Origin of the sequence: Aestuarium sp., assembly GCF_023253315.1 — a bacterium.
In the GTDB taxonomy this organism is placed as follows: domain Bacteria; phylum Pseudomonadota; class Alphaproteobacteria; order Rhodobacterales; family Rhodobacteraceae; genus Marivivens; species Marivivens donghaensis.
Genome location: NZ_JALRGW010000001.1, coordinates 1 through 54519 on the forward strand (window position 1 = coordinate 1; position 54519 = coordinate 54519).

The 54519-nt window shown below is 59.5% G+C and carries 63 protein-coding genes (1 of these 63 only partly in view); 24 read left to right on the plus strand and 39 right to left on the minus strand.

The features are described from left to right. From AC1QQ2_RS00005 to lexA, 6 genes are all read left to right on the plus strand, one after another. The coding region (locus tag AC1QQ2_RS00005; protein ID WP_479711597.1) for an anthranilate synthase component II at positions 1-535 on the plus strand (535 nt) is incomplete at its 5' end. Beyond that, positions 532-1554, plus strand: coding sequence for an anthranilate phosphoribosyltransferase (gene trpD, locus AC1QQ2_RS00010; protein ID WP_479711598.1), 1023 nt, complete (start codon positions 532-534; stop codon positions 1552-1554). The genes AC1QQ2_RS00005 and trpD, both read left to right, overlap by 4 nt. After that, positions 1551-2360, plus strand: a complete 810-nt coding sequence (gene trpC / locus AC1QQ2_RS00015) for an indole-3-glycerol phosphate synthase TrpC (RefSeq protein ID WP_479711599.1) — start codon at positions 1551-1553, stop codon at positions 2358-2360. The genes trpD and trpC overlap by 4 nt, the downstream gene beginning before the upstream one ends. Beyond that, entirely contained in the window at positions 2360-2833 is a 474-nt protein-coding gene (gene moaC, locus AC1QQ2_RS00020) for a cyclic pyranopterin monophosphate synthase MoaC (RefSeq protein WP_479711600.1), read from the plus strand. Before trpC ends, moaC begins: the two co-directional genes overlap by 1 nt. After that, complete coding sequence (locus AC1QQ2_RS00025; RefSeq protein ID WP_479711601.1) at positions 2830-4002, plus strand: molybdopterin molybdotransferase MoeA; 1173 nt, start codon at positions 2830-2832, stop codon at positions 4000-4002. Before moaC ends, AC1QQ2_RS00025 begins: the two co-directional genes overlap by 4 nt. Positions 4003-4086: 84 nt before the next feature. Further along, the gene (lexA, locus tag AC1QQ2_RS00030) at positions 4087-4779 is read left to right on the plus strand and encodes a transcriptional repressor LexA (protein ID WP_105234901.1); all 693 of its coding nucleotides are present in this window, start codon (positions 4087-4089) and stop codon (positions 4777-4779) included. On the opposite strand, the gene AC1QQ2_RS00035 is transcribed toward lexA, so the two are convergent. Next, complete coding sequence (locus AC1QQ2_RS00035) at positions 4773-6848, minus strand: ComEC/Rec2 family competence protein (RefSeq protein WP_479711602.1); 2076 nt, start codon at positions 6846-6848, stop codon at positions 4773-4775. The genes lexA and AC1QQ2_RS00035 overlap by 7 nt on opposite strands. A gap of 24 nt (positions 6849-6872) precedes the next feature. On the opposite strand from AC1QQ2_RS00035, the gene gltX reads away from it, so the two are divergent. Next, complete coding sequence (gene gltX / locus AC1QQ2_RS00040) at positions 6873-8276, plus strand: glutamate--tRNA ligase (protein ID WP_479711603.1); 1404 nt, start codon at positions 6873-6875, stop codon at positions 8274-8276. Positions 8277-8367: 91 nt separating this feature from the next. Then, positions 8368-9663 (plus strand): citrate synthase, encoded by a 1296-nt coding sequence (locus tag AC1QQ2_RS00045; RefSeq protein ID WP_479711604.1) that lies wholly within the window; start codon positions 8368-8370, stop codon positions 9661-9663. A 74-nt stretch (positions 9664-9737) separates the two neighbouring features. On the opposite strand, the gene AC1QQ2_RS00050 is transcribed toward AC1QQ2_RS00045, so the two are convergent. The 10 genes from AC1QQ2_RS00050 to AC1QQ2_RS00095 all read right to left on the minus strand — a co-directional run bounded on the left by AC1QQ2_RS00050 (position 9738) and on the right by AC1QQ2_RS00095 (position 17738). Then, positions 9738-10514, minus strand: coding sequence for an enoyl-CoA hydratase-related protein (locus AC1QQ2_RS00050; RefSeq protein WP_479711605.1), 777 nt, complete (start codon positions 10512-10514; stop codon positions 9738-9740). Positions 10515-10580: 66 nt separating this feature from the next. Then, positions 10581-11027, minus strand: a complete 447-nt coding sequence (locus tag AC1QQ2_RS00055; RefSeq protein ID WP_105234896.1) for a cytochrome c-type biogenesis protein — start codon at positions 11025-11027, stop codon at positions 10581-10583. Next, entirely contained in the window at positions 11024-13003 is a 1980-nt protein-coding gene (locus AC1QQ2_RS00060) for a heme lyase CcmF/NrfE family subunit (RefSeq protein WP_479711606.1), read from the minus strand. The genes AC1QQ2_RS00055 and AC1QQ2_RS00060 overlap by 4 nt, the downstream gene beginning before the upstream one ends. An 86-nt stretch (positions 13004-13089) precedes the next feature. Continuing rightward, complete coding sequence (locus AC1QQ2_RS00065) at positions 13090-13299, minus strand: pseudouridine synthase (RefSeq protein ID WP_479711607.1); 210 nt, start codon at positions 13297-13299, stop codon at positions 13090-13092. Next, entirely contained in the window at positions 13289-13831 is a 543-nt protein-coding gene (locus tag AC1QQ2_RS00070) for a holin family protein (protein WP_479711608.1), read from the minus strand. Before AC1QQ2_RS00070 ends, AC1QQ2_RS00065 begins: the two co-directional genes overlap by 11 nt. Beyond that, positions 13822-14433, minus strand: coding sequence for a holin-associated N-acetylmuramidase (locus AC1QQ2_RS00075; RefSeq protein WP_479711609.1), 612 nt, complete (start codon positions 14431-14433; stop codon positions 13822-13824). The genes AC1QQ2_RS00070 and AC1QQ2_RS00075 overlap by 10 nt, the downstream gene beginning before the upstream one ends. Before the next feature lie 44 nt (positions 14434-14477). Further along, positions 14478-14936: a cytochrome c maturation protein CcmE gene (gene ccmE / locus AC1QQ2_RS00080; RefSeq protein WP_067546560.1), complete on the minus strand. Its 459-nt coding sequence runs from the start codon at positions 14934-14936 to the stop codon at positions 14478-14480. Positions 14937-14941: 5 nt separating this feature from the next. Beyond that, complete coding sequence (gene argC / locus AC1QQ2_RS00085) at positions 14942-15970, minus strand: N-acetyl-gamma-glutamyl-phosphate reductase (RefSeq protein WP_479711610.1); 1029 nt, start codon at positions 15968-15970, stop codon at positions 14942-14944. A gap of 68 nt (positions 15971-16038) precedes the next feature. Then, the gene (locus AC1QQ2_RS00090; protein ID WP_105234890.1) at positions 16039-16851 is read right to left on the minus strand and encodes a glutamate racemase; all 813 of its coding nucleotides are present in this window, start codon (positions 16849-16851) and stop codon (positions 16039-16041) included. Further along, positions 16851-17738 carry a lysophospholipid acyltransferase family protein gene (locus tag AC1QQ2_RS00095; RefSeq protein WP_479711611.1) on the minus strand — a complete coding sequence of 296 codons (888 nt, stop codon included), beginning with the start codon at positions 17736-17738 and terminating at the stop codon, positions 16851-16853. Before AC1QQ2_RS00095 ends, AC1QQ2_RS00090 begins: the two co-directional genes overlap by 1 nt. Before the next feature lie 229 nt (positions 17739-17967). Here AC1QQ2_RS00095 and AC1QQ2_RS00100 point away from each other — a divergent pair, with 229 nt between their 5' ends. The 5 genes from AC1QQ2_RS00100 to grxD all read left to right on the plus strand — a co-directional run bounded on the left by AC1QQ2_RS00100 (position 17968) and on the right by grxD (position 22484). Next, positions 17968-18876, plus strand: a complete 909-nt coding sequence (locus tag AC1QQ2_RS00100) for a LysR family transcriptional regulator (RefSeq protein WP_479711612.1) — start codon at positions 17968-17970, stop codon at positions 18874-18876. Positions 18877-19129: 253 nt separating this feature from the next. After that, positions 19130-21289 (plus strand): phosphoribosylformylglycinamidine synthase subunit PurL, encoded by a 2160-nt coding sequence (purL, locus tag AC1QQ2_RS00105; RefSeq protein WP_479711613.1) that lies wholly within the window; start codon positions 19130-19132, stop codon positions 21287-21289. 48 nt (positions 21290-21337) lie between these two features. Continuing rightward, positions 21338-21820, plus strand: coding sequence for a hypothetical protein (locus AC1QQ2_RS00110; protein WP_479711614.1), 483 nt, complete (start codon positions 21338-21340; stop codon positions 21818-21820). Positions 21821-21877: 57 nt separating this feature from the next. Further along, on the plus strand, positions 21878-22114 hold the full coding sequence (locus AC1QQ2_RS00115) for a BolA/IbaG family iron-sulfur metabolism protein (protein WP_105234885.1): 237 nt from the start codon (positions 21878-21880) through the stop codon (positions 22112-22114). Between the two features lie 10 nt (positions 22115-22124). Then, positions 22125-22484 carry a Grx4 family monothiol glutaredoxin gene (grxD, locus tag AC1QQ2_RS00120; protein WP_105234884.1) on the plus strand — a complete coding sequence of 120 codons (360 nt, stop codon included), beginning with the start codon at positions 22125-22127 and terminating at the stop codon, positions 22482-22484. Between the two features lie 46 nt (positions 22485-22530). Here the strand turns inward: grxD and AC1QQ2_RS00125 are convergent, their stop codons facing one another. The 3 genes from AC1QQ2_RS00125 to AC1QQ2_RS00135 are packed head-to-tail and all read right to left on the minus strand — an operon-like array spanning position 22531 to position 23744. Further along, positions 22531-22866: an MliC family protein gene (locus AC1QQ2_RS00125; RefSeq protein ID WP_479711615.1), complete on the minus strand. Its 336-nt coding sequence runs from the start codon at positions 22864-22866 to the stop codon at positions 22531-22533. A gap of 3 nt (positions 22867-22869) precedes the next feature. Further along, positions 22870-23241 carry a cell division protein ZapA gene (locus tag AC1QQ2_RS00130; protein WP_479711616.1) on the minus strand — a complete coding sequence of 124 codons (372 nt, stop codon included), beginning with the start codon at positions 23239-23241 and terminating at the stop codon, positions 22870-22872. Continuing rightward, positions 23241-23744, minus strand: a complete 504-nt coding sequence (locus AC1QQ2_RS00135) for a hypothetical protein (RefSeq protein ID WP_479711617.1) — start codon at positions 23742-23744, stop codon at positions 23241-23243. The genes AC1QQ2_RS00130 and AC1QQ2_RS00135 overlap by 1 nt, the downstream gene beginning before the upstream one ends. Positions 23745-23962: 218 nt before the next feature. Between AC1QQ2_RS00135 and tkt the strand changes: the two genes are divergently transcribed. Beyond that, positions 23963-25984 (plus strand): transketolase, encoded by a 2022-nt coding sequence (gene tkt, locus AC1QQ2_RS00140; protein ID WP_105234880.1) that lies wholly within the window; start codon positions 23963-23965, stop codon positions 25982-25984. A gap of 73 nt (positions 25985-26057) precedes the next feature. Here tkt and AC1QQ2_RS00145 read toward each other — a convergent pair whose 3' ends face one another. After that, complete coding sequence (locus AC1QQ2_RS00145) at positions 26058-27026, minus strand: DUF808 domain-containing protein (RefSeq protein ID WP_479711618.1); 969 nt, start codon at positions 27024-27026, stop codon at positions 26058-26060. A gap of 213 nt (positions 27027-27239) precedes the next feature. Between AC1QQ2_RS00145 and gap (AC1QQ2_RS00150) the strand changes: the two genes are divergently transcribed. The 3 genes from gap (AC1QQ2_RS00150) to gap (AC1QQ2_RS00160) all read left to right on the plus strand — a co-directional run bounded on the left by gap (AC1QQ2_RS00150) (position 27240) and on the right by gap (AC1QQ2_RS00160) (position 29532). Continuing rightward, the gene (gene gap, locus AC1QQ2_RS00150; RefSeq protein WP_249945747.1) at positions 27240-28241 is read left to right on the plus strand and encodes a type I glyceraldehyde-3-phosphate dehydrogenase; all 1002 of its coding nucleotides are present in this window, start codon (positions 27240-27242) and stop codon (positions 28239-28241) included. Positions 28242-28282: 41 nt separating this feature from the next. Beyond that, positions 28283-28423, plus strand: a complete 141-nt coding sequence (locus tag AC1QQ2_RS00155; RefSeq protein ID WP_105234878.1) for a glyceraldehyde-3-phosphate dehydrogenase — start codon at positions 28283-28285, stop codon at positions 28421-28423. 107 nt (positions 28424-28530) lie between these two features. Next, entirely contained in the window at positions 28531-29532 is a 1002-nt protein-coding gene (gene gap / locus AC1QQ2_RS00160; protein WP_479711619.1) for a type I glyceraldehyde-3-phosphate dehydrogenase, read from the plus strand. A 165-nt stretch (positions 29533-29697) separates the two neighbouring features. On the opposite strand, the gene AC1QQ2_RS00165 is transcribed toward gap (AC1QQ2_RS00160), so the two are convergent. Together AC1QQ2_RS00165 and AC1QQ2_RS00170 are read right to left on the minus strand one after the other, a co-directional pair. Continuing rightward, positions 29698-30243 carry a peptidylprolyl isomerase gene (locus tag AC1QQ2_RS00165; protein ID WP_479711620.1) on the minus strand — a complete coding sequence of 182 codons (546 nt, stop codon included), beginning with the start codon at positions 30241-30243 and terminating at the stop codon, positions 29698-29700. Next, on the minus strand, positions 30236-30745 hold the full coding sequence (locus AC1QQ2_RS00170) for a peptidylprolyl isomerase (RefSeq protein ID WP_105236333.1): 510 nt from the start codon (positions 30743-30745) through the stop codon (positions 30236-30238). The genes AC1QQ2_RS00165 and AC1QQ2_RS00170 overlap by 8 nt, the downstream gene beginning before the upstream one ends. 146 nt (positions 30746-30891) lie before the next feature. Here AC1QQ2_RS00170 and AC1QQ2_RS00175 point away from each other — a divergent pair, with 146 nt between their 5' ends. From AC1QQ2_RS00175 to AC1QQ2_RS00200, 6 genes are all read left to right on the plus strand, one after another. Beyond that, positions 30892-32067 carry a phosphoglycerate kinase gene (locus tag AC1QQ2_RS00175; RefSeq protein ID WP_479711621.1) on the plus strand — a complete coding sequence of 392 codons (1176 nt, stop codon included), beginning with the start codon at positions 30892-30894 and terminating at the stop codon, positions 32065-32067. Between the two features lie 148 nt (positions 32068-32215). Further along, positions 32216-33106 carry a fructose bisphosphate aldolase gene (locus AC1QQ2_RS00180; RefSeq protein ID WP_249945583.1) on the plus strand — a complete coding sequence of 297 codons (891 nt, stop codon included), beginning with the start codon at positions 32216-32218 and terminating at the stop codon, positions 33104-33106. A gap of 149 nt (positions 33107-33255) precedes the next feature. Further along, the gene (locus AC1QQ2_RS00185) at positions 33256-33558 is read left to right on the plus strand and encodes an FtsB family cell division protein (protein ID WP_479711622.1); all 303 of its coding nucleotides are present in this window, start codon (positions 33256-33258) and stop codon (positions 33556-33558) included. 214 nt (positions 33559-33772) lie between these two features. Further along, positions 33773-34762: a pyruvate dehydrogenase (acetyl-transferring) E1 component subunit alpha gene (gene pdhA, locus AC1QQ2_RS00190; protein WP_067545602.1), complete on the plus strand. Its 990-nt coding sequence runs from the start codon at positions 33773-33775 to the stop codon at positions 34760-34762. Positions 34763-34783: 21 nt separating this feature from the next. Further along, the gene (locus AC1QQ2_RS00195; RefSeq protein WP_479711623.1) at positions 34784-36148 is read left to right on the plus strand and encodes a pyruvate dehydrogenase complex E1 component subunit beta; all 1365 of its coding nucleotides are present in this window, start codon (positions 34784-34786) and stop codon (positions 36146-36148) included. Positions 36149-36160: 12 nt separating this feature from the next. Beyond that, on the plus strand, positions 36161-37459 hold the full coding sequence (locus AC1QQ2_RS00200) for a pyruvate dehydrogenase complex dihydrolipoamide acetyltransferase (protein ID WP_479711624.1): 1299 nt from the start codon (positions 36161-36163) through the stop codon (positions 37457-37459). Between the two features lie 47 nt (positions 37460-37506). Here the strand turns inward: AC1QQ2_RS00200 and AC1QQ2_RS00205 are convergent, their stop codons facing one another. Further along, a complete protein-coding gene (locus AC1QQ2_RS00205) occupies positions 37507-37779 on the minus strand; it encodes a hypothetical protein (protein WP_479711625.1) in 273 nt (90 codons plus the stop codon). Between the two features lie 124 nt (positions 37780-37903). Then, entirely contained in the window at positions 37904-38410 is a 507-nt protein-coding gene (locus tag AC1QQ2_RS00210; RefSeq protein ID WP_479711626.1) for an N-acetyltransferase family protein, read from the minus strand. Positions 38411-38558: 148 nt separating this feature from the next. On the opposite strand from AC1QQ2_RS00210, the gene AC1QQ2_RS00215 reads away from it, so the two are divergent. Further along, entirely contained in the window at positions 38559-38906 is a 348-nt protein-coding gene (locus AC1QQ2_RS00215; protein WP_105234869.1) for a carboxymuconolactone decarboxylase family protein, read from the plus strand. On the opposite strand, the gene cysE is transcribed toward AC1QQ2_RS00215, so the two are convergent. The 20 genes from cysE to mltG form a co-directional block, all read right to left on the minus strand. Further along, the gene (gene cysE / locus AC1QQ2_RS00220; RefSeq protein ID WP_479711627.1) at positions 38903-39721 is read right to left on the minus strand and encodes a serine O-acetyltransferase; all 819 of its coding nucleotides are present in this window, start codon (positions 39719-39721) and stop codon (positions 38903-38905) included. The genes AC1QQ2_RS00215 and cysE overlap by 4 nt on opposite strands. Before the next feature lie 80 nt (positions 39722-39801). Then, complete coding sequence (locus AC1QQ2_RS00225; protein ID WP_479711628.1) at positions 39802-40092, minus strand: DUF7742 family protein; 291 nt, start codon at positions 40090-40092, stop codon at positions 39802-39804. Further along, the gene (locus tag AC1QQ2_RS00230) at positions 40092-43928 is read right to left on the minus strand and encodes a baseplate multidomain protein megatron (protein WP_479711629.1); all 3837 of its coding nucleotides are present in this window, start codon (positions 43926-43928) and stop codon (positions 40092-40094) included. The genes AC1QQ2_RS00225 and AC1QQ2_RS00230 overlap by 1 nt, the downstream gene beginning before the upstream one ends. Next, complete coding sequence (locus tag AC1QQ2_RS00235) at positions 43928-44362, minus strand: NlpC/P60 family protein (RefSeq protein WP_479711630.1); 435 nt, start codon at positions 44360-44362, stop codon at positions 43928-43930. Before AC1QQ2_RS00235 ends, AC1QQ2_RS00230 begins: the two co-directional genes overlap by 1 nt. After that, positions 44359-45228 carry a DUF2163 domain-containing protein gene (locus tag AC1QQ2_RS00240; protein ID WP_479711631.1) on the minus strand — a complete coding sequence of 290 codons (870 nt, stop codon included), beginning with the start codon at positions 45226-45228 and terminating at the stop codon, positions 44359-44361. Before AC1QQ2_RS00240 ends, AC1QQ2_RS00235 begins: the two co-directional genes overlap by 4 nt. After that, entirely contained in the window at positions 45225-45857 is a 633-nt protein-coding gene (locus AC1QQ2_RS00245; RefSeq protein WP_249945574.1) for a DUF2460 domain-containing protein, read from the minus strand. The genes AC1QQ2_RS00240 and AC1QQ2_RS00245 overlap by 4 nt, the downstream gene beginning before the upstream one ends. Positions 45858-45867: 10 nt before the next feature. Continuing rightward, on the minus strand, positions 45868-46527 hold the full coding sequence (locus tag AC1QQ2_RS00250) for a phage tail tape measure protein (protein ID WP_479711632.1): 660 nt from the start codon (positions 46525-46527) through the stop codon (positions 45868-45870). Continuing rightward, the gene (locus tag AC1QQ2_RS00255; RefSeq protein ID WP_479711633.1) at positions 46524-46709 is read right to left on the minus strand and encodes a rcc01693 family protein; all 186 of its coding nucleotides are present in this window, start codon (positions 46707-46709) and stop codon (positions 46524-46526) included. The genes AC1QQ2_RS00250 and AC1QQ2_RS00255 overlap by 4 nt, the downstream gene beginning before the upstream one ends. Next, positions 46710-47024 carry a gene transfer agent family protein gene (locus tag AC1QQ2_RS00260; RefSeq protein WP_479711634.1) on the minus strand — a complete coding sequence of 105 codons (315 nt, stop codon included), beginning with the start codon at positions 47022-47024 and terminating at the stop codon, positions 46710-46712. Further along, positions 47024-47440, minus strand: coding sequence for a phage major tail protein, TP901-1 family (locus AC1QQ2_RS00265; protein ID WP_105234859.1), 417 nt, complete (start codon positions 47438-47440; stop codon positions 47024-47026). The genes AC1QQ2_RS00260 and AC1QQ2_RS00265 overlap by 1 nt, the downstream gene beginning before the upstream one ends. A 23-nt stretch (positions 47441-47463) precedes the next feature. Next, positions 47464-47859, minus strand: coding sequence for a tail completion protein gp17 (gene gp17, locus AC1QQ2_RS00270; RefSeq protein ID WP_479711635.1), 396 nt, complete (start codon positions 47857-47859; stop codon positions 47464-47466). Beyond that, on the minus strand, positions 47856-48194 hold the full coding sequence (locus AC1QQ2_RS00275; protein ID WP_479711636.1) for a head-tail adaptor protein: 339 nt from the start codon (positions 48192-48194) through the stop codon (positions 47856-47858). Before AC1QQ2_RS00275 ends, gp17 begins: the two co-directional genes overlap by 4 nt. Next, positions 48191-48784, minus strand: a complete 594-nt coding sequence (locus tag AC1QQ2_RS00280; RefSeq protein ID WP_249945570.1) for a head-tail connector protein — start codon at positions 48782-48784, stop codon at positions 48191-48193. The genes AC1QQ2_RS00275 and AC1QQ2_RS00280 overlap by 4 nt, the downstream gene beginning before the upstream one ends. Before the next feature lie 132 nt (positions 48785-48916). Continuing rightward, the gene (locus AC1QQ2_RS00285) at positions 48917-50098 is read right to left on the minus strand and encodes a phage major capsid protein (protein ID WP_105234855.1); all 1182 of its coding nucleotides are present in this window, start codon (positions 50096-50098) and stop codon (positions 48917-48919) included. A gap of 24 nt (positions 50099-50122) precedes the next feature. Then, positions 50123-50653 carry an HK97 family phage prohead protease gene (locus tag AC1QQ2_RS00290; RefSeq protein ID WP_479711637.1) on the minus strand — a complete coding sequence of 177 codons (531 nt, stop codon included), beginning with the start codon at positions 50651-50653 and terminating at the stop codon, positions 50123-50125. A gap of 4 nt (positions 50654-50657) precedes the next feature. Further along, entirely contained in the window at positions 50658-50846 is a 189-nt protein-coding gene (locus tag AC1QQ2_RS00295) for a hypothetical protein (RefSeq protein WP_249945568.1), read from the minus strand. Continuing rightward, the gene (locus AC1QQ2_RS00300) at positions 50836-52014 is read right to left on the minus strand and encodes a phage portal protein (RefSeq protein WP_479711638.1); all 1179 of its coding nucleotides are present in this window, start codon (positions 52012-52014) and stop codon (positions 50836-50838) included. The genes AC1QQ2_RS00295 and AC1QQ2_RS00300 overlap by 11 nt, the downstream gene beginning before the upstream one ends. Positions 52015-52119: 105 nt before the next feature. Next, positions 52120-53493 (minus strand): DNA-packaging protein, encoded by a 1374-nt coding sequence (locus AC1QQ2_RS00305; protein ID WP_479711639.1) that lies wholly within the window; start codon positions 53491-53493, stop codon positions 52120-52122. Next, positions 53399-53728: a hypothetical protein gene (locus AC1QQ2_RS00310; RefSeq protein ID WP_479711640.1), complete on the minus strand. Its 330-nt coding sequence runs from the start codon at positions 53726-53728 to the stop codon at positions 53399-53401. Before AC1QQ2_RS00310 ends, AC1QQ2_RS00305 begins: the two co-directional genes overlap by 95 nt. 133 nt (positions 53729-53861) lie before the next feature. Beyond that, positions 53862-54519 carry the 3' portion of an endolytic transglycosylase MltG gene (mltG, locus tag AC1QQ2_RS00315; protein ID WP_479711641.1) on the minus strand. Its footprint extends 497 nt past the window's final position, so the window shows 658 of its 1155 coding nt (coding positions 498-1155); its start codon lies off the right edge, out of view; it ends in the stop codon at positions 53862-53864.

Consider the following 54519-nt stretch of genomic DNA (forward strand, 5'->3'; position numbering starts at 1 on the left):
CGAGCTTGGTGCCGATGTGGTGGTGCGCCGCAATGATGCGCTCAGCGTCGAAGAGGCGCTCGCGATGAAGCCCGAAGCGATCCTGCTTTCGCCCGGACCCTGCGATCCTGCACAGGCAGGTATCTGCATTCCGCTGACCATCGCCGCAGCCGAAGCAAAGATCCCGCTTATGGGTGTGTGCCTTGGCCATCAGACCATCGGCGAGGCTTTTGGCGGCAAGGTCGTGCGCTGCCACGAAATCGTCCACGGCAAGATGGGCACCATGCACCACGACGGCAAGGGCGTGTTCAAAGACCTTCCCAGCCCCTTCGAGGCGACCCGCTACCATAGTCTTGTTGTCGAGCGCGACAGCCTGCCCGACTGTCTCGAAGTGACCGCATGGCTCGGGGACGGCACGATCATGGGCCTTCAGCACCGCACACTTCCGATCCAAGGGGTGCAGTTCCACCCCGAAAGCATCGCAAGCCAGCACGGCCACAAGCTTTTGAACAACTTCCTCGAACTGGCCAACCTCAAGACGAAAGAGACAACATGAGCGACGCAATCAAACCCCTCATCTATGCCGCTTCCGAAGGTCCCTTGAGCCGCTCGCAGGCCAATCAGGCCTTTGAAATCCTGTTCGAGGGGCAAGCCACGCCTGCTCAGGTCGCGGGTCTCCTTATGTCGATGCGGGCGCGCGGCGAATCCGTCTCCGAATATTCCGCCGCCGCCGCTGCGATGCGCGCCAAATGCATTCCCGTCTCTGCGCCCGAAGGCGCGATGGATATCGTCGGCACGGGCGGTGACGGGATCGGCACGCTCAACATTTCGACCGCGACCGCCTTTGTGGTCGCAGGTGCAGGCGTCCCCGTTGCCAAACACGGCAACCGCAACCTTTCGTCCAAATCGGGCGCTGCGGATGCGCTGGGGCAGCTTGGCATCAACGTCATGGTCGGCTCGGAAATCGTCGAACGAGGCCTAAAAGAGGCCAACATCGCCTTTATGATGGCCCCCATGCACCACCCCGCGATGAAACACGTGATGCCCGTCCGTCAGGAACTCGGCTGCAAAACGATCTTTAACATCCTCGGTCCGCTCACCAACCCTGCGGGCGTGAAACGTCAGCTGACGGGCGCCTTTGCCCCCGACCTGATCTTCCCGATGGCCGAAACGCTCATGGAACTGGGAAGCGAAAAGGCGTGGCTCGTGCACGGCTCGGACGGCACAGACGAGATGTCGATCACGGGCACCACATCGGTGGCGGCTCTTGCGAACGGCAAGATCGAGGGCCTTGAAGTGCACCCCGAAGACGCAGGTCTCCCCGTGCACCGTCTGCGCGACATCCTCGGCGGCTCGCCCGAGGAAAACGGCAAGGCGCTGATCGCCCTTCTGGACGGAGAAAAAGGGGCCTATCGCGATGCGGTCCTGCTCAATGCGGCAGCGGCCCTTGTGGTCGCTGACAAGGCCGCTACGCTCAAAGAGGGCGTAGAGATCGCCTCGGAAAGCATCGACAGCGGCAAGGCCAAGACTGCCGTCGAGACCCTTGCCCGTATCACCCAAGGGGCCAAGAAATGAGCGATATTCTCGACAAGATCAAAGCCTATAAACTCGAGGAAGTCGCCGAGCGCAAAGCCCGCGTGCCCCTCTCCGAGGTCGAGGCCCGCGCCAAAGAGGCCCCCGAGACACGCGGTTTTCATGCCCGTCTTCAGGACGCCAGCCGCGAAGGCTATGGCTTGATCGCTGAAGTGAAAAAAGCCAGCCCGTCCAAGGGCCTGATCCGCGCCGATTTCAACCCACCCGCATTGGCCCAAGCTTACGAGGCTGGCGGCGCGACTTGTCTGTCCGTCCTGACCGACGGCCCATCGTTCCAAGGTGCCGACGAATACCTCGTCGCTGCACGCGAGGCGACCAGCCTGCCCGCGCTCCGCAAGGACTTCATGTATGACACCTATCAGGTGGCCGAAGCCCGTGCGTTGGGCGCCGACTGTATCCTGATCATCCTCGCCTCTGTCTCTGACACGCAGGCCGCAGAGCTAGAGGATGCCGCGTTCCACTGGGGCATGGATGTCCTCCTCGAAGTGCACGATGCCGAAGAGCTCGAACGCGCAAGCCGTTTGAAATCGCCGCTGATGGGGATCAACAACCGCAACCTCAAAACCTTTGAGACAACCCTCGACACCACCCGCACCCTTGCGCGCATGGTGCCCGAGGATCGCACAATCGTCTGCGAAAGCGGCCTGTTCACCCCTGCCGACCTCGCCGATATGGCACGCTATGGTGCGCGGACCTTCCTCATTGGCGAAAGCCTGATGCGTCAGGACAACGTCGAAGAGGCCACCCGCACCCTCCTCGCCAATCCGCTCCGCGCGGGAGGCCTGTGATGTCTGGCCTCACCCATTTCGACGACAGCGGTAAGGCGCATATGGTCGATGTCTCGGACAAGGCCGTGACATCCCGCATCGCCGTCGCCGAAGGTTACATCACCATGTCAGCCGAAACCCTCGCCCTCGTGGTTGAGGGACGCGCCGAAAAGGGTGACGTGCTGGGCATCGCCCGCCTTGCTGGGATCATGGGGGCGAAAAAGACCTCCGACCTGATCCCCCTCTGCCACCCCCTGCCCATCACCAAAGTCGCCGTCGACCTCACCCCCGACGCTGACCTTCCCGGTATCCGCATTTCCGCCACGGTCAAAACCACTGGCCAAACGGGCGTCGAAATGGAAGCTCTCACCGCCGTCTCCACCGCCGCCCTCACCGTCCACGACATGGTCAAAGCCGTGCAAAAAGACATGGTCATCGGCGGCATCAAAGTCACCCTAAAAGACGGCGGCAAATCAGGGCGTTATGAGGCATGATCTCTGTCGCTGAGGCACAATCGCTTTGTCTGGCTCTCGCAACGCCGATGGCGACCGAAGAGGTGGCTTTGGCGGATGCAAACGGGCGGGTGATGGTGGTGCCTGCGGCGACGACGCGGGCGCAGCCTCCGTTTCGGTCAGCGGCGATGGATGGCTATGCCGTTCGGGACGCCGAAGTTCAGATCGGCGCGAGTTTCACCGTTGTGGGTGAATCCGCTGCAGGTCATGGCTGGAACCACACATTAGAGGCGGGTCAGGCCGTTCGGATTTTCACGGGTGCCCCTGTGCCAGAGGGCGCGGACCATGTCGTGATCCAAGAGGACATCCTCCGCGACGGTGACAGGATCACGATCCAGCCGAACCTTGGGGATGGGCCGAATATCCGTCCTCTCGGCGTCGATTTCGCGGCCGATTTCACCCTCTCGGCCCCGCGCCGTTTGAAATCTGCGGACCTCGCTCTTTTGGCGGCGATGAATGTGCCCACGGTGACGGTGTCGCGCAAACCACGTGTGGCGTTCCTTGCCACGGGGGACGAATTGGTGATGCCGGGGCAGACCCCGACCGACGACCAGATCATCGCGTCGAACGTCTATGCGCTCAAGGCGATGGTCGAAGATGCAGGCGGTGAGGGCATCATCGTCCCCATCGCGCCCGACACTGAGGACGGATTGCGCACCGCAATGACCGACCTTTTCCAATACGACGTGGCCGTGACAATCGGCGGCGCATCCGTTGGCGACTATGACCTCGTGGGCAGGATCGGCGGCGAATTGGGCCTCAACCGATCCTTCTACAAAATCGCCATGCGCCCCGGTAAACCACTGATCGCAGGCGATTTTCAGGGCCGCCCTTACCTCGGCCTACCTGGAAACCCCGTCTCTGCCATCGTCTGTGGCATCATGTTCCTGATACCATTGGTCCGCAAATTACAGGGCCTGACTGATGTCCTGCCCGAAACCACCCCTGCCCGCCTTGCCGCCGACATCGGCAAAAACGGCCCACGCGAACACTACGAACGCGGCACGCTGAAAAACGGCGCGGTCACGGCGGCGAGGTCCCAAGACAGCTCTCTTTTGTCGATCCTCGTGCAGTCCAACTGCCTGATCGTGCGTCCGCCCAATGATCCGCCCCGCAAGGCAGGCGAGATGGTCGAGGTCATCGCCCTCTGACAGGTTCCCGTTGACACAAAACAAGAACACATGTAGAACAATGGCAAAACCTATGCGAACATTCGCTGCCATTGGGGACGAGCCATGCTGACAAAGAAACAGCTCCAACTACTCGAATTCATTCACGCTCGCGTTCAGAAAGAGGGCGTTCCACCCTCGTTTGACGAGATGAAAGAGGAACTTGGCCTTCGGTCGAAATCGGGCATTCACCGCCTGATCACAGGGCTAGAGGAACGCGGTTATATCACCCGCCTCGCCCACCGTGCCCGTGCGCTGGAAATCACCCGCCTGCCTGATGCGCTGGCGAAAAAATCGGGCGGCTTCCAACCGCGCGTGATCGATGGCGACCGCCCCGACAGCATCCCACCTGCCGCCAAATCGGTGGAAAGCGTGGGCGCTCTTGAACTGCCTGTCATGGGTCGCATCGCCGCTGGTGTGCCGATTGCCGCGATCCAAGAGATTTCCCACAACGTCGCCGTCCCGCAGAGCATGATTGGCCAAGGCGAACATTACGCGCTCGAGGTTAAGGGCGACTCGATGATCGACGCGGGCATCAATGACGGTGACATCGTGATTATCCGCGAAACCCAGACCGCATCGAACGGTGACATCGTGGTCGCTCTGGTCGAAGACGCCGAAGCCACGCTGAAAAAGTTCCGCCGGCAGAACGGGATGATCGCGCTAGAGGCGGCGAACCCAGCCTATGAAACCCGCATCCTGCACGACCATCAGGTTAAGGTTCAGGGTCGTCTCGTCGGATTGATCCGCACTTATTGACGCCCACCACCAGAATTCCAAAGCCGCTCGCCAGTCACCTGTCGGGCGGTTTTGAGTTGCCCATCAGGCATAATCGCCACGGACCCGATGTGCTGGAGCCTCTCTAGGTCGAACACCTCACAAGGTCGCTCCACCTGATCACGTTGGTTCGTCACAACAATATCGGCCCCATCGCAGTCCACTAATTGGTCGAGCGTGGTTTTGCCTCGCACCAATAACACTTCCCACCCAGCGGCCTCGGTCCGATAGGTCCGCCCATTCACCTCGAACCCACCTCGCGCAGCGGCCCCCTCTTGGGTCGCCCCATCCCCATCACCGCGCAACCATGCCTCCGCCGCGAAACCATCGCCCGTCGCGCGCGACAGGCTCCGCCCGTTGTCGGTCATCACGCCCAACAATCCGCCCGTGTCCGAGATCAGCAAGTCAGGTCGTTCGCCCCCCGACCACAGTGCCAAACTGACCACCACTGGCACGACCCCAAACCACCGCCAGCGTCCCTGCCAAAGCACGACAAAAATCGCTCCCAACGCCAACAACGGCAGGACAATGGGCGGCGGGCTGACCACAAACCCAACCGCATCAGGCCACCCTGCCACCGTTGCGGACACCCATAGGATCCAGCCGATCCCCTGCTCCATCAACCACAACCCGATCCAGTCGAGCCCGAAGGGCGTCAAAACCACAGCCAACACCACCGCTGGCATAACGACGATCCCCATCACAGGCACCGCCATCAGGTTCGCGATCAACCCATAGTGGGAAAATTGGTTAAAGTGCGCGGCTGAGAACGGCGCCGTCGCCAGCCCTGCCACCAAGGACGACAGGAACACCGCGCCGACACCACGCAAGGCCCGAGGCAGCAGATACCCGCGTCCACGTAAGGCTCCGAACACTGCGACCAATGCGGTCGTCGCCGCAAATGACATTTGAAAACCGGGGCCTGCGATTTCCTCTGGTCGGGTAACGATCACGATGGTCGCGGCAAAGGCCACCGCCCGCAGCGTCACGGCCCGACGGTCGAGAAGCACCGCCACGAACATCACTGCGACCATGATGAAAGCTCGCTCTGTCGCGACAGCCCGACCTGACAGCAGCAAATAGAATGCCCCAACGCAGAGCGCGGCCACGGCTGCGATCTTTTTCACGGGCAGACGCAAGGCCACAAATGGGAACAAAGCCGCCCCCATGCGGATCGCTGCAAACACAACGCCCGTCAACAGCCCCATGTGCAGCCCTGAGATCGCCAACAAATGCGCGAGGTTCGTGGCCCGCAGCCCTTCGACGACCTCTGCATCAATGGACGACCTGTCGCCCGTGAGGATCGCCGCCGCAAAAGCACCGCTATCGCCTTCAAGCCGCGTTCGGATATGGTCGCCAACCCTCATGCGCAGCACATCAATACCCAGCCCGCGCGGGTCGTCATCCAGCGCCAAAACGGGCGTCCGCGTGTATCCCACCGCCCCCAACTGGTCGAACCATGCTGAGAGGCGGAAATCGAATCCCCCCGGCTCGACCGGACCAGAGGGCGGCGACAGGTGCCCCGTGAGGATCACAACCAGCCCCGGTACGGGATCAATCCACCCCTGATCGCCATGCAGAGACACCCTCACGCGGGCGGGCGTTCGATCGGGCGCGAGATTCTCCAACACCACATGATCGAGCGTCAAACGCACCGCATCTGACTGGGATCGGTCGATTTGCACGATCCGCCCTTCAATCGGGCCGTAGTAGCGAAATCCCAGTTGCGGGGCAGCGACCGCATTCGCCCGAACGCCTGCGATCAGAAAGCCGAACAAAATCAGCGCAATACCTATCCACACAACGCGCATCGGCCGCTGGATCACAGCGCAGAGCACCGACAAAACGATCCCGCCGCAAACCATCGTCCAGTGAACATCACTCGGCTCAGCCACCCCCGCGAAATATCCCGCGACGCCCACGCCCAGACCGACGGGTACCCAGTTTACGGAATGTCCACGCTGTAACGCGAGGTTTGCCCTCACCCATCCCATCACGCGCACTTGTCCTGCCCCCGTCCGGCCTATATCCCCTTCACTTGAGCCGACCATGGTTAGCGAAAGGTTAAATTGCCCATGTCCCAAACGCCCGTCGTCACCCGCATCGCGCCGTCTCCGACCGGATACATGCACATCGGAACCGCCCGCACTGCGCTGTTCAGCTGGCTCTATGCCCGTGGACGGGGTGGGAAATTCCTGCTGCGGATCGAAGACACCGACCGTGAACGCTCCACGCCCGAAGCGACCGAAGCTATCCTCAAGGGGATGGAGTGGCTTGGCCTCGATTATGATGGCGAGGCGATCAGCCAGTTTGAACGCGCGGACCGCCACGCTGAGGTTGCGCATGAAATGCTTGCCTCTGGTCACGCCTACAAATGCTTCGCGACCCAAGACGAAATTCAGGCCTTCCGCGACGCGGCCAAGGCCGAGGGCAAATCGACCCTTTACCGCAGCCCGTGGCGTGATGCTGATCCGTCCACCCACCCTGACTTGCCATACGTGATCCGCGTGAAGGCTCCTCTTGAGGGCACCACCGTAATCCACGATCAGGTCCAAGGCGACGTGACCATCCGCAACGATCAGCTCGACGATATGATCGTTTTGCGCTCGGACGGCACCCCGACCTACATGCTCGCCGTTGTGGTCGATGACCACGATATGGGCGTGACCCACGTGATCCGCGGCGACGACCACCTCAACAACGCGGCGCGTCAAATGCTGGTCTATACCGCCATGGGCTGGCCGCTGCCCGTCTACGCGCACATCCCGCTGATCTTTGGCCCTGATGGTAAGAAACTGTCGAAACGCCATGGTGCAACGGGCGTCGATGAATATCAGACGATGGGTTACCCCGCCGCTGGTATGCGCAACTACCTCGCCCGTCTGGGGTGGAGCCACGGCGACGACGAATTCTTTACTGATGCTCAGGCTATGGAATGGTTCGATTTCAATGGAATCGGCAAATCCCCGTCACGCTTCGATTTCAAGAAACTCGAAAACCTCTGCGGCCAGCACATTGCTAACGCTAACGATGCCGCACTGCTGCATGAACTCGAAGCATTTTTGGCCTCCACAGGGGCCGCACCGCTCACAGATGACCAGCGCGACGCAATGACGCGAGGTATGTATTGCCTCAAGGAACGGGCTAAGACTTTCCCAGAACTCCTTGAAAAAGCGCACTTTATCATGGCTTCTCGCCCACTAGAGATGGACGAGAAAGCGGAAAAGGCCCTCGATCCTGTATCCCGTGGTATACTGTCAGAATTGACGCCGCAGTTGCAAAATGCTAGCTGGGATCGAGACACGCTCGAGGGGATCGTCGCAGCAGTCGCAGAAGCAAACGACACGAAGTTGGGCAAACTTGCCGCGCCGCTTCGGTCGGTTCTCGCAGGCCGCGCAGTAACCCCTAGTGTTTTTGATATGATGCTTGTCCTGGGGCGGGACGAAACTGTTGCACGTCTAAAAGACGTGACCGCCTAACACGACGTTTACATAACGTCGTTATATACTGGGATTACGACCAACGTCTCGGCGCGACACGCGCGCCGAGCTCCTAAACAGGGGAAAGAGAATGGCCGAGAACACAAGAAACGCCACACTGACAATCGACGGAACCTCTTACGAGCTGCCGATCCTGTCGCCGAGCCAAGGTCCGGACGTCATCGACATCCGTAAGCTCTATGGTCAGGCAGGTGTGTTCACCTACGATCCAGGCTTCACATCGACCGCGTCGTGCGATTCCACCATCACCTACATCGACGGTGACAAAGGTGAACTGCAGCACCGCGGCTACTCGATCGAGGATCTGGCCGAGAATTCGCACTACCTCGAAGTGTGCTACCTCCTGCTCTACGGTAACCTTCCGTCGAAAGAAGAACTGGAACAGTTCGAAACCACGATCACCCGCCACACGATGATCCACGAACAGATGCACATGTTCTTCCGTGGCTTCCGTCGTGACAGCCACCCGATGGCGACCATGGTGGGCGTTGTTGGTGCGATGTCCGCATTCTACCACGACTCGACCGATGTGAACGACGAACGTCAGCGTGAAATCGCGTCGCACCGCCTGATCGCGAAAATGCCGACCATCGCTGCGATGGCCTATAAATACTCGATCGGTCAGCCGTTCGTGTATCCGCGCAACGACCTCGACTATGCGGCAAACTTCATCCACATGTGCTTCTCTGTGCCTGCGGAAGAATACAAGGTTGACCCGATCCTTGCACGCGCAATGGACCGTATCTTTACTCTACACGCTGACCACGAACAGAACGCATCGACCTCGACCGTGCGTCTGGCGTCGTCCTCGGGCGCAAACCCGTTCGCATGTATCGCAGCAGGCATCGCATGTCTCTGGGGTCCGGCACACGGCGGCGCAAACCAAGCATGTCTCGAAATGCTCAAGGAAATCGGCACCGTTGACCGCATTCCTGAGTTCATCGCTCGCGCCAAAGACAAGAACGATCCGTTCCGTCTGATGGGCTTTGGCCACCGCGTTTACAAAAACATGGACCCGCGCGCGACCGTTATGAAACAGTCCGCAGACGAAGTTCTGGAACTCCTCGGCGTTGAAAACAACCCGCTCCTGCAGGTTGCTAAGGAACTCGAGCACATCGCTCTGAACGACCCTTACTTCATAGAGAAGAAACTGTTCCCGAACGTCGACTTCTACTCGGGCATCATCCTCGAAGCGATGGGCTTCCCGACATCGATGTTCACACCGATCTTTGCGCTGTCGCGCACCGTTGGTTGGATTTCGCAGTGGAAAGAACAGCTGGGCGATCCGCAGATGAAAATTGGCCGTCCGCGTCAGTTGTTCCTCGGCGAAACGCAGCGCAAATACGTTCCAGTCGAAGAACGCTAAGAACGCAAAAGGCCACCCAATCGGGTGGCCTTTTTCTATGACGATCGGGCCGCCAAACGACGGCCCGTTTTTCGTTAACGCCCTTCGAATTTCGCGGGACGCTTTTCGAGGAAGGCCACAACGCCCTCGCGGAAATCGCGGGTCTTACCGCATTTGCCCTGCAGCCGTGCCTCAACATCCAACTGCTCCGCCAGCGTGTTCGACTGGCTCGCCCGCAGCGCTTCTTTCAGGTGGCGGTATGTCTCGGTCGGACCATTGGCGAGGTGCGCCGCACGGGCACGCCAATGCGCCTCAAACCCCTCCGCAGGCACCGCCTCATAGATCATGCCCCAGTCAGAGGCCTGCTGCGCGGTGATCTTATCTGCAAACATCGCAATGCCCATCGCCTTGGCCATGCCGACCTGACGCGGCAGAAACCACGTACCACCCGCATCAGGGATCAGCGCGATCTTTGAAAACGCCTGCATGAAATACGAGGTGTCAGAGGCGATCACCACATCAGCGCCGAGCGCAAGGTTCGCCCCTGCCCCAACAGCCCCGCCGTTCACCGCAGCGATCACAGGCACAGGGCAGTCATACATCGCGTTCAGCATCGGCACATATTCGTCGCGCAGCACCCGCGCGAGGTCGAGGTTCGCCGCATTGCCACCGTCGCCCAGATCCTGACCTGAACAGAACGCAGCCCCCGCTCCAGTCAGCACGATGACCCGCGCACGGGTTTCAGCGTCCTTGATCGCATGGGTAACCTCTGCACGCATCTGCGCGTTCAGGGCGTTCATTTTGTCAGGGCGGTTCAGGGTGATCACCGCGATATTGTCGGTGATGTCCAGCGTGATGGCGGAATAATCCATGAGGGCTCCTCTGTGTCTCGGGCAGAGACTAGCAATGCCCGAGTTACAGAAAAGCAAAACCGTGCGTCACGACTTCATTATTTCCTCAAGACGCGCTTTTTCCGCGTCCGTCAGGGCATCAGATGATGCCGTGCCCTTGCGCCGTACCGTGGCAAAGCCAGCACCAAGCGCGAGGATCAACATCCCAAGGGGCGCGACCCAGAGGATCATATTGAACCCGTCTTTCGTGGGTTCGAGCAGCACATATTCACCGTAACGCGCCACGATGAAATCCACGACCTCTTCGTTCGTGTCGCCCTCGATCAAACGATCCCGCACCAAAAGCCGCAGTTCGCGGCTAATGGCAGAGTTGGAATCGTCGATGTTTTCGTTCTGACAGACAGGGCAGCGCAGCCCCTTTGAAATGTCTCGCGCACGTGTCTCTAGCACCTGATCGTCGAGCACCTCATCAGGTTGCACCGCCATCACAGGCGTCGATAGGGTCAGCAGAGCTGCAAGCAAAAGCCGTTTCATTCTGCCGCCACCATATTCGCTTTCGCCTTTGATTTCGCACCACCTGCGGCCACCCGCAAACGACGATCCGTCAGCGAAATCGCACCGCCCAAGGCCATCAGCAACGACCCTGCCCAAATCCAGTTGGCAAAGGGTTTGATGTAGGTGCGCACAGCCCAGCCACCGTCGTCCTGCGGATCACCTATGACAACGTAGATGTCCTCAAACACGCCGTTGCGAATACCCGCTTCGGTCGTTGGCATCGCCGCGACCTGATAGAACCGTTTTTCAGGATGCAGGGTGGTCAGGAACTCGCCGTTTTCTTTGACGGTGAAGGTTGCCATTTGGCTCAGGAAGTTCGGCCCCTCAACACGGTCCACCGCGTCCAAGGTCAGCTCCCATTTGTCGATGGTAAAGGATTCACCGACATTGAGCGTGCGAATGTCCTCCTGCTCCCACGCCATGAGCGTCGCGATTGCGAACATCGTGATACCCAGTCCAGAGTGCGCCGTGAACTTGCCCCAATCAGCCCGCGGCAGATTGCGGATACGGCGCAGACGGTCAGCGACCGACGCGTTCCCTGCCCGCTGCCACAGGTCCATCATCGCACCGAACACGACCCACGCGCCCAAGATCACACCAATCGGCCCCATCGCAGAATTGCCCGTTTGCACAGCAAAGGCCAAACCGCCCAAGGCCACGGCGAGGATCAGAACAGCCCACATCGGCTTCATCGCTTTGGCGACCGATCCGCGTTTCCACGCGAGAACTGCACCCGGCGGCAGGATCACCGCGAGCGCGACAAAGAACGGCGTGAAGGCCGCATTAAAGAACGGCGCACCGACCGACAGGGTCCGCCCCGTTGTCATCTCTGCCACCAGTGGCCAAAGCGTGCCCACAAAGACCACGAACGCTGATACCGCGAGGAGGATGTTGTTCATCACCAGCGCGCTTTCGCGGCTAACGAGAGAGAACACGCCTTTTGCCTCTAGGCTGCCCGCGCGGAACGAGAACAGCGTCAGCGCCCCGCCGACAAAGACGAACAGAATGGCGAGGATAAACACCCCACGCTCTGGATCGTTGGCAAATGCGTGGACCGAGGTAATCACCCCAGACCGCACGAGGAACGTTCCCAAGAGCGAGAAGCCAAAGGCGAGGATCGCCAGAAGGATCGTCCAGCTTTTCAGGCTTTCTCGTTTCTCGGTCACGATGGCCGAGTGCAAGAGTGCCGCTGCGAGAAGCCACGGCATAAAGGATGCGTTTTCAACAGGGTCCCAGAACCAGAACCCGCCCCAGCCCAGTTCGTAATAAGCCCACCACGACCCAAGGCCGATCCCGATGGTCAGAAAAATCCACGCGGCCAGCGTCCACGGACGCACCCAACGCGCCCATGCCGCATCAACGCGGCCCTCGATCAGAGCCGCCACCGCGAATGAAAACGCCATCGAGAGGCCCACATAACCGAGGTAGAGGAACGGCGGGTGGAACGCCAAACCTGGGTCTTGAAGCAGCGGGTTGAGGTCTTGACCATTAAACGGGGGCACCTGAAGCCGCAAAAACGGGTTCGAGGTAAAGATGATAAAGGCGTAGAACGCGACCGAAATCGTCGACTGAACCGCCAAAACCCGTGCCTTGAGCGTGTCGGGAAGGTTGCCGCCAAACCAGCTCGCACAGGCGCCAAACAAGGTCAGGATCAACAGCCACAAGAGCATCGACCCCTCATGGTTACCCCAAACGCCCGACACTTTGTAGAGCATCGGTTTGTCACTGTGAGAGTTCATCGTGACCAGTTTCAGCGAAAAGTCAGAGGTGACAAACGCATAGGTCAGGGCCGCAAAACTAAACCCCACAAGGATCAGTTGCGAGGTGGCCGCGGGGTCCGCGACCGCCATCCAGTTACGCCAGCCCTTTTGGGCGCCGATCATAGGGATCACCATCTGGATGATAGCGATGCCAAAGCCCAGAATCAGGGCAAAGTGTCCGAGTTCAGTAATCATGCGATCTTTCTAACGTATTCGGGCGGTCTGCCCAATCACAACGGGGCGATTGGGCGTCGTTTATGCTGATGCACCTTGACGCAGGACTAGACGGACAAGGCCATGCCACCTGCAACAACATAGGCCAACATCGCCATGATCAACCCACCCATCACCAAACGGATCAGCCATTTCAGCATGTCCTCAATGGCATGGAGGCGAGATTCCACCGTTGCACGGACCACTTCGTCCACCGCGTTCGACGTCTCCAGCCGTGCGATCCGCTGGTCCACGAGCTGCGCCCATTCATCGGTCATGATCTGCCCTCCAGTCCTCTAACGCGGGGTTCGGCTCTGCTGCGGGGGCAGCGAAAGTTGCCCCCGCGCCCAACGCTTCAATCGCTTTGACCCGCGAGGTCACAACAGCGGCTTGGGCGGCGGTTTCTGCGACGGACTGCTGAAAATCCTGCGCTTTGGCCTGATGGCGAGCACCGAAATAGAAGGACACAATCGCGCCCATCAACCACCAGAGCGGCTCTGGCACCAGCGCGATCCCCTGCATCCGACCCGCAAACCAGATCGGATCAACCATCGCCATAACGAACAGCCCCAGCGTTCCGAATGCCAACAAGGGACGGGGCAGACGGTTGAGCCCGTCTATCACCCGATCAAACAGTCCCTTGCGGTCCCCCCTGAACTCTGCTGCGAACTGGTCGCGCGCCTGAGCCTTGGCCGAGGCATCACGCACAGCGCCTGCCTCTGTGTTTTCTGAAAATATTCCAACGGTTTCCCTGACGATGTTGCGGCCATTCCCGAACAGAGCGTCCATGATGCGTGCGATTACCCCCATGCTGACACCCGTTGTTTATGTGCCTCATCCGAGAGGTGATACCGCGTGCTGACAAAGGCTTCGGCGCGGAGGATCCAGCCACCTTTGCCACCGTCCCTGCGCGTTGCGAATTTGCGCAACGATGGGCGACCATCGGCCAAGGCGTAATAGTAATTGCGCCGCGCAATCCCGTAGGCATCGACGATATGATCAGGGGCAGCGTCATAGCCGCGATGCGCCGCCGTAATCGTCTGCGGCCCCAGAACCCCGTCAATCGCGACAGGGATACGCATATCGCACAACAGCCGCTGCAGGATACGCACCGCCCCCGCGCCCGCGTTCACATACATATCGAACACGCTCGCCTGCAGCGGCTCTGGCAATTCGCCGATCCGTGGCTGGTTGAAGTAATGTTCGACGAAGATATCGACGGCGTCCGTTTCGCGCAGCGCCCGCACATCGCGGTCATCAATGCGCCCGTCCCCTGTCACATCACGCCGCAACCGTTGCAGCGTGGCGAGGGTGACGCCGAATTTCGTGGGACCACCGGGATCGGCGGGATCGTTTACATAGCCACCCTCACGAGCGACGATGCCTTTGGCAATCTCTTGGACAGTTTGCATAGCTCGGCCTCTTTTTGATTGAGGCCAAGCATGACAGACAAAGGTTAACTCTCGCCTGCAGCAGCGTTCGGATCAACGTAGAGGCCCGAATCCTTGAGGCTGTCGAGCACTTCTTTCGGCATGTAATCCTCGTCATGTTTCGCAAGGATTTCAGAGGCTTCGAAGGTGCCGTTCACGTATTTACCCGTACCGATCATCCCCTGATTTTCACCAAAGAGATCAGGCAGGATGCCCGTATAGGTTACCGGAATAACCTCTGCACCGTCCGTTACGTTAAAGGTGATCGTCTCGCTCTCACCACGGACCAGCGACCCCTCTTCGACCAGACCACCAAGGCGGAACACTTCGTTAGCGGGGGGCGGTGCCGCAATCACGTCGGTCGGATCGCGGTAAAAGTTGATGCCATCGCGGAACCCGTAGCCGATCAGTCCAGCCGAGAGCGCAAGCGCGACAAAGGCCAGAACGATGATCTGGATACGACGTTTCTTTTTCAGGCTTTTCAGACCACTCATGGGAATACCGGTGCCAATAGCAGGCCTTCGGTCTCAGGCAGCCCCAGCATGAGGTTTGCGTTCTGCACAGCCTGACCCGACGACCCTTTGTTCAGGTTATCGAGCGTAGAGACAACCATCGCCCGTTCGGACTTGCGGTCGCCTACCACACCAATGTGACAATAGTTCGAACCCGTCACATTGCCCATCGACGGAGCCGCGCCAAAAGGAAGCACCACGATGAACGGCTCGTCTTTATACTGTTCCACCAGCGCCGCATGGATCGCCTGAGCATCTCCGCGCACATAGCAGGACGCAAGGATACCGCGGTTCACAGGCACCAGATGCGGGGTGAACATGATTTCAACAGGGCGACCAGCCAGAAGGCTGAACTCCTGATCGAACTCGCCCAAGTGACGGTGTTTGCCGCCTTGGCTATAGCCCATCACATCGGTGGAGCGTTCCGCAAAGAGCATGTTCTCTTTGAGGCTCCGCCCCGCGCCAGAGATCCCGTTTTTCAGGTCACAAATGATGTCATCAAGGTCGATCAACCCGCCCGAAATCAACGGACGCAGCGCAAATTGCACCGTCGCCGCGTTACAGCCCGTGCCCGCCACAAGACGCGCGTTTTTGATGTCGTCGCGGTAGAACTCGGTCAGGCCGTAAACGGCTTCTTTCTGGAGGTCGGTCGCCACATGCGGTGCGCCATACCATTTTTCATAGGCCGCAGGATCGCGCAGACGGAAATCCGCGCCAAGGTCCACGACTTTAACGTTTTTCGGTAAATCACGGACGAGCGCTTGGCTCAGGCCATGAGGCAGCGCCGCAAACGCGAGGTCGATCTGATCAAAGTCGATCTCATCAATCGTGCAGAGCGTCGGCAGGTCCAGATGGCGCAGGTGCGGGAACACGTCCGACATCTGCATGCCAGCCTTACGATCCGCAGAAAGAGCGGCAATCTGCAGGCTCGGGTGCGTTGCAATGATCCGCACGAGTTCGGCGCCTGTGTAGCCAGAAGCGCCAAGAATAGCGACGTTATAAGTCATAGGGGTCTCCCGTTTGAGGAGTGAGATAGGTAAGGGTGAGCCCCACCGCAACCGGCGGGTTTGCCGAATTAGGCCGAAATGAATTCGACTTTTCGTCGCAAGAACTGTGTGGCGCGATCAGAGACCTTCGACGGATTGCCCGTGGTCAGATAAACGGTGTCCGTCCCTGCCCCCAGCATTTCAGGCCGACGCTGCAGGTAATCCTCAAGGCTCGCCGCAACGAGGTTCGCTTGGGAAAATACCTTCACGTTCGGACCCAGCGCGTCTTGGAATTCTTTTTCCATGATCGGGTAATGGGTGCAGCCAAGGATCGCGGCATCAGGTTCAGGCATCTTGCGCTGAAGCGCCTCAACATGGCTCCGAACGAGAGCTTCGGCGAGGATCATATCGCCGTCCTCAATCGCATCCACAACGCCGCCGCAGGCTTGGGCTTCCACGTCCACGCCGATCGCACGGAACGCCAGTTCGCGCTGGAACGCGCGGCTCCGCACGGTGGCAGGGGTCGCGAAGAGCGCAACGTGTTTCACCTCAACTTCGCGCGGCGGCGAGTTATCACCCCATTGCCGTTCGGTCAGCGCCTCGATCAGAGGCACGAAAACGCCGAGCACACGTTTGTCACGCGGAACCCATGATTCCTGCATGCGGCGCAGCGCAGCCGCAGAGGCCGTATTACAGGCGATAATCACGAGGTCGCAGCCTTCGTCCCACATGCGGGCGACGGCTTTGGTCGTCAGGTCATAGATATCGTCGGCATCCCGCACACCATAAGGCGCATGGGCGTTATCCCCGAAATAAACAAAGGGAACATCAGGCAGGCGCTTCTGGCATGCATCCAGAACCGTTAACCCACCCAAACCACTATCAAAAACCCCGACCGCCATTAGCGTTTCCTGTATTTCGCCTCGAATTCAAAGCCCAGACGGTTGGTCCCATCGGGGCGTTCACTTAATGCATACGTCCGTTCCCGAAGGAAATCCATCATCGCTTTGGGGTCAGAGGCATAAGGGGCGAGCTCCTGTGGCGAAATCGGCGCGCCGACAGCGACTTTGACCCGTGATCCGACGCGCGCACGAAATTCACGGATCAAAAGCCCCATGCGCAGAGTATAGTGTAAACGGCTGGCAAGCTGGAACAGGCGGCTGTTCTGCCCATCGAAATAGAGCGGCACCACAGTCGCCCCAGATTTCGCGACCATCTTAGCGGTGAAATTACGCCACATCGGGTCCAGAGGCCGATCAAACCCACGGTGCGCGGTCGAAACAGTGCCCCCTGGGAAAATCCCAATCGCCCCGCCCTGTTTAAGATATCGGATCGCTTCAGCGCGGGTTTCAAGGTTCAGCCGCGCGCCCTCTTTGGTCTCGTCAAAGCTGATCGGCAGGATCACCCGTTCGAGGTCGGCAGAGCGGCGAAAAACCTGATGGGCCAAGACGCGGAAATCACCGCCGCGCCGTTCCGACAGGATCAACCCCATCATCATCCCATCTAGGATACCGTAGGGATGGTTCGACACCACGACCACAGGCCCCTCAGCGGGAATATCACTCAGCGATCCTTTGGTGACCTCTAGCCCCAGCCGATAGCGTTCGGCCATCACCTGCCAGAAATCGCGACCCTCAGCGACCTCGCGGTCATAGCCCTTGGCCTGCCGAATGAGCTTTAACCGCCCCGTGACGTTTTCCATCGTGCGGACAAGGACGCGGCCCCCTCTGTTCGCCACGGCGCTGGCATAACTGATATCGCGGGCCACATGGCGGTCAGAACGCTGCATTTTGGATCGTCTCGGCTGATTCCCTAAAAGTGAAACAGGTATATCCAGCGGCTCACCAAAAAGGCACCGGATATGGGCAAACTGCCTTTAATTTCGCATTTCCGTTACAAATTATCTGTTAGCGCACCTACTCCTATGTTTTTCATGGCCTATCAGGTTGCATAGCTGTTATGACCGTAGGTAATGGGCACATAGTAGTGAGCGGTAAAACAGGCGGGCACAGAGTACGATGGACTGGGATAAGCTTCGGATTTTTCACGCAGTTGCGGATGCAGGGTCACTGACCCACGCTGGCGAAACCCTGCACCTGTCCCAATCTGCGGTCAGCCGTCAGATTCGCTCGCTTGAGGAATCTCTGAACACCACCCTCTTTCACCGCCATGCCCGTGGTCTGATCCTGACCGAGCAAGGCGAACTCTTGTTCGACGCCACCCGCGCGATGAACAAACGGCTCGAGGCTGCCGCCGCGCGTATTCGCGACAGCGAAGAAGAAGTGTTCGGTGAGTTGAAAGTGACCACCACCACGGGCTTTGGCACCATGTGGCTCGCGCCGCGTTTGCCGAAACTCTACGAGAAATATCCAGAGCTCAAAATCGACCTGATGCTCGAAGAGCGGGTGCTCGACCTACCCATGCGTGAAGCCGACGTTGCGATCCGTATGAAAGAGCCGTCACAGGCCGACCTGATCCGCAAACGTCTGATGAACATTCGGATGCGTCTCTATGCGACTCAGGACTACCTCGACACGCACGCACCGCTCACCACGGTCGAAGAAATCTCTGCCCACCGTCTGATTTGCCAGAGCCCCAATGCGGCTCAGGTCTCGGCGGGCGCGACACTGGTGCAGCATTTGCTGAGCTATGATGTCCTCAGCACGCTCACCGTGAACAACTACTTTGGCGCATTGCAGGCGGTTCTGGCGAATTTGGGCGTCGGCGTGCTGCCCGATTACCTGACCGAAGACTTCCCACAGCTCGTCCGCGTGCTGCCTGAAATCGAATCCGGTGAGGTTCCTGTGTTCCTCGCCTACCCCGAAGAACTGCGCCAATCGAAACGCGTCGCAGCATTTCGAGACTTCGTTCAAGAAGAAATATTCAACCACCGCCGCAAGATACGCGATAACGAGACCCCCTCCTGATCCCAGCTATGCTGTGAGTGCATAGCGGGCATGTCTCAAGTTGATAGGGTTTTTCCTTGATCGTTCACAAACTGCTGCCTATTTGAGCCTTCGAAGCCGATGATGCTTATACGCTCATCACTTCAACCTCCCTGTTGGACTTCGCCGGGCATCGTCCCGGCGATTTTTTTTTGCCCTCGCGTCACCTGCGGGCCTTCCCCCCAAAGCCTGCTTGCCCTAATAGGACGGCACTTCCAGCCTGCGGGGAAAGACCATGGACGATCCGAAAATCACCGAAGACCTGATTGCTGCTCACGGCCTCAAGCCAGATGAGTATGAACGTATCCTCGAGATTATCGGACGAGAGCCGACATTTACCGAGCTGGGCATCTTCTCTGCGATGTGGAACGAACACTGTTCCTATAAGTCGTCCAAGAAATGGCTCCGCGGTCTGCCGACCAAAGGCCCGCAAGTGATCTGCGGTCCGGGCGAAAACGCTGGTGTTGTCGATATCGGCGACGGTCAGGCGATCGTGTTCAAAATGGAAAGCCACAACCACCCGTCCTACATCGAACCCTATCAGGGTGCGGCAACAGGCGTTGGCGGCATTCTGCGCGACGTATTCACCATGGGCGCACGTCCGATTGCAGCGATGAACTCGCTCTCCTTCGGTGCTCCGGATCACCCGAAAACCAAACAGCTCGTCAACGGCGTGGTTGAGGGCGTTGGCGGCTACGGCAACTGTTTCGGCGTGCCTACCGTTGGTGGTGAGGTTCGCTTCCATCCCGCGTATAACGGCAACTGCCTCGTGAACGCTTTCGCGGCTGGCCTCGCTGACGCGGACAAGATCTTCTACTCGGCGGCGTCTGGCGTCGGCATGCCTGTTGTGTACCTCGGTGCGAAAACAGGTCGTGACGGTGTTGGCGGTGCGACGATGGCATCGGCTGAATTCGACGACACCATCGAGGAAAAACGCCCCACCGTTCAGGTTGGTGACCCGTTCACCGAAAAACGCCTGATGGAAGCGTGCATGGAACTGATGCGCACGGGCGCTGTGATCTCTATTCAGGACATGGGTGCGGCTGGCCTCACCTGTTCCGCCGTTGAAATGGGCGACAAAGGTCACTTGGGCATCAAGCTGGAACTGGACCGCGTTCCCCAGCGTGAACCCAACATGACCGCCTACGAGATGATGCTCTCTGAATCCCAAGAGCGTATGCTCATGGTTCTGAACCCAGAGCTTGAGGCCGAAGCCCGCGCTGTGTTCGAAAAATGGGACCTCGATTTTGCAATCGTCGGTGAAACCATCGCCGAAGACCGTTTCGTCATCCTCCATGGCAACGAAGTCAAAGCGGACCTGCCGCTCTCTGAACTGTCGTCCTCGGCACCCGAATACGATCGTCCGTGGGTTCCGACCCCAGCGGCAGCACCGATGGCAGACGTTCCTGCCGTTGACGCCATTGACGGCCTGAAGGCGCTGATTTCGTCCCCGAACTACGCTGGCAAACAGTGGGTCTACGAACAATACGACAGCCAAGTTATGGGCGACACCGTTCGCAAACCAGGCTTGGGCGCTGGTATCGTGCGTATTCACGGCACCAATAAGGCTGTCGCCTTCACCTCGGACGTGACCCCGCGCTACGTGAAGGCAAACCCTGTTGAAGGCGGCAAACAAGCCGTTGCCGAAGCCTACCGTAACCTCTCTGCCGTAGGGGCAAAGCCGCTGGCAACCACCGACAACCTGAACTTTGGCAACCCTGAGAAGCCAGAGATCATGGGTCAGTTCGTTGGCGCCCTGCAGGGCATCGGTGAGGCCTGCATCGCGCTCGACACCCCGATCGTGTCGGGCAACGTATCGCTCTACAACGAAACCGATGGTCAAGGCATCCTGCCGACCCCGACCATCTGCGCTGTTGGCGTGATCGAGAACCTCGATGATGCGATCCTTGGCACCGCGCGTGACGGTCACGTTCTGCTCTTGTTGGGTGAAACTGCTGGTCACCTCGGTCAATCGGCTCTGCTCGCTGAGGTGTATAACCGCGAAGACGGAGATGCACCGCATGTCGATCTGGCCGCTGAAGCCGCCCACGGCGATTTCATCCGCGCAAACCGCGCGCTGATCAACGCCTGCACCGACCTTGCTGACGGTGGTCTGGCTCTCGCTGCGTTCGAGATGGCCGAAGCTGCTGGCGTTGGTGTCACAGTAGATGCATCCGACACCCCGACCCTCTTTGGTGAGGATCAGGGCCGTTACCTGATCGCTTGCAGCTTTGATAAGGCCGAGGCGCTGATGATCGCCGCAGGTCAGGCAGGTGTGACCCTGCAGACCGTTGGTAAATTCGGTGGCACGGACGTGAGCTTGGGCGGGTCCTCCGCACCGCTCGCAGAACTGACCGAGACCTTCCGGTCGTCGTTCTACGCCGCGATCCACTAAACCCGATCAGGCCCGCCACCGCGCGGGCCTTTTCGTCTCTGCCCATTGATGACGCTCCCTGACCTGAAATCCGACTGCATGAACTGCGCAGCACTCTGCTGCGTGAGCCTCGTGTTGGACAAAGGCCCGATGTTCGCCATCGACAAGGCCGCAGGCACGCCCTGCCCCAATCTGGGCAAAAACCTCTGCACCATCCACGACGATCTGGAACCACGCGGATTCAAGGGCTGCACGCTCTATGACTGCGCGGGCGCGGGTCAGCGCGTCACCCAAGAACGCTTCAACGGCGAAAGCTGGCGCGATGCGCCCGAACTCTTGCCTGCGATGATGCGCGATTTCGCGAACCTGCGCCCCGTCCATGAACGCATGACGATGTTGGTTGCCGCCGAAACCTACAATCTACCGCCCGAATTAGAGGCCCGCCGTGCGGGGCTCTTGCGGAAACTCTCGCGCCTTTGGGCCGATACCGCAGAGCAAAAAGCCGCCTTTGACGCCTTCCTCAGCGACATGCGTGAATTTGTCGATCGCTAATCGCTTGCGGCCCGTCTCGCGCCGTCCTACATCTTAGGTAAGACAGGAGGCCCACGAATGGCGATCACCGCAGAAGAAATCGAAAGCCTAATCCGCGAAGCATTCCCCGCTGCCAAAGTGCAGGTTCAGGGCGACGACGGTCAGCACTTTGCTGCCTACGTCGAAGACGCAAGCTTCCGCGATATGAACCGCGTCCAGCAGCAGCGCGCTGTTTACGCGGCGCTCAAGGGCAAAATGGACGGATCACAAGGCGAATTGCATGCTTTGGCACTGACCACCAAGGCACCGGACTAAGGAAAGACAGATGTCGACAGCTGACAAAATCAAAGAAACCGTCACCTCCAATGACGTTGTGCTCTATATGAAAGGCACAAAGACCATGCCGCAGTGTGGGTTCTCGTCCCGCGTTGCTGGCGTCCTGAACTTCATGGGCGTTGATTATGCCGACGTGAACGTTCTGGCTGACGAAGAAATCCGTCAGGGCATCAAAGAATACTCCGACTGGCCGACCATCCCGCAGCTCTACGTCAAAGGCGAGTTCGTGGGCGGTTGCGACATCATCACAGAGATGACCCTCTCGGGCGAACTGGATGAGCTCTTTGAAAAAGAAGGCGTTGCCTTCGACAAAGAGAAAGCGGACCAAATCCGCGCTGCGAACCAGTAAATCGCAGACGATCTAATGGAAAAGGCGCCCAGTGAGGCGCCTTTTTTCATTCGGTTGAGACGCGGCGGCAGGATTGGTAAACGACTGCTTCGTTGCCCGTGCCCGCATCATACCAGCCCAGCATCGCCTCGCGGTCCTTGACCCACCAGACATAGTCAGAGGCCACTGGCGAATTGCGATAGCGTTTACCCTCAGAGCTTGGCACGGCAGAGAGCATGGCGATATGCCCCTCTGCCATCACGATAGCCTGATCGGGGCCGTCGGACTGCACATAGACCACATCCAATTTGATCTCTCGATCGCAGATATAGATCGAATGGCTCAGCCCTGCGGCCTGCCCTGTTGCTGGCAACAACGCCAAAAGGGCCGCCGCAATACGCATGAGTTATGCCTTTAGTTTGTCGTCCACTTCATCCGCCAACGCTTCGGCTCGCGCAGCGAGTTCCTTGAGCGTGTCGGTCACAGCTGTTGGAACGACAGGAACGGCAACTTCTTTAGGGTTCGCGGCTTTAAGTTCCAATTCCGCGATCTTGGCCTCGGCCTCGCGCAGACGGTCCTCAATCGCGACGGTCTTATCTGCCAGCAACAACCCCGACATCAGCAAAAGCTGCGATTCAGGCATACGGCCCGCTTGCGCGGCAAAGCTCGATGCTTCGGCATCCAACAACGCAGCAGCCGATTGCAGGAACGATTCCTCGCCTTCCTGACAGGCCACTTCAAACGAACGACCCCCGATTTTAATCTCGACTTGCGGCATTATTTCGCCTCCTCGATCAAGGGTTTCAGTTCGGCCAAAATGGTCGCGACCTCAGCGGCCTCAGCAGCACGCAGCGCCCGCAGCGCATCCAGTTCGGCTTGCATCGCGCGGTTGATCATCGCGGCATCAATCCCGTCGGCCTCTGCCGCCTTACGCAGATTTTCGCTCACATCCCTAAGGGCCGCATTTTCTTCGCGCAATTTTTCCAGGTCGGCCTCAAACGATTGAAGCTGTTCTTTCGCACGCTCAGCGCCACTGTTCAGCTCCGCAATCACTGTGTCCTGACGGGATTTGAGCACCTTAACGCGCTCTTCCAGCTGGGCATTAACGTCCTTTTGCGCCGCCAATTCCGCCTCAAGCTGGGCCACACGGTCATCCCCTGCAGGCGCCGCCGCAGGTGCACCACCAGTTACTACCGCTTTGTTTTCCAAGGCAGAAACGCCGCTGCGAATCCGGTCGAGGGCAGCGGAAATGCGCCCTTCAAGCTCTGATATTTCGGTCATCTGCGCGTCCTCCTAGGGCTTCTATAACGTCGGTAGGGTCCATTGCCCACGCGACAGGCCCGAATCGTGATCTCTTCTCCAAAGCCTAAGTCAATCGAGGCCAAGGGCAAAGGCCCAGCCTACGAACATCGCCAATGACTTAACGGTCCTGCTTGATCTTGTAGGACACCCTGTTATGACGCTGTAAACCAATCGCCCAACAGCAAAGGACCGGACACTTGGATATTGCTGCCCTGCGCGCCGCGCACCCCGATCACTGGATGAAAGCTGCGGCTATCCGCACCCTGACGCTCGATGCCGTTACGGCTGCGAACTCGGGCCACTCTGGTATGCCGATGGGCATGGCCGACGTGGCAACTGTGCTGTTCGAAAAGCACCTGAATTTCGACCCCAAGGCTCCGCTCTGGCCGAACCGCGACCGTTTCATTCTGTCGGCAGGTCACGGCTCTATGCTGATCTACTCCCTGCTCTACCTCACAGGTTACGCAGAAGTATCGCTCGACGAGATCAAGAACTTCCGTCAGTGGGGCGCGAAAACCGCTGGCCACCCAGAGAACTTCCTGCTCGACGGCGTTGAAGTGACCACTGGTCCGCTCGGCCAAGGTATTTCGAACTCTGTCGGCTTCGCGATGGCTGAAGAAATCCAGCGCGCACGTTTCGGCAAAAAGATCGTTGACCACTACACCTATGTGATCGCTGGCGACGGCTGCCTCATGGAAGGCGTGTCTCAAGAAGCTCTCGGTCTGGCTGGCAAACACGAACTGTCGCACCTGATCGTGTTCTGGGACAACAACAACATCACCATCGACGGCACTGTAGAGCTGTCCGACAAAACCGATCAGGTCGCACGTTTCCGCGCGTCTGGCTGGCATGTCGTTGAAATCGATGGCCACGATCCTGTTGCGATCGACGCAGCCATCGTTGAAGCGAAAAAAGACCCGCGTCCGTCGATGATCGCCTGCAAAACCCACATCGCACTGGGCCACGCTGCGCAAGACACCTCTAAAGGTCACGGCGCACTAACCGACAAAGAGCAACTCGCTGCCGCCAAAGCTAACTACGGCGTCAACTGGGGTTCGTTCGAAATCCCGGCAGACGTTAAGGCACAGTGGGAATCCTTCGGTGCACGCGGTGCTGCGGCTCGCGCTGACTGGGAAGCGGCATTTGCTGCGCTCTCGGCCAACAAACAAGCTGAATTCAACCGTCAGCTCGCTGGTGAAGCGCCGAAGAAACTCGCTGCTACCATCCGCGCCCTGAAAAAAGAGATCAGCGAAAAGGCACCCTCTGTTGCGACCCGTAAGTCGTCGGAAATGGTTCTGGCTGCGGTGAACCCGATCATGCCAGAAACCGTTGGTGGTTCGGCTGACTTGACCGGTTCGAACAACACCAAAACCGGTGATCTGGGCGTATTCGATCCTGAAAACCGCGCTGGTCGTTATGTCTACTGGGGCATCCGTGAACACGGTATGGCTGCTGCGATGAACGGTATGGCACTGCACGGCGGCGTGCGTCCTTACGGCGGTACGTTCATGTGCTTCACCGACTACGCCCGTGGCGCAATGCGTCTCTCGGCTCTGTCGCACCTGCCTGTTGTCTACGTCATGACCCACGACTCCATCGGTCTTGGCGAAGACGGCCCGACCCACCAGCCTGTTGAACACCTCGCGATGCTGCGCGCGACCCCGAACACCCTCGTGTTCCGTCCTGCAGATACCGTGGAAACCGCAGAGGCATGGGAAATCGCGCTCACTCAGGACAAGACCCCGTCTGTTCTCGCCCTGTCGCGTCAGAACCTGCCGACCGTTCGTACCGAACACAAAGCAAAGAACCTCGTCGCTCAGGGTGCATATGTCCTGAAAGACGCAGAAGCTGGCAAACGTCAGGCGATCCTGATGGCAACTGGTTCCGAGGTCGAAATCGCGCTCAAAGCGCGTGACATCCTCGAAGCCGCTGGCATCGGCACCCGCGTTGTGTCCGTTCCCTGCATGGAACTCTTCGACCAGCAGGACGAAGCATACCGCAAAAAAGTGCTGCCCGCTGGCCCCGTCCGCGTGGCTGTCGAAGCGGCTGTGCGTCAGGGCTGGGACAAATACCTGCTCGGCGAACGTGGCCGCGAACAGAAGGCTGGCTTTGTTGGTATGGACAGCTTTGGTGCCTCCGCTCCGGCAGAGACGCTCTACGAAAAATTCGGCATCACTGCCGAGGCTGTTGCAGAAAAAGTCAAAGCTCTCTTGGGCTAATCTGCACATCCCCGAAAACAAGTACGCCGCGCATATCCTGCGCGGCGTTTTTCATTGTCTCGGTCACTTTGGATTAATGCGCTGCAGATGATCCTGTGACCTTGGCAATCAGTGGCCCAATGACTTTGGTCGCCACAGGGATCAGCGCCATGCCGTAGATCACCCCGATCACACCGTCACAAGCCGCCGTCACCGCCCAGGCGACAAAGCCCGTAGCGACGCCAACGCTATGCGACGCGACCTCCGCCAGATGATGGATCGCGTCATAAGGCGCGTGCAGACCCAGATCGTGCAGCCCGTGGATCATGATGTTCCCACCGACCCAGAGCATCGCGAGCGTCCCGATAAACGACAGCGCCTTTAGCAGCGGCGGCATCGCCTTAACGATCCCGCGGCCAAACCCACGCGTCACCGCAAGCCGTGCGTTCTGCGCGATATGCAGGCCCACATCGTCCGCTTTTACGATCAGCGCAACCGTGCCATAAACCGCAAAGGTGATCCCAACAGCGATCACAGCCAGCGTCGCGGCCTCCATCCAGATGCTGCTCGTCTCGAGCGTCGAGAGCGCGATGGTCATGATCTCAGCCGAGAGGATAAAGTCGGTCTTAATCGCCCCCGCGACCTTTTCCTCTTCGAGATGGGCGGGATCTTTAATGTCCATGTCCTCTTCGACGCTATGATCGCCGTGCGGGAAGAAATGGTGAAACACCTTCTCTGCCCCCTCAAAACACAGATACGACCCGCCGAGCATCAGCAATGGCGTGATCGCTTGCGGCAGGAAATTCGACAGCAACAGCGCGATAGGCAGCAGGAACACCAGTTTGTTCTTCAGCGACCCAAGCGTGATCTTTCCGATCATCGGCAGTTCGCGGTCGGGCTTGAAACCCGTCACATAACTCGGCGTGACGGCGGCATCGTCGATCAAAACGCCCGCCGTTTTCGTCCCCGCCTTTGCCGCCGCAGCCGCCACATCATCAACGCTCGCTGCTGCGACTTTGGCGATACCCGCCACATCGTCGAGCAGTGCCAGTAAACCACTCATTCCCACACCCCTATAGATTCGTTCTTCAATTGGATCGTTATCCTCACGGTATGACAACCCCGCGCTGTTGGCGCAAACCGTTAGCGCCAACCCCTGCGCCAACCATACTTTTATCGCTAACATATTAAACGCATTGCAGATTTTTCTTTGCCGCAAGGCAGCATGCCAGTACAGACCCTGCAAACGCTGACGCTGCAGAGGATGAAAAACGACATGACCGTTACCATCGGCATCAACGGGTTCGGCCGCATTGGCCGCTGCACCCTCGCCCACATCACCGAAGCTGCCCGCAATGACGTGCAAGTTGTCAAAATCAACGCCACTGGCCCGATTGAAACCAACGCACACCTGCTGAAATATGACAGCGTCCATGGCCGCTTTGGCTCTCCGGTTAAGGTGAGCGGCAACACCATGGATCTGGGCCGCGGCCCAATCGAAGTCATGTCGACCTACAACCCCGAAGAACTGGACTGGTCCGGCGTCGACGTGGTTCTGGAATGCACTGGTAACTTCAACGACGGTCAAAAGTCGGCTGTTCACCTTGATCGCGGCGCGAAAAAGGTTCTGATCTCGGCTCCTGCGACCAACGTTCAGCGCACCGTTGTCTATGGCGTCAACCACCGCCAACTGCTGGCCGACGACCGCATGGTGTCGAACGGCTCTTGCACCACCAACTGCCTTGCACCGCTGGCAAAGGTTCTCAACGACGCGATTGGCATTGAATCGGGCATCATGACCACGATCCACAGCTACACCGGCGACCAGCCGACGCTCGACCGCCGTCACAAAGACCTCTACCGCGCACGCGCTGCGGCAATGGCGATGATCCCGACCTCCACGGGTGCGGCTAAGGCTCTGGGTGAAGTTCTCCCTGAAATGAAGGGCAAACTGGACGGCTCCGCCGTTCGCGTCCCGACCCCGAACGTCTCCGCCGTTGATCTGTCGTTCATTGCCGAAAAATCGGTCACCGTTGATGAAGTGAACGAAATCGTCCGCGAAGCCGCCCAAGGCTACATGGGCATGGTTTTGGGTTATGACGCAGAACAGAAGGTTTCCATCGACTTCAACCACACCACTGAATCGTCGATCTTTGCCCCCGACCAGACCAAAGTCGTCGGCCGCATGGTTCGCGTCATGGCTTGGTATGACAACGAATGGGGCTTCTCGGCACGTATGGCCGACGTTGCTGCCGCAATGGGCCGCCTCATTCACTAATCAATTGCATAGCGTCATGGCTGCGGGGTAAACCCGTGGCCATGAACAGCACAACGACCTACACGCTTTTCGCGTTGATCGTGACGGGTTTCGTCATCGATATGGCTCTCGGCCTCGGGGGCACCCTGTTTATCCTCAAAGAACTGTTTGATCTGACAGAATGGTTGGCATTCTGGCGCTGATTGCGCTGGTTTTGCCCTATTCACTGTTGACCTTTGGCGAGAAATCGCAATGTTAGCGCCAACGGAGAGAGTTAGCGCCAACATTACCCCGTTCTGGAGGACATCTTATGGCAGTCAAAGTCGCAATTAACGGTTTCGGTCGCATCGGCCGCAACGTCCTACGCGCAATCGTTGAATCCGGCCGCACCGATATTGAGGTTGTAGCGATCAACGATCTGGGTCCGGTTGAAACCAACGCACACCTGATCCGCTTCGATTCTGTTCACGGTCGTTTCCCGAGTGAGGTGACCACCACCGAGGACACCATCGACGTCGGTCGTGGCCCGATCAAAGTGACCGCAATCCGCGATCCCAAAGAATTGCCGTGGGGCGATGTGGACATCGCGCTGGAATGCACTGGCATTTTTACCGACCGTGAAAAAGCAGCGTTCCACCTTGAAAACGGCTCAAAGCGCGTTCTCGTCTCTGCCCCATCGAGCGGTGCAGACAACACCATCGTTTACGGTGTGAACCACAACACGCTGAAAGCTGACCAACTGGTTGTCTCGAACGCGTCTTGCACCACGAACTGCCTGTCGCCTGTGGCCAAAGTGCTCAACGACAAGGTTGGTATCGTCAAAGGCTTCATGACCACCATCCACTCCTACACAGGTGACCAGCCGACGCTCGACACCATGCACAAGGACCTCTACCGCGCGCGTGCGGCTGCGATGTCGATGATCCCGACCTCGACTGGCGCTGCTAAGGCCGTTGGCCTCGTGCTGCCAGAGCTGAACGGCAAACTCGACGGCGTTGCGATCCGCGTGCCCACCCCGAACGTGTCGGTCGTTGACCTGACGTTTGAGGCCGCGCGCGCAACCACCGTTGCAGAAATCAACGAAGCCATCATTGAAGCCTCGAACGGCGCGCTCAAAGGTATCCTCGGCTACACCAGCGTTCCGAACGTTTCGATCGACTTCAACCACGACCCGCATTCGTCGACCTTCGCGCTCGACCAGACCAAGGTTATGGACGGCACCATGGTCCGCATCCTGACATGGTACGACAACGAATGGGGCTTCTCGAACCGCATGGCAGACACTGCCGTCGCGATGGGCAAACTGATCTAATCAGCCCCTCTCAGAATACCAAAGGCCGCCCCGTCAAACGGGCGGCCTTTTTCGTTGCCCCTTTGTGCCGCAAATATCCCGGGGGGTTGGGGGCAGCGCCCCCATCACTTCAAATAAAAACGGGGACCACTGGCCCCCGCTCTCAATCTCACAGGTCTGAACCGATCACTCAGTCACAGTCACCGTTGCCATCATGTCAGGCTGACCGATCACGGCGCCGTTTGCGCCTTCACCGCGCTTAATCGCATCCACAACGTCCATGCCTTCGGTCACAGTGCCCACAACGGTGTAATCGCCGTTCAGGAAATAGCCGGGCTGGAACATGATAAAGAACTGGCTGTTGGCCGAGTTCGGATCAGCCGCGCGCGCCATACCAACGACACCACGGTCGAACGGCAGGGCCGAGAACTCCGCCGGAAGATCAGGCAGGGTCGATCCACCCATACCCGCCATCGACATGTCGCCGCCCATACGGCCAAACTCTACGTCACCCGTCTGCGCCATAAAGCCGTCAATCACGCGGTGGAACACCACGCCATTATAGAGCCCTTGGTTCGCCAGTTCGGTGATCCGCGCCACGTGCTGAGGCGCGACATCGTCGAGAAGGTCGATATGGAACGTGCCGTTTGCTTGACCCGAAACGGTCACATCCAACCCAGTTGCCAGCGCAGGGCCAGCCACCAAGGTCAGAACACACGCGAGCTTATACATCTGCTGCCACTTTCACGCTGATCATTTTGTCGGGATCGACGGGCGGTTCGCCACGAACGATCTTGTCAACAAATTCCATGCCCGACAGCACACGACCGTAGACGGTGTATTGGCCATTCAGGAAATGGTTGTCTTTGAAGTTGATAAAGAACTGGCTGTTGGCCGAGTTCGGGTTCATCGAACGGGCCGCACCCAGCGTGCCGCGATCGTGCGGAAGACGCGAAAACTCTGCAGGAAGGTCAGGCAGGTCCGAACCACCTGTGCCCGCGCGGTTTTTGTTGTAGGCATCGCTGTCGATGTTGCCGTGCTCTACGTCGCCAGTTTGCGCCATGAAACCATCGATCACGCGGTGGAACACAACGCCGTCGTATTTGCCAGCGCGTGCCAGCTCTTTCATGCGGGCGGTATGTGCGGGCGCAACGTCAGCCAGAAGTTCAATCACAACCTGACCGTCTTTGAGCTCGATGATCACTGTGTTTTCAGGGTCTTTGATATCGGCCACGGGGACCTCCTTGATTTCGCGTTCTTTGCACACTGACATAAGCCTCTTGCACGTCCTTGCCAAGGGATGCTCCCAGACCTTGCGTTGAAAGGCGATAACGAGGATACCGCTATCAGATATCAACCCAAGATTTGACGGAGGCGCAGATGGCTTGGAAAACACTCGACGATATGGACCTCAATGGAAAACGCGTTCTGGTGCGCGTGGATATCAACGTCCCCGTCGAAAACGGCGTTGTGACCGATACAACCCGCATTGACCGCATCGTGCCCACAGTCAAAGACATCGTTGCCGCTGGCGGTATTCCGATCCTCCTCGCGCACTTTGGTCGTCCCAAAGGCAAAGTCGTGCCCGAAATGTCGCTCCGCGTGACCCTTCCCGCGCTTGAGGCCGCTCTGGGATCGTCCGTGACCTTCATCGAAGTGCCCAACGCCGACGAGATGAAAGCCCTCACCCACGGCACCATCGTGCTGGTTGAGAACACCCGCTTCACCCCGATGGAAGAAGAGAACAACCCAGAGATGGCGAAATACCTCGCGACCTTGGGCGATATATACTGCAACGACGCCTTCTCTGCCGCGCACCGTGCCCACGCCACCACCGAAGGTGTCGCACACCTCCTGCCCTCTTGCGCGGGTCGCCTGATGGCCGAAGAACTCAGCGCTCTGGAAAAGGCGCTTGGCTCGCCCGTGCGTCCCGTTGTGGCTGTAGTTGGCGGCGCGAAAGTCTCGACCAAGCTCGACCTTCTTGGCAACCTCGTTGGCAAAGTCGATCACCTCGTGATCGGCGGCGGTATGGCGAATACTTTCCTAGCTGCCCAAGGTATCAACGTCGGTAAATCGCTCTGCGAACATGACCTGGCCGATACCGCTCGTGACATCCTCGCCAAAGCCGCCGATGCTGGCTGCGAAATCATCCTGCCCCGCGATGTCGTCGTCGCCCGCGAGTTCAAAGCCAACGCTGACAACGAAACCGTTGCGCCTGATGCAGTCCCCTCTGACGCGATGATCCTCGACGCTGGCCCCGAAACCGTTGCCTACATCAGCGAAGTGCTCGACCGCGCCGAAACCCTGATCTGGAACGGCCCGCTCGGTGCGTTCGAAATCGAACCCTTTGACGCCGCCACCAACGCCGCCGCGAAAAAAGCGGCAGAACTGACCAAGGCTGGCAAACTCGTCTCCGTCGCGGGCGGGGGTGACACCGTTGCCGCCCTGAACAAAGCCGGCGCCGCAGAGGCCTTTACCTATATCTCCACCGCTGGCGGTGCCTTCCTTGAATGGATGGAAGGCAAGGTCCTCCCTGGCGTCGCAGCGCTGGGATGAAGCATTTTGAAAGAAAGTGAACAGTGATAGCGTTATCCTAATAATCGTTATCGCTATCACATTTGCAACCTGCGCCCCGCTTTCCTACAAGCGGGGCGCAGGCCGTTTAAGGCCTTAAAAATTCTTAATATTTCACGAGGATTTAGTAATGAACCCGCAGATGGCCGCTAAGGTATCCGAAGGCAAAGGTTTTATCGCAGCTCTCGACCAGAGTGGCGGCTCGACCCCCAAGGCCCTGCGCCTCTACGGTGTTGAAGAAAGCGAATACAACGGCGACGCCGAGATGTTCGACATGATCCACCAGATGCGGTCGCGGATTATCAAATCTCCGTCCTTCACGGGCGACAAAATCGTCGGCGCGATCCTCTTTGAAATGACCATGGACCGCGACATTGACGGCACCCCGACCGCTGAATTCCTCTGGAACGCAAAGTCGGTCGTGCCCTTCCTGAAAATCGACAAGGGCCTCGCAGACGAGGCAAACGGCGTTCAACTGATGAAACCGATGCCAGAGCTCGACACCCTGCTCGCCCGCGCCGTGACCAAAGGCATCTTTGGCACCAAAGAACGCTCTGTCATCAACGCAGCCAACGCCGAAGGCATCAAAGCCGTCGTCGCGCAGCAGTTTGAAATCGGTATGCAGGTTCTCTCGCACGGCCTGATGCCGATCATCGAGCCCGAAGTGAACATCACCATCGCCGATAAGGCCGAGGCCGAAACCATCCTGCGCGACGAAATCCTCGCTCAGCTGGACGCTCTGCCCGCCGACAAACAGGTGATGCTGAAACTCTCGCTCCCTTCGGTCGAAAACTTCTACAAACCGCTCGTCGATCATCCCCGCGTGATGAAAGTCGTCGCCCTCTCGGGTGGCTACTCCCGTAAGGATGCAAACGACCTCCTGTCGAAACAGACAGGCATGATCGCCTCCTTCTCGCGCGGCCTGACCGAAGGCCTCTCGGCCAAACAGTCTGATGCGGAATTCGACGCCATGCTCGCCGCATCGGTTGGCTCGATCTACGACGCCTCGGTTGCAGGCTAATGTCACATCGGGGCGCCTTCGGGCGCCCTGTTTCTTTCCTGACTCTACTCGAAAAAACTTTGTGAAATAACCCTTTGGGGGATTCACAAAGCGAATCAGATGTGCGAATCTAGCGCCAACACCCGTCAGAGGTGATTTTGAGGCATATTATGAATCGCAGCGCACGGCCCGCTATGGGCTCTGTTATTTACTTCACAGTTTTGATCCTTCTGGGTCTCTACTTCACCTTTGCCGCTGTGCAGGGTGAATACGGCGTGTTCCGTCGCGCTGAAATTGATGCCCAAGCCCGTGAATTGCAGGCCGACCTCGACGCGCTGAACGTCGAAGTCGCGCATATGCAAAACCTCACCCGCCGTCTCTCTGACAATTACCTCGACCTTGACCTTCTCGACGAACGCGCTCGCGATGTTCTCGGCATGGTCCGCACGGACGAGATCGTAATCACCCGATAATCCTGCCTTTGTGCCCCCAATATCCCGGGGGTGAAGGCGCAGCCGAGGGGGCAGAGCCCCCGTTTCGCCCTTTGTTTACAGGGGCTTCACGCTGCCTTGCACGCTGTGCAACCCACCTATCCACCGCTGACCGATATTGACACTCGCTTTATAAATCCCAATCCTGTATAGATAGTTTAACACTAAACTATCGCCATCACAGGACGGAGGACCTATGGCCGCTAGAAAACCAGCCGCACAGGCAAACGTGTCCAAGGAAGAGCTGCTGAGCTACTACCGTGACATGCTTCTCATCCGCCGCTTCGAAGAAAAGGCCGGCCAGCTTTATGGCATGGGTCTTATCGGCGGCTTCTGTCACCTCTACATCGGTCAAGAAGCGGTCGTCGTCGGCCTCGAAGCTTGCACCAAAGAGGGCGACAAACGCGTCACCTCCTACCGCGACCACGGTCACATGCTCGCATGTGGTATGGACGCAAACGGTGTGATGGCAGAACTTACCGGCCGCGAAGGTGGCTACTCCAAAGGTAAGGGCGGCTCCATGCACATGTTCTCCAAGGAAAAGCACTTCTACGGCGGCCACGGCATCGTTGGCGCTCAGGTGCCGCTTGGTGCAGGTCTGGCCTTCTCGGACAAATACCGTGGCAACGACAACGTCACTTTCGCTTACTTCGGCGATGGCGCTGCGAACCAAGGTCAGGTCTACGAGACCTACAACATGGCGGAACTCTGGGACCTTCCGGTGATCTTCGTCATCGAGAACAACCAATACGCTATGGGCACCTCTGTTGCCCGTTCGACCAAATCGACCTCGCTCTACGGTCGCGGCGAAGCCTACGGCATCAAAGGCGAAGAAGTTGACGGCATGTCCGTCCTCGCCGTCAAAGAGGCTGGCGAACGCGCTGTTGCGCACTGCCGCGCAGGCAAAGGCCCCTACATCCTAGAGGTCAAAACCTATCGCTACCGTGGCCACTCCATGTCGGACCCTGCGAAATACCGGACCCGCGAAGAAGTGCAGAAAATGCGCGAAGAGCGTGACCCGATCGAACAGATCCGCGCGATGTTGCTCACGGGCAGCCATGCTTCCGAGGACGATCTGAAGAAGATCGACAAGGAAATCAAAGACATCGTGAACGAGTCCGCCGAATTCGCAAAAACCAGCCCGGAACCAGCTCTTGATGAGCTGTGGACCGACATTTACGCGTAAGATCGAGAGAGGACATCACACATGGCAACCGAAATTCTCATGCCCGCCCTCTCTCCGACAATGGAAGAAGGCACTCTGGCCAAATGGCTGAAAAAAGAGGGCGACACCATTTCTGCGGGTGACATCATCGCAGAGATCGAAACCGACAAAGCGACGATGGAGTTCGAGGCTGTCGACGAAGGCATCATGGGCAAAATCCTGATCGCTGAAGGCACCGAAAACGTCAAAGTGAACACTGCTATCGCTGTTCTCGTTGAAGAGGGTGAAGAGGTTCCTGCGGACGCTGGTCAATCGGCTCCTGCGGCTGAGGCTGCTGCCCCTGCTGCAGCGGCCCCTGCCCCTGCGGCGGCCGCTCCTGCGGCACCCAAGGTCGACCAGTCCCCCGACTGGCCCGAAGGCACCCCGATGAAAACCCAGACCGTCCGCGAAGCTCTGCGTGACGCGATGGCCGAAGAAATGCGCCGTGACCCCGACGTATTCCTCATGGGTGAAGAAGTTGGCGAATACCAAGGGGCGTATAAAATCTCCCAAGGTATGCTGGACGAATTCGGCTCTAAGCGCGTCATCGACACCCCGATCACCGAACACGGCTTTGCAGGTATCGCAACGGGTGCTGCATTCGGCGGTCTGAAACCGATCGTTGAGTTTATGACCTTCAACTTTGCGATGCAGGCCATCGACCACATCATCAACTCGGCTGCGAAGACCCTCTATATGTCTGGCGGTCAGATGGGTGCGCCGATGGTCTTCCGTGGCCCGAATGGTGCAGCGGCTCGTGTGGGCGCTCAGCACTCTCAGGACTACGCTGCATGGTATGCGCAAATCCCTGGCCTCAAGGTCGTCATGCCCTACTCGGCTGCTGACTACAAAGGTCTGATGAAACAGGCGATCCGCGATCCGAACCCTGTGATCTTCCTCGAAAACGAAATCCTCTACGGTAAATCGTTCGAGGTTCCGGTGCTCGACGATTTCACCATCCCGTTCGGCAAGGCCAAAGTCTGCCGCTCTGGTAACGACGTGACCATCGTGTCCTTCGGCATCGGCATGACCTACGCCCTCGAAGCCGCTGAAAAGCTGGCCGAAGAAGGCATCGACGCTGAAGTCATCGATCTGCGCACCCTGCGTCCGTTGGACTACGACACCGTGCTTGCATCGGTGATGAAGACCAACCGCATGATCACGGTTGAGGAAGGCTGGCCCGTTGGCTCTATCGGCAACCACCTGTCAGCATATGTCATGACCCACGCGTTCGACTACCTCGACGCGCCTGTCCTGAACTGCACCGGCAAGGACGTTCCGATGCCCTACGCGGCAAACCTCGAAAAGCACGCTCTTGTCACCACGGCTGAAGTCATCGACGCCGTGAAGCAAGTCACCTACCGCTAAGGAGACAGAGAAATGGCTACAGAAATTCTCATGCCCGCCCTGTCCCCCACGATGGAGGAAGGCACGCTGGCCAAATGGCTGGTCAAAGAGGGCGACGAAGTAAAATCGGGCGACATCATCGCTGAGATCGAAACCGACAAAGCCACCATGGAATTCGAAGCCGTGGACGAAGGCATCGTTGGCAAGATCGTCATCGCTGAGGGCACCGAAGGCGTTAAGGTCAACAGCCTGATCGCGATCCTCGTCGAAGAGGGCGAAGAGGTTCCAGCAGCGGGCGCATCTGCACCTGCTGCGGCTCCTGAGGCTGCGGCCCCTGTTGCGGCGGCTGCTCCGGCTGCTGCGGCTCCTGCCCCAGCAGCACCTGTCAAAGACGGCAACCGCGTCTTTGCATCGCCGCTCGCGCGTCGCATCGCAGGTCAAAAAGGTCTCGACCTGTCTGCCATCGCTGGCTCTGGCCCGCGTGGTCGCATCGTGAAATCGGACGTTGAAGGTGCAACCGCTGCACCCAAAGCTGCCGCTCCTGCTGCCGCTGCGACCGAGGCTCCCAAGGCTGCGGCTCCTGCTGCTGCCATGGCCCAAGGTCCGTCCACCGATGCCGTGCTCAAAATGTACGAAGGCACCGATTTCGAGGAAGTTAAACTCGACGGTATGCGCAAAACCATCGCTGCTCGCCTCACCGAGGCAAAGCAGTCGGTTCCGCACTTCTACCTGCGCCGCGACATCGAACTGGACGACCTGCTTGCCTTCCGCGCCCAGCTCAATGCGAAACTCGGCGACCGTGGCGTCAAGCTCTCGGTCAACGATTTCATCATCAAAGCCTGCGCATTGGCCCTGCAACAGATCCCAGAAGCCAACGCTGTTTGGGCTGGCGACCGCGTGCTGAAGTTCAAAAACTCCGACGTGGCTGTGGCTGTAGCCATCGAAGGCGGCTTGTTCACCCCAGTTCTCAAAAACTCGGACAGCAAATCGCTCTCGACTCTGTCGGCAGAGATGAAAGACCTCGCCAAACGTGCCCGCGACCGCAAACTCGCGCCGCATGAATATCAGGGCGGGTCCTTCGCGATCTCCAACCTCGGCATGTTCGGCATCGACAACTTCGACGCCATCATCAACCCACCGCACTCTGGCATCCTCGCCGTTGGCGCGGGCGTGAAGAAACCTGTGGTTGGCGCTGACGACCAGATCAAAGTGGCGACAGTCATGTCCGTCACCCTCTCCGTTGACCACCGCGTGATCGACGGCGCACTGGGCGCACAACTCCTCGAGGCGATCAAAGCGAACCTCGAAAACCCGATTGCAATGCTGGCCTAATCAGCACTCTATTGATACGAAAACGCCCCCGATTTCGGGGGCGTTTTTTATTTGATACGGCAGGACTGCCAATTGCAGTAGTCGCGATAAGGAATACCTAAGTGGGAACATTTGATCCCAACATAATCATCTTCCTCAAAGCTCTTTAAATCGGAACTGCTAATCGCTTTACCGTCTAACCAAGCAACCCCATTGAACTCGGGAATACCGTCCAAAGCGCCAACTTCCTGCAAGAAGGCCTTTGGGTCTGCTAAGAATTTTTCGATATCTTTCTTATCTGTGATGAGGACAGAACGGTCGTAAATAATGACTTCACTCATGTGAAACCCCCTACTTATGCAATTTCCAACGCACAAAGGGTCACAACTCAACCTAAAGTAGTCAATATTTTTCTTACAATTTTTTTGCGACTAACGCGTTCGGAAAAGGTCTTGAAACAAATGACTAAGGTTTCTCCCGATCATCCAAGGTCAGTTGCAAGAACAACATATCCAGCCATCGCCCGAATTTCTTACCGACCTGCGGCATCCGCGCGACCTCTACAAATCCCATGCGTTCATGAAGTCGGACGGACCCTGTGTTCCCCGCCTCAACACTCGCGATCATCGCATGGAGCCCCTGTTCCCGCGCCCGATCAATGATCGCCTGCATCAGTTTCGGCCCCAGCCCCTGCCCTTGATACTCTGGCAGAAGATAGACCGAATGTTCGACGGTCAGATCATAGCCATCCTTGCCGCGAAACGTGCCGTAGGTCGAATATCCCGCCGCCACGCCATCGACCTCTCCGATAAACACAGGAAACCCCGCCGCGCGCCGCTCTGCAAGAAACGCCAGACGGTTCGCCTCATCCACGAGGATATCCGTCCAGAGCGCGGTGCCATTCAGAACCTCGTGGTTATAAATCTGCGTGAGAAAGCCCGCATCGGCATCGGTGGCATCGCGAATGATCATCTGGTGTCTCCGTCTTTTGCCCGAACTGAACCCCGTTTTTTGCGCCCCCGCAAGGGCCGTCAAAAAACATTCCAACTCTTTGATCTATCGCAAGGTTTGCCCCCGCCAGACTGCTATGCATCGGGTGACCAATCAAAAGAGGCGCGACATGGACTGGAAAGACTACCTAGCCAACACCACCAAACTGACCAAAGACTTCCGCAAGGCCCAACCCGACGTGGGCAAGGCCTTTACCGATATGCACCGCGCGGTGCTGCATGACGGCGCGTTGTCGGTAAAACACAAGGAATTACAAGCGATTGTCGTGGGCATCGTGACCCATTGCGCCGATTGCATCGGGTTCCACCTACAGGGCGCCGTCCGCGCAGGGGCAACCCGCGCAGAGCTAGAAGAAACGATCGCCACCTGCATCCTGATGGGCGGCGGACCTGCATATATGTATGGGATGAAGGCGCTAGAGGCCTACGACCAGCTGGTGGGTGAAGGAGAGGGTTAACCCTCTCCCATGCATTTTTTCAGCAGTTGATCCATAGAGACGGAGGGCTGGTCACATCCAGCTTCTCCGACGATCTTGGCGGGGACACCCGCCACGGTCTTGCAGCAAGGCACATCGCTCAACACGACAGAGCCCGCAGCGATACGGCTACGATCCCCGATCTTAATATTGCCGAGCACCGACGCCCCAGCGCCGATCAACACACCATCACCGATTTTCGGGTGACGATCCTCGTCCTCTTTGCCCGTGCCGCCCAGCGTCACAGTGTGCAAGAGCGATACGTTATCACCAACAACAGCCGTTTCACCGATCACGATGGAATGGGCGTGGTCAATCATGATCCCACGACCGATACGGGCCGCAGGGTGAATATCAACGCCGAACGTCTCTGAGATGCGCATCTGTAGGAAATACGCCATATCCTTGCGCCCCTGCTGCCAGAGGTAATGGCCCAAACGATAGGCCTGAACCGCCTGATACCCCTTAAAATAAAGGAGAGGATGCAGGAATCGGTGGCAAGCTGGGTCACGCTCATAGGTCGCGACTAGGTCCGCACGCGCCGCAGCGGTCAGATCGGGTGCGGCCTCATAGGCGTCATCCGCGATCTCGCGCAGCAATTGCTCCGACATCTCAGCCGAAGCAAGCTTCATCGACACGCGGTAGGCCAGCGCGTCCTGAAACCGATGATGGTGCAGGATACATTGGTGCAGCAGGCTCCCCATCAGAGGTTCGCTTTTGATCGCCTCCTCTGCTTCCGAACAGATACGGTCCCAGACGGGATCGATTTCAGCCAGTTTTGTTTTCGGGTTTGCCATGGTCAGGCTCCTGCGTTTTCTCGCGTCAGATTATCCTACTTAGGACATTTCGTCCAAGAATAAACCCGTGATCGACCATATCACCGATTTTGATGGCGCGAGGCGATATAGGTTTGCAGTAAAACACTTAGCGCGTTGTGAAACCCTTCTGGGGTTGGGTAGCGGATAGGTGCGCGAGGCAATCGGATGGCGCGGTCATGGAGCGTCCCATTACCCCAGTCAGGATGCGCCCGCCCCGTCCGTTTTCGGTATTTATCGGCAAACCGCGCCTGATCGATCATCATAGCCGCGAGGTCTGGCCAATCGCGGTCAGGGCGCGCAAGCAATGCCCGCGCACCCTGTTCCAGATCAGCCAGCAACACCGCTCGCATCACGCCACCCAAAGCGACCGATACGGCCCCGCGCCATAACGGTCCGACAGTTGCGCGACCTGCAGGGTGTAGCCGCCTGTCACGCCATCCGCGGCCTTATCAGCGGACGAATAGGTGAACTCTGGCACAGCTACGATCACCTCGCGTTTCAGGTCGCCAGAGCCAAAGATCCGCACCACATAGGCTTCGCGATCCTCGCCCAAGGGCACCTCTGCCGCGTCCCAGCTATCGCCATCCACCCGCGTTCGCCGCACCCAAGTCGTCACCTCCCCCGTCGAGGTCAGATGACACACGGGATAAGGCCGCAGCCCCGTGCCCGCGAACCCGCTCGTGACGGTCTGATAGGTCGGATCATCATAGCCACGGGTCGCAGGACCAAAGCGGTAGCTGCGTGTGACACCGCGCAGGCTGCTCGGGTAATCGGGCTGAACGAGCGCCCCGTCCAAGAGCACCACCATTGATCCCGCAGGACGGAATAGCGCCTCCGTTCCCTGCTGCCCCCTCAGCCGCAACCGCAGGTCATAGGTGTTCGGCGCAACGAGCACGGCCTCTTGGAACTGGAACACCTCCCAGCCGTCCGCGCTGCCATCCCCAATGGCAATCGCATTTCGGCCCGACAGAACGCCCAAGCGATCGGTCGAGGAAAGCTCCCCCCGCACCAATTGCACCCGAAGCGCCGCCCCATGGTCCCACCGTCCCGCCATCGCGGGGTCAAGCGGGGTCAACGTGGTGCCAATCGTGGCAGGCCGCTCTGCAGTGACGGCGAGCCGATAATCGCTGTCGGTTTCCGAATGATAGAGCGCGACCGCACCCGGCCAATGGACCGCCGTCGCCGCAAAATGCGGGGCATGGGCGATCTCTGTTCCCGTGAGCAATGGCAGGTCAAGGAACACGCCCGTCACTGGCAAAGGCGCCGTGATCGGTGCAACCGTCTCTGCCAGATCATCGACCAAGGACGGGATATAGGCCTCGGTATCAATCCGCGTCGCCTCCACCTCTTGGCCCAAGGATTGTGTCATCCGATCAATACGATAGCTGTCACCGCTCAAGGTCACGACATCCCCTGCAGCGACATCAATCCGCGAGGGCGGCAGGGCAAATGTCACCGTGTCCCGGGCCATACGCTGTTCGGTCAACCAACGGTCTGTGATCTGGCTCGCCTCAGCTGAGGTCAGGACAACGCCCGCCTCGGACCGCGCAACAGACTGCGCCCCACTCGCAAGGCTCGCCTCGGCCAGACGGGTGTCATAGCTGCCGTCGGCACCCACGTAGGACAGACGGATTCTACCCGCAACTTCGGCCTCGGGTGCACGGATATGTTCGATGGCAGAGAACCGATCGCCGATCACCAGATCATCAGGGGAAAGCGTCACCCCATGCGTTGGCGTGCGGGTGACAAAGGTCAGCTTCCCATCCCGTTCGGTCACATCAAACCCATAGGCCAACATCAACGGCTGCAAGGCGGCCCGCGCCGTGTCGGTCTGGTCGATCATATATCCACGCAGCACACCATAGAGGCGGCTCACATCGACCTCTGCCACCCCTGCACGCTGGCAGATGTCAGCCACCGCTTGGGCAAGGCTACGGGCCGACAAACGACCGTTCATCCAATGGCCACGGGCGTAATTCACCCCATCCGACCAGAGGTCGCGATTGTTGGGAAACGCAGGATAAGGCCGCGCATCCCAAGCCCAAAGGCAGGCCAGCGACATATCCACCATCGCGCCACCGTAAACGGGCGACACAGGGTTCGTGCTTGGGTCCGCGTAGTGGTCGTGGATCGCGGTGATATAGGCCGCTTGCAGGGCATCATCGCGCCCCCCTGTCGAATAATACGGCAGGCCCGACTCCGACGATTTCTGGTCGAGGAATTTGTTCGGCTGGTTCGTCCCCTTATCAATCGCCGCACAGCCGTATTCGGTAAAGACGATGGGTTTCGACATGGGCACCCAGTCGGTCGGAGTCGCGTCTTTAGCGCCGCCAATGCGGTTGTAATGGGGGTTGGACCACCAATTGCGAATGTCCTTGGGTCGCCAAATCCAAGGCTCGCCCTCACCATCGGTGATCGGCGTGCGGATTTGCGCGGCGCGGGCCTCGGGCGAGTGGTAATACCAATCGTAGAGTTCACCGCCCTCAACGTTGGAACGCAGGTAATCAAGGTTGCGAATATCGCCCCAATGCGCGTCAAGGTGATCCAACCCATCGCGCCAATCAGAGAGCGGCAGGTAGTTATCAATCCCGATGAAATCGATATTCGGATCGGCCCAGAGCGCGTCGAGGTGAAACACCTTATCCGCCGTGCCCGCAGGCTGCATCCCGTGATATTCGGACCAGTCGGCGGCATAGGTGATTTTGGCGCTCGGTAGGATTGCTTTGACCTCCGCCCCAAGTTGGCGCAATTGGTCGACCGCTGGGAACCCGTTTGTCCCGCGAATTTCGGTGAGGCCTCGTAGTTCAGAGCCGATGCAGAACACGCCGACACCGCCTGCCGCCGCACAGAGGTGCGCGTAGTGGAGGATGAAGCGGCGGTAGCTCCATTCCGCTGGACCAGTGTAGGTGACCGATGTGCCGTTGATCGCGAAATCGCTGGCTTGCGCGGTGCCGAAAAACGCCGTGACCTCGGCCTCTGCGAGGGCGGTTTGGTCGGGCGTTCCGGGTTGGTTGGGCGCAAGCGACAGCGTGATCCGACCGCGCCACGGCAGCGCAGGCTGTGTCGCGCCACCCCACGGATCGGGGAGAGCGTTATCCGACAATTGCTCCATCAGAACAAAGGGGTAGAACACGGGGCTGATGCCGCGTGTGGTCAGGGATTGGATCGCCTGCACCACGGATTGGTCGGTGGGCGTGCCGCCGTAAACGGGGCGGTCATCGGCATAAGGGACAAGGCCAGCGGTGGCGCGGTCGGCCCCGCTCACCTGCCACGGCATGTCGATTGGATCGGGGCCTAGCGTCTCTGCCCGTGGACCGATACGACAGGACCCGCAGCGCAGATCATCGCCGAACCACGACACGATCAGCGAGGCGGTCGCGAGGTTCGGCGCCTCATCCGTCAGGGCATCCAGAGACACCTCAATATCCGCCTTGCCCGCCGCCGTATGGACGTTGAGCGACCGATAGGACCCCAGCCCGTCGTTCACCGTCACCGGCGTTGTGGCCAGCGCGTATTCCCCCGTTCCAGGGATGAGGGCCACGCCACGGACCTTTTGCGCGATGTCGTCGGCGCTGGTTTTCACCACCTCGAACGAGAACTGCGGGATGCGGTTGCCGAATAGGCCAAGGGGCAGGTCTTCGATCACCACATAGGCGGTGCCGCGATAGGCGGGCGCGTTGCCTGTGCCCTCGACCGCTTCGATTTTTGGATCGGGGAGCTGGTCTTCGCCGCCCTTATAGACCCGCAGGGTCAGGTCATCGGCGGCGATCTCTACCCCGTCGGCCCAGATGCGCCCAATGCGGGTGATCGGCCCCTCACAGACCGCGATGGCGAGGCTGACGGTATAGGCATAGTTCGTCACGCTCGGCTGACGGGAACCCTTGCCGCTGCCGCCAGTGGTGGTCGTGCTCTCAAGGAACCGCGTGGCCCAGATGACCTGACCACCCACACGCATTTGCCCGTGGATTTGCGGGATGGCAGAGCCCTCGGACGCGCCGGTTAGACGGAAACGGTCGATGCGGCCTGTTTCCACCGCATCCGATCCGCCTATCACGCGCTGGTCGATGACACGGCCCAAGGTCGCGCCGATGGCGCGCCCGATCACCGCGTTCGACAGGCCAAGCGTGGTGCCACCGATGGACCCACCCAGCGCCATACCTGCCGCAGAAAGAACAATCGTCGCCATCAAAGCCCCCTTTCAGGAAAGGAAAACCGCGCCGCAATGCGACGGGCCCATGGTGGGGTCAGGCGGCTCTCGATCACGCCGTGGCCCGTGTAGGAATGGATAAATGCAGGACGCGCCCCGATCTGCGATTGCAGGCCGAGGTGTTTGGCAACCGATCCGTCGCGCATCCGAAACAGGATCAGATCACCGAGCGCGGCGTCACTTACAGGTTTCGGGGTGAAGTGGCGCAGCGCGGCGTCAAAGAGATCCTCGCGCCCTTGGGGTTCGGACCAATCGGCGCTGTAGGCAGGCACGGGTTCAGGGAGAGGGCCGATATGGTCACGCCAAAGGCCAAGGATCAGCCCCAGACAATCGCAGCCCGCCCCCTTGCACGAGGCCTGATGCCTGTAAGGGGTGCCGATCCAATCGCGGGCGGTGGTGAGAATCGGGGTCATCGCAGGCTTCCCCCATCGTTGCTGCCTGCACGGCGTGGGGTGGACACCAGCCAGTCTTCGCCTGGAATGTCAGGAAAGCCGCGGAAATTCAGAAGGTTGTCGAACTTTGCCTGACAGGTGGCCATGCGTTTGTCGCAGCCCGCCTCAAGGCGGATTAAATCGCCCGCCGAGATCTCTGCCCCAAGGGGCTGCCATAGTTCGATCAGGTGCCGGGGACCGTCGATACGGTTCGCCTTGATCAGACCAGAAAGGCCCGTGGCAGCCCCCGACATGACCGTCAGACGCCCCTTTTCGAACCACCGCTCTGCCTGTGGCAGCGGGTCGGTCCAAAAGACGCGGTTGCGTTTGACGGCATAGGCTGGGGTTTCATGACGAAAGGCGGGCGTGTTGAGGTCAACACCACAGACTGCATCGCCCAAGGTGGCAGCACAGGCGCGTTGGAACACGCGGCCTTGGGGTTGGTTGAGGGCCTCGGCCAGCCCGCGCAGTTCGGCGCGGAACTCTGGCCCGTTGCGGCGCATTTCCCCTATGCTGCCGCGAAACCGCAAGAGCCGCTCTGAGGTGTCCGCCCAATTGACGATCCAGAACCGCACCTCGGCCCCGTCATAGCGACCCGCGATGATGTCGGCCTCTGTGATGGCGGTGTCGGTCAGGGTGCCGATCGCCTCTGTGTTATCGACAGACAGACCCGTGGACTGTTCGATGGCCTGTGCAGACAGCCCCGTATCGGCGCGAAAGGTGATCCCGTCAAAGGACAGGTCGCGGTCGTGGTCGGTAAAGCCCAAGGTCACGCCATCGCCCCGCGTCACGGCCCATGCGCGGCAGGTGGTTGTGGTGCCTGTGGCAAGGTGCGTGAGGAGCGTCATTGGCGCACCTCCACTACGGGAATATCAGGCACCTCGCCCGCGTTGAAATTCGCAGCCGAGATGCGGATCGCATCCGTGTCAAACCGCACAGGCACGTCGAATTCAAAGCCCGCACGGATGTCCACGCCGATGTCTGGCGGATGGGCAAAAGTGATCTCTCCGTTCGTGTAATCGACGGTGTAATCGATGCTTTCTTGCTGGGGGATATTGCCCAGCGTCACCAGCACCGTGCCAAGGACGGGTTTCGTGATCGGACGCTCATAGCTGCCCGCGCCAGAGGTATAGAGTTTGCGCAGGGCAAAAGTCGATGTGACCTCATCCCCGATGCCAAGCAGTTGGTCGATGCCAGAGGGCGCACGCGAGGGCGCGCAGGATTTGTAGTCGGCCCAGTCCTTCCAACGAAAGCCATAGAGCTGCCCTTTGCGGCCCTCAAAAAACGCAATCAGCGCGTCGATGTCATCCATCGACCGCAGGCCCAGCCCCGCGTCATAGCGCCTGCGCGAATGGGCCCAAGGCGCGTTGCGTTCCTCGTGACCATTGGCGAGCGTGACGATTTCAGTGCGCCGTTCTGGCCCACCGACAGAGCCGAACGACAGCGAGACGGGAAAGCGGATATCATGGAACCCCATTGTGGCCTCCTTAGCGATTGCGTTGGCCACGGCTCATCACCCGCGACATTTGCGCGGCGATCTGGCTCTGGCTGCGTTGGAACCCCTGCACGTCGGGGGTGGTGATGTTCATCGTGACGTGGACCGTGCCGCTGCCCTGCGCCTGAACGCCCAGACGACCATCGGCGGAACGGGTTAGCGGCATGATCGCCTCTGGCCCCGCCTCACCCATAAGGCCCGTGGCACCGCGCATGGGGAATGTGGTTGGGCTGGTCACGACGCCACCTTTGGCAAAGGGCATGACGCGGCCTTGAGTAAAGGCACCGCCCTGCGCGTAGGGCATGACCGAGGACACAAGCGCGTTCAGACCACCCGCGAGCATCCCGCCGAAATGATCGGTCACGGGCTTCATCGCGGCGTTGTAGACGGTGTTCGACATCGCCTTGCCCAGAGTAGAGAGCGCGTCCGAAAGTTTCATCCCGTCAAAGACCACGCCGTCAAAGGCCTTGCGCAGCCCACGCGAAAACCCCGCATCCAGATTGCCCAGATCGCGGGTCGTATCGCCCAAGGTTTGGCGGATGTCGCGCAGTTGCGCATCAAAGGCGGCGGTCATCGTGGACGCCTCACCCATGCTGGTTTCCAGCGATGAAAGCTGCGTGTCCAGATCATCCAAGCGGTCGAAATCGCTCATATCGTGGTCCTTTCGTCAGGATAAAGGGAGGCCAGTTCGGCCAAACGGGCGCGGCCCATGGCGGGCGATGCAGCATCCAGCCCCGCGATGAGGAGGAGCTCTGCTGGTGTCAGCGCCCAAAATTCGCGCGGGGACAGGCGCAAACCGCGCAGGCCCAACCGCATCAGACCCGCCCAGTCCATTCAGGCCACCGGCGTAAACGCACGGGCGAGCATGAGGGCCGCAGCCTGTGCCGCCCCCACGGGTCCGCCCGCGATATCGGCGGTGAGGAGGTCGGCGCTTGTGCCGTTCCACCCGCCCCCACGCAGGCCCGCTACGCACAAGGCCAACACATCGCGCGAAGAAAACGCGCCCGTGTCAAAGCGGTCGATCAGGTCGATCAGGGTTCCGGTCTGCAACTCTGCCTCAAGTTCGGCGAGCGCGCCGAGCGTCAGTTTGCACGGGTATGCGGTGCCGTTGAGGGTCAGGGTCACTTCGCCTGCGTGGGGGTTCGCCATCAGACAGCCGCCGTAAAGGTCAGCGCACCCGCAGAGGCGAGCGAAAGCTCATAGGTCGCCTCCCCGTTATGAGTACCTGCGTATTCGATGGCGGTGATCTGGAACGGGCCTTCGATGGTGCCAAAATCGGGGATGATCACCTGAAAATCGGGCATCTGACCATCAAAAAAGATCTGGCGGGCGCGTTCGTCGGTCGCGTCATCTTTGAACACGCCAGAGCCAGAGAGGCTCGCCGAACGGACACCAGCGCCAGCAAGGAGTTCGCGCCAGCCGCCTTGGCTGTCGAGGTTCGTCACATCCACGGTTTCCGCGTTGAAACTGATGCGCGTGGCCCGCAGGCCAGCGGTGGTTTGGAACTGACCGTCGCCAGTCATGTCCATCTTGATCAATAGGTCTTTTCCGTTTTGGGCTGCCATGGGATTTCTCCTGTCGTGAGGGGTCAGAGGTCTTCGACGCGGGCGCGGAAGATCAGGGTAATTTGGCGGATGCTGCTGCCATCCACGCGGGACGCGTTCGCTCGCAGGAAATTCAGCGCAACGATGCGGCCACGGGTGAGCGTCAGTGTCGTATCAAGGAGTGCATCAGACACCTGCGCAGCGGCCAGTTTCGCGGCGGCAAAGCCTGCGGTTTCCGTGGCAATCGTGACGCTGAAATCATGATCCGCACCGTGGCCCGTTTGATCAGAGCGATCCTTGACCACCTCGGGACCGAGCGTGATGTAGAGCGCAGGCAGCGTGCCTGTGGGCAGCGCGTCATAGACGGGCGTGTCGGTGATCTGTTCTGTGAGCCGTGCGTAGACCGCCGATTGCAGCGCGGCAGAGAGGGCGTAGGTCATACGGCGACCTCCTCTGTCACATAGCAGGTCAGGAACCGCGCATCCGCGTCGCGTTCCACCACCGCATCAATCGCAAAGAGGCGTGTATCATCACGGAACCGCTGTTCAGGGCGCGGGCGCGATGGCGATCCGATGGGGGCGGCACGCACGGTCATGGTGAACCGCGATTTCGACAGAGGGACCGCGACGCCTGACCCTTCGGCACCTGTGCGGGCCTTTACCTCGGCCCAGATCGTGCCCATGGGTTGCCAATCAATACTGTAGCCACCTGCCCCGTCCGCCACACGGATGGGCGTTTCAAGCGTGAGTTTGCGCGAAAGGATAGGCAGTGTCATTCCATGCCTCCCAACCGCAGAGTGCGATAGCGTTCCACGAGCGAGGCCACCATCGGCGGCATCAGGTCGCGGCCAGCGGTTTCGCCGTGGCGGAAGTCGTAGAAATGGGCTGCGAGCATGAGAACGGCTTGGGCTAGGTCGTCGGGGATGTCGGACCAATTCGGGCCGTAACCCGCGACGAAGTTCATCCGTGCAGAGCCGCCCGTTGCGATCATCGGCAAGGCCAGCCCCAGCGCCACAAGGCGCGGCCGATGGAGGTCAGCGACCAGCACCCACGACGATTGCGACACCGGCGTTTCAGCTCCCAGACGGTCGATCAAGGTCAGCGATGTGACGGCAGAGACAGGCCCCACAGGGAGCACCGCGTCAGAGGTCGACCGCCAGCGATAAACCGTCCAGCTAAAGTCGCGCTGGATCAGGATTTTCCCTGTGCGGGCCTCAATCGCGGCAAGGGCAGCACGGAGCGCCGCGACCAGCACGCCGTCTTGCAAACCATCGTCGGCAAAGCCCGACCCCAGTCGCAAATGGTCTTTGAATTCAGCGACCGGAAGCGCCGCGAGGGGCGCCGTGGTCTGTTCGACTAACATCATCACATCTCTCCGAAATTCCGGTCGGTTGAGGTCCGCGCGGTCACTGGCCCTTCTCGGGCGGGGACATGCTAGCGGGGTCAGGTGCCCCGCGCGGACCGTGGGGCGGCCTCCGCCGCCCGTGGATCAGCCCGCTCAGGCGGTGCCGAATTTCAGCAGTTTGATCGCGTTAAAGTCGCTCACCGCGCCGCCAACACGTTTGGTCGCGTAGAAGAGGACATGCGGTTTCGCAGAGAACGGATCGCGCAGCACGCGCACGTCAGGGCGTTCGGCAATGGTGTAACCGTTGGCAAAGTCACCAAAGGCAATCGCCATAGCGTCCGCAGCCACATCTGGCATGTCCTCAGCGATGAGCACAGGATAGCCCATGAGACGCGCTGGTTCACCTTGGCTCAGGCCATCGGACCAGAGGAAACGACCATCGGCGTCTTTGAGTTTGCGCACGGTGCCTGCGGTTTTGGAGTTCATCACAAAGGTCGCGTTGGCGCGGTATTCAGCCCCCAGCGCATAGACCAGTTCGATGATCGGATCGCCGTCATCAATCGCACCAGCGGTGCCCGTGACCACATAGCCGATGTTGCCCCAGGTCCAGATCATTTCGTCCACGGTCGGGTAGTCGAGGAAGCCTTTGGGCTTGTCCACGCCGTCACCGTTCACGAACGCCGATGCCTCAGAACGGGCGAATTTGTCGGCGATACGGCCCGCAAGCCAGCCTTCGATGTCAAAGGCGCTGTCGTCGAGCAGACGTTGCGAAATCTTCGGCATGGCCGAGAGTTCGTTGACGGGAATGGTGATGCGGTCGATCTGCGGAGTGGCCGTCTCGGACAGGTTCGCGGCCTCATTCGCCCAGCCAGAGCCCATCTCTGTATGGTCGATCAACACGTCATAAGAGGTCGATTCAACGGTGACAATGCTGGCAATTGCGCGGATCGATGCGGTCGCGGTGAGCGCCGATTTGATCGTGTCAGAGGTCTGTGGATCAACGAGGTAGCCGCCGTCTGCCGCAACAGCGGTCGACATCGCCTTGCCTTCGAGCGGCAAGTCACGAAGGCCCTCGTCCTCGCCCGAACGGAGGTAGGCGGCAAAGGCCTTTTGGTGCGGGGCCTCGATCATCTCAGCGCCCGAAAGCGCGGGGCGCGACGCCATCAGGGATTTACGGTCATATTTGGTCATGCGGTCTTCCTGCTGCTGAAGTTTGGCGTGAACGCCGTTAGAAAACTGTTTGAATTCACTTACGAAATCGGTGATCGCCGATTTCAGGTCTTGGACCGGAGACATGTCTTCTCCGGCCCGAGGGGTGGCCTCGGGTTTGGTCATTTTCGGTCCTCTCGGATGGGTCGGTTAGTCGGGGATCAGCGCGGTGCGAGCCTGCCGAAACGCATCGGCCAGATCGCGCAGATCAGTGGTCAGCGCATCGTCGGATTTGCCTGCAACACGCGCTTCGGGCAGCATCGGAAAGGTGACGAGCGACACTTCCCACAGCTCCACCTCGGTCAAGAGGCGCTGGCCGTGGTTGGTTTTCGTGGATTTCACCGTGCGATAGCCGATGGACAGCCCGTCAATGGCCCCCGCTGCGATCAGTGCGGCCGCCTCGCGGCCCTTTTCAACGTCGGTGAGGATGCGGCCTTTGACCCAGAGGCCACGGTCGTCCTCGCGGATCTCGTCCCAGATGCCGATGGGCTGCGCGGGGTCATGTTGCCAGAGCATTTTCACGCCCGACCGTTTCGCCAGAGACGCGGCATAGGCGCCACGGGCAACCACATCGTTGCCCTGATCGACGGCATCAAAGAGGGATGCATAGCCTTCGATGATATGACCATCTTTTAGCTCAATATCACCCGATAAACGGCTGAATTTATGTTCTAATTCCATCATTCTATCCTGTCACAATGCGGATGAGTTCCAGCCCAGAGATCAGCGCGAAGGACGCGATGACCAGCCACAAGAGGCCTTCAACTTTGGCCACGATGGCCTCAATTCGGCTCAGGCGGGCTTCGAGTTGGGCGAACCAAAAGTCGTTCACGGGGGCGGAGCGATTGGGGAGCGGCACGATGTTATCCTGCATCGCCGACCTCAATCGCGGGCAGGCCCAAGAGCGCCCGTTTTTCCGCCGCCGTCAGAAAGGTTGCATCGCCCACACGCCGCCATGCGGCCTCGCGTTCGGTGGCCAGAGCGGGGATCTGCTCGAGGTCGGGGCGCAGGTCGATCCGTTCGCCCGTAAAGTCCGACAGCCAATCGGCAATGACCGAGGTCACGCGGGTGGCGAGCGGTAGTACGGTCAGGCGGTAGAACGCGCGGTTGGCCTCTTGGTAATTGGCGTAGGTCGCGTCACCAGGGATACCGAGCAGCATCGGCGGCACGCCAAAGGCAATCGCGATCTCGCGGGCGGCGGCCTCTTTGGTTTTCTGGAACTCCATATCGGAGGGGCTAAAGCCCATCGGTTTCCAATCGAGCCCCCCCTCTAGCAGCATCGGACGGCCTGCGTTGCGCGCGCCTTGGTGCATGGTTTCCATCTCGTGCAAGAGGCGGTCGTATTGGTCGCTGCTGAGGCTGCCCTGACCGTCCGCACCTTTGTAGACAATCGCGCCAGATGGACGCGCAGCATTATCAAGGAGCGCCTTAGACCAGTTCGACGCGGCGTTATGCACGTCGATGGCAGAGGCCGCGGCCTCGAGCGGGGAAAACCCGTAGTGATCGTTTTTCGGGTGGAAGGATTTGATGTGGCAGATCGGGCTTGCACCCTCGCCCACGGTGAAACGGTGTTTCTTGCCCGCGACGGTGTAGTCGTAGCCGACGGGCCAGCCGTCCGCGCCTTGGACGATGGACATGCGTTCGGGGCGCAAGGCGTGCAGTTCCACGGGGAGGCTGCCATCGCCCACGGCCTCTATATACGCGTCGCCCGACAGGAGGAGGTAGCCGTAAACCGCCTCAAGTAGTTCAGCGCGGCCTTGGGCTGCGTTCGGGCGAGCAAGGAGGTCAGCGACAGGATGCACATCATAGCGGCGATCGCGGTCTTGAAGGATCAAGGGCAGTGCGGCAGCGGCCTCTGCGATCATGCGCACCGCACGGAACCCCACAGGATTGCGGGTAAAGCCCGATTTGGTCAGCGTCACCGTATCGCGGGCGGACCAGACAGCGCGGCCAGCGCCCATCGCCAGCACCTTGCCCGTGGCCGAGGCTTTGGCCTCAACAGGGGCGTCCTGCGCCGTGCCACGCTTTAGAAAGTCAAACATCCATCGCTCCTTCGTTTCAGCCCCAATTGCGTCGTTGGAGCCAATATGCAGGAAAGGTGTTCACATCCCCCCAACGCAGCGTGCGCAGGGGGGCGCAACAGGGCGTCAAAGGTGACGCACACGGGGGGCTTGCCATGTTGCGGCGGGGGCAATCATCAGATCAAAGAGTGCCCAGACGAGGGCGTCGACTCGGTCAGGAGAGCCCTGCCCCTGAAACCCATTGGCGGTCATCAGGCACATCTGATCCTCGAGCGCCCCCAAGGCACGCCCATGATGCACCCGCCCCTGTTCGTAGAGGGCGGCAACGGGTTCGGCACGGGCGACCTTGCCCTTTGACGCACGGACGGGGCGATATGGCACGAGCGGGTCGATCTGGCGCACGACCTCTTCGACCAAAGCGCCGCCTTGGTTCACCTCGGCCACCATACGGTCGGCCCCATGACGGTGGAGCGCATCGACCGCCGCCTGCGCCCATTGCGAGGGTGACGCTGCAGAGACGGTCGCGTCCTCGATCACATAGGCACGCCAGTTTTGCGGCGGACCTTCGGTTACAACGCCCGCCACGATGATCCCACAGTCGTCTGACCCCTTATGCCCCGTAACGGGAGGATCGACGGCCACGACAACGCGGTCGCACAGTGGAATACGATCCACCCGCGAGGTTTCGAGCATCTGCGAGGTCCAGAGCGCCCCTTCAGCATCGGCCAAGAGCACGCCGTCCAGTTCCTGCCGACCAAGGCGGGTGCCCGCATAACGTCGCTGTACCTCGTCCAGAAACCCCACGGCGAGGTTCGCGCGGTTGGCAGAGGTCGGCGCGTGAGTGACCACAGTGCTATCGCGGTCGAGTATCCCCCGCAGCACGGACGCATTGCGCGGCGTGGTCGTCACACAAGCCCGAGGATCATCGCCCAGACGCAGGCCGAATTGGATCATGTCCCATGTTTCCTGCCCCTTCTTCCACTTCGCGACCTCATCCGCCCAAACGGCGTCGAATTGCGGGCCGCGCAGGCTCTCTGGATCAAAGGCGGAAAAGACTTGCGCGATGGCACCGTTCGGCCATTGCAGCATCTTGCGACCTGCGATCCATGTGGGACGACGGTCGGGGGGCGAACAGGCCATGATCCCGCTGTCGCCAAAGATCATCACCTCGCGGGCCTGATCGTAGGTTTCACCCACGATGGCGACACGGGCGGCGCGGCCTTTGTCCATCGGGCGCGAGCCTTCGACTTGGGACCTCACCCATTCGGCCCCCGCCCGCGTTTTGCCAGCCCCTCGCCCGCCAAGGATCACCCAAGTGCGCCAATCGCCCGAAGGCGGCACCTGATGGTCCAAGGCCCAGAAGTCGAACAAAAAGGGCAGAGCGCGAAGCTCTGCCTGTGTGAGTTTATTCAGAAACAGCGTCTGCTCTGTGGGCGTTCCTGATGCGATCAAGTCTGCACCCGAGTGACACCCGCACGGCGTCAAAGTCGATTTCTCCATTCTCTGGACCCTCTTTGTATTTGTCGTGGAATGCCTCTTCGGCTTTGCGGACCCGCACGAACATTTCCTGCAAAACAGCAAGCTGTGCGGTGGCCTTTTTCGGCGCGTCGGTGTTGCCGACCTCTGCCTCTGCGATCAATTCGTGCAGCAATTTCAGGGTGCTGTCGTAGACCTCGCTCACCTCTGAGAGGCGTGATCGCTTTTGGTCTGCCTGTTGTTGGTCCCGATTTATCATTGGTTGTTCCCTATCGGTTGCCCCGCCAGATCGAGAAACGACAAAGGGCGGCCCAAAAGGACCGCCCTGAGTCTTCTAGCCTGTAATGACTTTACCCGAAGGGTGCGAAGGACCGGTTAACCGACCGTTCGCATCAGTTCGCTGCACGCTCCAATTCGCGGTAGGCGGCGACGTTGCGGTTATGCTCGTTCAGAGTGGCCGCAAAGACGTGACCGTCCGCAGGGTTCAGCGTTTTCGCGACAAAGAAGATGTAGTCGCTCTGTTCAGGGTTCAGGACCGCCTCGATGCTGGCCTTGCCAGGGTTGGCAATCGGGGTCGGCGGGAGGCCGTTGATAACATAGGTGTTATAGGGCGTTTCGCGTTGCAGTTCGCTCTGGCGCAGACCACGGCCCAAGGTGCCTTGGCCTTTGGTGATGCCATAAATGACGGTCGGGTCCGTTTGCAGGCGCATGCCCTGTTCCAGACGGTTGATAAAGACCGAGGCCACAAGCGGACGTTCCGACGCGATGCCAGTTTCCTTTTCCACGATAGAGGCAAGGGTCAGTGCCTCTTCGGGGGTGTCGAACGGCAGGTTATCTGCGCGGTTTTCCCATGCCTGTGCAAGGATGGTCGCCTGTGCGGCCTCCATACGGGACAGGATGTCGGCAACGCTTGCGCCCTTGGTGAATTCATAGCTGTCAGGCGACAAAGACCCCTCTGCTGGGATCACATCCACATCACCGTCGAGCGTATCAATGGCGTTGAGGCTGGTCATGATCTGCCAGCTGGTCACACCTTCGGCGATAGCGATA

Bases quoted from the DNA above. Each gene is read 5' to 3' on its own strand.
- trpD (WP_479711598.1), top strand. From the start codon at position 532: ATGAGCGACGCAATCAAACCCCTCATCTATGCCGCTTCCGAAGGTCCC.
- trpC (WP_479711599.1), top strand. From the start codon at position 1,551: ATGAGCGATATTCTCGACAAGATCAAAGCCTATAAACTCGAGGAAGTC.
- moaC (WP_479711600.1), top strand. From the start codon at position 2,360: ATGTCTGGCCTCACCCATTTCGACGACAGCGGTAAGGCGCATATGGTC.
- AC1QQ2_RS00025 (WP_479711601.1), top strand. From the start codon at position 2,830: ATGATCTCTGTCGCTGAGGCACAATCGCTTTGTCTGGCTCTCGCAACG.
- lexA (WP_105234901.1), top strand. From the start codon at position 4,087: ATGCTGACAAAGAAACAGCTCCAACTACTCGAATTCATTCACGCTCGC.
- AC1QQ2_RS00035 (WP_479711602.1), bottom strand. From the start codon at position 6,848: ATGGTCGGCTCAAGTGAAGGGGATATAGGCCGGACGGGGGCAGGACAA.
- gltX (WP_479711603.1), top strand. From the start codon at position 6,873: ATGTCCCAAACGCCCGTCGTCACCCGCATCGCGCCGTCTCCGACCGGA.
- AC1QQ2_RS00045 (WP_479711604.1), top strand. From the start codon at position 8,368: ATGGCCGAGAACACAAGAAACGCCACACTGACAATCGACGGAACCTCT.
- AC1QQ2_RS00050 (WP_479711605.1), bottom strand. From the start codon at position 10,514: ATGGATTATTCCGCCATCACGCTGGACATCACCGACAATATCGCGGTG.
- AC1QQ2_RS00055 (WP_105234896.1), bottom strand. From the start codon at position 11,027: ATGAAACGGCTTTTGCTTGCAGCTCTGCTGACCCTATCGACGCCTGTG.
- AC1QQ2_RS00060 (WP_479711606.1), bottom strand. From the start codon at position 13,003: ATGATTACTGAACTCGGACACTTTGCCCTGATTCTGGGCTTTGGCATC.
- AC1QQ2_RS00065 (WP_479711607.1), bottom strand. From the start codon at position 13,299: ATGACCGATGAATGGGCGCAGCTCGTGGACCAGCGGATCGCACGGCTG.
- AC1QQ2_RS00070 (WP_479711608.1), bottom strand. From the start codon at position 13,831: ATGGGGGTAATCGCACGCATCATGGACGCTCTGTTCGGGAATGGCCGC.
- AC1QQ2_RS00075 (WP_479711609.1), bottom strand. From the start codon at position 14,433: ATGCAAACTGTCCAAGAGATTGCCAAAGGCATCGTCGCTCGTGAGGGT.
- argC (WP_479711610.1), bottom strand. From the start codon at position 15,970: ATGACTTATAACGTCGCTATTCTTGGCGCTTCTGGCTACACAGGCGCC.
- AC1QQ2_RS00090 (WP_105234890.1), bottom strand. From the start codon at position 16,851: ATGGCGGTCGGGGTTTTTGATAGTGGTTTGGGTGGGTTAACGGTTCTG.
- AC1QQ2_RS00095 (WP_479711611.1), bottom strand. From the start codon at position 17,738: ATGCAGCGTTCTGACCGCCATGTGGCCCGCGATATCAGTTATGCCAGC.
- AC1QQ2_RS00100 (WP_479711612.1), top strand. From the start codon at position 17,968: ATGGACTGGGATAAGCTTCGGATTTTTCACGCAGTTGCGGATGCAGGG.
- purL (WP_479711613.1), top strand. From the start codon at position 19,130: ATGGACGATCCGAAAATCACCGAAGACCTGATTGCTGCTCACGGCCTC.
- AC1QQ2_RS00110 (WP_479711614.1), top strand. From the start codon at position 21,338: ATGACGCTCCCTGACCTGAAATCCGACTGCATGAACTGCGCAGCACTC.
- AC1QQ2_RS00115 (WP_105234885.1), top strand. From the start codon at position 21,878: ATGGCGATCACCGCAGAAGAAATCGAAAGCCTAATCCGCGAAGCATTC.
- grxD (WP_105234884.1), top strand. From the start codon at position 22,125: ATGTCGACAGCTGACAAAATCAAAGAAACCGTCACCTCCAATGACGTT.
- AC1QQ2_RS00125 (WP_479711615.1), bottom strand. From the start codon at position 22,866: ATGCGTATTGCGGCGGCCCTTTTGGCGTTGTTGCCAGCAACAGGGCAG.
- AC1QQ2_RS00130 (WP_479711616.1), bottom strand. From the start codon at position 23,241: ATGCCGCAAGTCGAGATTAAAATCGGGGGTCGTTCGTTTGAAGTGGCC.
- AC1QQ2_RS00135 (WP_479711617.1), bottom strand. From the start codon at position 23,744: ATGACCGAAATATCAGAGCTTGAAGGGCGCATTTCCGCTGCCCTCGAC.
- AC1QQ2_RS00145 (WP_479711618.1), bottom strand. From the start codon at position 27,026: ATGAGTGGTTTACTGGCACTGCTCGACGATGTGGCGGGTATCGCCAAA.
- gap (WP_249945747.1), top strand. From the start codon at position 27,240: ATGACCGTTACCATCGGCATCAACGGGTTCGGCCGCATTGGCCGCTGC.
- AC1QQ2_RS00155 (WP_105234878.1), top strand. From the start codon at position 28,283: ATGAACAGCACAACGACCTACACGCTTTTCGCGTTGATCGTGACGGGT.
- gap (WP_479711619.1), top strand. From the start codon at position 28,531: ATGGCAGTCAAAGTCGCAATTAACGGTTTCGGTCGCATCGGCCGCAAC.
- AC1QQ2_RS00165 (WP_479711620.1), bottom strand. From the start codon at position 30,243: ATGTATAAGCTCGCGTGTGTTCTGACCTTGGTGGCTGGCCCTGCGCTG.
- AC1QQ2_RS00175 (WP_479711621.1), top strand. From the start codon at position 30,892: ATGGCTTGGAAAACACTCGACGATATGGACCTCAATGGAAAACGCGTT.
- AC1QQ2_RS00180 (WP_249945583.1), top strand. From the start codon at position 32,216: ATGAACCCGCAGATGGCCGCTAAGGTATCCGAAGGCAAAGGTTTTATC.
- AC1QQ2_RS00185 (WP_479711622.1), top strand. From the start codon at position 33,256: ATGAATCGCAGCGCACGGCCCGCTATGGGCTCTGTTATTTACTTCACA.
- pdhA (WP_067545602.1), top strand. From the start codon at position 33,773: ATGGCCGCTAGAAAACCAGCCGCACAGGCAAACGTGTCCAAGGAAGAG.
- AC1QQ2_RS00195 (WP_479711623.1), top strand. From the start codon at position 34,784: ATGGCAACCGAAATTCTCATGCCCGCCCTCTCTCCGACAATGGAAGAA.
- AC1QQ2_RS00200 (WP_479711624.1), top strand. From the start codon at position 36,161: ATGGCTACAGAAATTCTCATGCCCGCCCTGTCCCCCACGATGGAGGAA.
- AC1QQ2_RS00205 (WP_479711625.1), bottom strand. From the start codon at position 37,779: ATGAGTGAAGTCATTATTTACGACCGTTCTGTCCTCATCACAGATAAG.
- AC1QQ2_RS00210 (WP_479711626.1), bottom strand. From the start codon at position 38,410: ATGATCATTCGCGATGCCACCGATGCCGATGCGGGCTTTCTCACGCAG.
- AC1QQ2_RS00215 (WP_105234869.1), top strand. From the start codon at position 38,559: ATGGACTGGAAAGACTACCTAGCCAACACCACCAAACTGACCAAAGAC.
- cysE (WP_479711627.1), bottom strand. From the start codon at position 39,721: ATGGCAAACCCGAAAACAAAACTGGCTGAAATCGATCCCGTCTGGGAC.
- AC1QQ2_RS00225 (WP_479711628.1), bottom strand. From the start codon at position 40,092: ATGCGAGCGGTGTTGCTGGCTGATCTGGAACAGGGTGCGCGGGCATTG.
- AC1QQ2_RS00230 (WP_479711629.1), bottom strand. From the start codon at position 43,928: ATGGCGACGATTGTTCTTTCTGCGGCAGGTATGGCGCTGGGTGGGTCC.
- AC1QQ2_RS00235 (WP_479711630.1), bottom strand. From the start codon at position 44,362: ATGACCCCGATTCTCACCACCGCCCGCGATTGGATCGGCACCCCTTAC.
- AC1QQ2_RS00240 (WP_479711631.1), bottom strand. From the start codon at position 45,228: ATGACGCTCCTCACGCACCTTGCCACAGGCACCACAACCACCTGCCGC.
- AC1QQ2_RS00245 (WP_249945574.1), bottom strand. From the start codon at position 45,857: ATGGGGTTCCATGATATCCGCTTTCCCGTCTCGCTGTCGTTCGGCTCT.
- AC1QQ2_RS00250 (WP_479711632.1), bottom strand. From the start codon at position 46,527: ATGAGCGATTTCGACCGCTTGGATGATCTGGACACGCAGCTTTCATCG.
- AC1QQ2_RS00255 (WP_479711633.1), bottom strand. From the start codon at position 46,709: ATGGACTGGGCGGGTCTGATGCGGTTGGGCCTGCGCGGTTTGCGCCTG.
- AC1QQ2_RS00260 (WP_479711634.1), bottom strand. From the start codon at position 47,024: ATGGCGAACCCCCACGCAGGCGAAGTGACCCTGACCCTCAACGGCACC.
- AC1QQ2_RS00265 (WP_105234859.1), bottom strand. From the start codon at position 47,440: ATGGCAGCCCAAAACGGAAAAGACCTATTGATCAAGATGGACATGACT.
- gp17 (WP_479711635.1), bottom strand. From the start codon at position 47,859: ATGACCTACGCCCTCTCTGCCGCGCTGCAATCGGCGGTCTACGCACGG.
- AC1QQ2_RS00275 (WP_479711636.1), bottom strand. From the start codon at position 48,194: ATGACACTGCCTATCCTTTCGCGCAAACTCACGCTTGAAACGCCCATC.
- AC1QQ2_RS00280 (WP_249945570.1), bottom strand. From the start codon at position 48,784: ATGATGTTAGTCGAACAGACCACGGCGCCCCTCGCGGCGCTTCCGGTC.
- AC1QQ2_RS00285 (WP_105234855.1), bottom strand. From the start codon at position 50,098: ATGACCAAACCCGAGGCCACCCCTCGGGCCGGAGAAGACATGTCTCCG.
- AC1QQ2_RS00290 (WP_479711637.1), bottom strand. From the start codon at position 50,653: ATGGAATTAGAACATAAATTCAGCCGTTTATCGGGTGATATTGAGCTA.
- AC1QQ2_RS00295 (WP_249945568.1), bottom strand. From the start codon at position 50,846: ATGCAGGATAACATCGTGCCGCTCCCCAATCGCTCCGCCCCCGTGAAC.
- AC1QQ2_RS00300 (WP_479711638.1), bottom strand. From the start codon at position 52,014: ATGTTTGACTTTCTAAAGCGTGGCACGGCGCAGGACGCCCCTGTTGAG.
- AC1QQ2_RS00305 (WP_479711639.1), bottom strand. From the start codon at position 53,493: ATGGAGAAATCGACTTTGACGCCGTGCGGGTGTCACTCGGGTGCAGAC.
- AC1QQ2_RS00310 (WP_479711640.1), bottom strand. From the start codon at position 53,728: ATGATAAATCGGGACCAACAACAGGCAGACCAAAAGCGATCACGCCTC.